Source organism: Echinicola sediminis (assembly GCF_054777495.1).
Genome location: NZ_BAAHAP010000022.1, coordinates 1 through 57,671, shown reverse-complemented (window position 1 = coordinate 57,671; position 57,671 = coordinate 1). Strand labels below are relative to the sequence as shown.

Here is a 57,671-nt window from a genome sequence, read left to right as displayed (position 1 = left end):
GACCAACACCACCTGATCATGGGAGGAGAGCACCATTTCCGAGCGGATTAGACTGGTGGAAAGGGTAGAGAAATAGGAAGAAAGGATATGGTTCAACACCACAAATTCGTGTATCTTTTTTTTGTTTTTCTGCTTGCTTTTGGGTTCGTCAAGCATGCGCTGAAAGGAGGCTGATAGATTGGCTGATTCCAGGTACATTTTCTTCCTGGCCAATCGATAGGCAATCTCATCAAAACGGTCCAGATCAAAACGCTTGATGACCTGCATAAAATAATTCAAATTGGCCTGAAGCACCTTGCACATCTGTTGCTGAAAACCTCCATATTCCCAACTGGGCAAAAAATAATTGCTCGCAAGATATGCCAGACCCGACCCGACCATGGTATCGATCACCCTTTCCCATACAATGGCATAGTTGGACTCAGGATAAAGCATGGCATAAACGATGAAAATAAACGGGGTCATGAAAACCACTGCCAGAATATACCTGATTCTAAGAAATGAATAAGCCAGGACCATAAATACCACCAAAACAGCAAAGCGAAGGGAAAAGTCATTAATAAAATAAAGCACCAACACCCCTACCACGCCACCAATAAAGGTCCCAAGTATTCGCTCTGTATTTCTTCTTTTGGTGAGACTAAATCCCGGACGAAGGATCACTAGAATAGTCAGCACCACCCAGTAGGAATGGCTGCCAAGGGAAATCTCCAAAGAAATCAAAAAACCGGCCAAACAGGTCACTGCAAGCCTTAGCGCATGTCTAAACACATTGGACTGCAGGCTAAGGTTATCCCGGATGACCTTGAAAGAGAAATGCTGCTGCGAAACAAACTTAGAAAGGCTTTCTTCCCTTGTCTCAGAAATAAAGGTCAGTTTTTCCTTATAAAAATAGTTGTAGATGGTATCCACCCTTCTGGTAATTGTCTTTAGGTTGGCAAAAATCTTGCTCAGCATCAAGGTCTTCACGCCCATCTTTTCTAGCCGCTCGATTTCTCCTTTCAGCTCCCCCAAAACTTCCTGCAGGGGTTTCCGCTTACGCGGTTTTTCATTGTTGATAAGGGCATACCCAAGAATGGAAAGTTCGTCGGCCACCAAACCTATGGCAGTTGCAAACTTCTCCAACACCGCATACTTCCCATAGAGCTCCCTGAGTTTCCCATAATCATAATGGGTAGACATCATCTGTTCAAAGATGTCCAGCGTATCCACAAAAATCGCCAATAGCAGCTGGCCCGATTTAATGGAATCTCCAACCCTCTTCCTGGTGGTATATAGTATTTCCCGTACATTGTCCTGATGCTCATTGACAGAAACTTGGGCGCTGGCCAGCTGCTGAAAATTCTGCCCTATATCCTGTTCCGATTTATAAAAGTTAGACTTTAGCCGAAGGTACTTCGATACCTGCAAGATGCATTCGCCCAAGGCCTGCTGTGCCACCCTATAGGGTCTCATCTCCATCACAGAAAGACTCAAAAGCGTATACCAAACCCCACCTGCCAGAACCAATAAGGCATAGGTCATTATATCATCAGAAGTCTTTTGGTGATCAATCGAAATGGCCATGGCCAATAATGCCCCCGCCCCAACTGAGGAAGCCCTGTTGCCATAGGCCGTAAACATGGCAAAGACAAAACAAAGCACAGGGATCAATACTACCATTAAGGCCACACTGGAATTCAGGAAGCCGGTGACCAGCGCGCTCAGAAAAACCACCACACAACTTGCCACCATTCCAGTCCTTCTGTGCGCCATCGGTCCAGTACTGTCCGAAATACTGACCAAGAATGCTCCTAAGGAAATACTGATCCCCATCCTGAAATCTCCCAAGTACGCAAAGAACACAGCAGGCAAAAGCACTCCCAAAGTGATCTTTACCCCATCGGTAAAATACTGACCAAGAATAAAACTCTTTAATTCGACTGGTTTCAGGTAGGACATTTCAAAAGTTTAAACAGTCAATTTATAAAAGGGACTGTAAATAAATAAGGGACCATGGCAGTTATTTTCAGCCAAAACTATTTAGCACTTAACGAAACCTGTACTATTTGCTTAAAAGCGGTCGGACATACCTATGTTAGATAAATAAAAAAATTAAATTCAAACCATATTTTTTGCATTTCAAACTATTAAAAAATCTTTTTATTTATTATATTTAAGAAACCGAAATATAGGCAGGCATTGTTTTCATACCTGAATATTCGTAACTTATATTTTTCATGAAAAACATAAAGCCATCGTTTTTCCTCCCATTTTTACTACTGGTAACAGCCATCTGCCTGATATCTGTAGTTACTTTTCCGCTTGGGGTCACACCAAGCATAGGGGGATTATTACGGAATCATGAACGCGTCGCCTTCGCTGATTTTGATTTTGACGCCACAGTAGAATGTAGTTATGCACCCGTTGCTTTCACCAACCTTTCCACAGGGGATAGCCTTATCTACGAGTGGGATTTTGGGGATCCCAATTCGGGCAGCCTAAACAGCTCCACGGAAGAAAACCCAAGCCATAGTTTCATTGGAGAACCAGGAACAGACATGCAAACCTTTACCGTTACCCTAACGGTAAGGGATAAAGATGGCACCCAGGATACCATGGTGAAAGAAATCACCTTGAACCAGGCCCCTGACCTGTCTGTCACCAGTGACCAGACAGGGGCTGATTTTGACGACCTGCAATATATCGTAATATGTGAAAACGAAGAGTCTGCATTCATTTTCAACAACACCTCCTCTACCAAAGACAGTAATGTAAGCTATGAATTGGACTGGGGAGATGGTTCGGCTCCTTTTTCGGGATCATCGTGGGAGCAGCTCCAACACTCCTACGAAGTGGGCATCTACACCATCACCTATTCCATCACTGGCCCCAATGGTTGCAAGGCCACCAAAGAATACGGTATTTTTGTAGGCTCAAATCCGGCCGTGGGCCTTGGAAACCCAGGCAACACCAATGTCTGTGGGGGACAGACCCTTACCTTTCCAATCACCGGAACAGAAAACAACCCTCCGGGCACGCAGTATATTGTAAATTACTCCGACGGCACTCCCAATGAGGTGTTCAACCACCCCCCACCTGCTTCAGTAACCCATACCTTTGGTGAATCCTCATGCGGGGTAAACAGTGGGGCATTCCCAAATTCATACTCCGTAAGAATTACCGCGATAAATCCCTGTTCGGCCTCGGCTGCAGTAGTTTCTCCCATTTATATCTCAGAAACACCTGACCCTGATTTCAGAGCACCTCAAGATCCCGTCTGTGTTGATGAAAGAATAACCATACAAAACCAAACCATATTTGGCGGAGATGTCAGCAATAATGGAACTTGTACCGACTTAGGTCAATTTGTTTGGCAGATTACCCCCGAAACGGGCTGGGAATTGAGCGGAGGATCATTGGGAGAACAAAATAATCCCAATCAGCCCAATTCATGGGACAATGGAACCGAATATATTTATCCCATCTTCACCGCCCCAGGAACCTACACTGTAAAACTGATTTCCGGAAACCGCTGCGGGATCAACGAAGAAGTCAAAACCATATGTGTCACCGAAGTCCCTGAGGCGAGTTTTGAAACGGATATTTCCGAAGGCTGCGGACCAATAACTGTCGCCACGACAAACACCTCCATCATCGATGACCGCTGCGGAGACATCGCAACTTTCCAATGGCTGGTAAGCTATTCCAGTGATTACTGCGGGACAAGTGCCAACTGGTCATTTGCAGATGGCTTCAACCAAAACTCTGAGGCCCCTGTCTTCCAATTCAATAATGCAGGTAGATATACCATCACCATGAACGTAACCACTCCTTGTGGAACATTTTCGGACACCCAAGAAATCAGCGTTTATAACCCTCCCGTCGTGGAACTCGCCCCCGTAAGCAACGTTTGTGAACCAACCACCATTTCCCCCTCTGCTACGATCAATGTCTGTCATCCCGAGGCAGCCACCTATTCTTGGAGCTTTGTGGGAGGCAGTCCGGCCAGTTCCTCGAGCCCTAGCCCCAGCGCCGTATCCTTTGACACCCCTGGAAATAAAGCGATTATCCTTGAAATCACCACCGAATGCGGTGTCGTGAGGGATTCAGTAGGCTTTTCTTTCAACATTCCTCCTGACATAAGCGCCGGACAGGACAGCACCATTTGCTATGGTGAAAGCATTGCGTTATCCGGTACAGCCAACTCAACGGGCAATTACACTTATCAATGGACCAGCTCCGGGACAACACCAATCTCCGAGCCCAATTCTCCCAACCCCACAGTAAGTCCTACCGAAAATACTACCTATACACTCTTGGTGACAGATAATGATACAGGCTGTTTCTCCGAAGACGAGGTGAATGTTACCGTGACCCCCACTCCCGTTATTGAGTTTTCCATTCCTGACCAAACAGTATGCTCTGGTAGCCCCTCTGAAGCAGTTACGATCAACTCAAGCCCAGGGACGGTAATAGAATGGACTGCTGATTACGGGCCTGTCACCGGCGGCACCGACTCTGGAGGTGCTACTATTCCAAGCCAAACCTTGGTCAATAACACAAGCGAAGCGTTTGACGTGACCTATACGGCCTTCATCGCCAATGTAGGGGAAGATGTTTGTGATGCACCGCCAAGCACTTACACCATTACGGTCATTCCAAACTTGGCATACAAAGATTCTACCATTCAAATATGTAATAACGAGACCTTCAACTTCCAACCGGAAAACCATGCCAACGGGACAACCTATACCTGGACAGCAAGCTTTTCCAATCAAGTCACAGGCGCCAGTGATCAAGCTACCCCCAGCACCAGCATCAGTCAAACCTTGACCAATACAGGCGATTCTGAAACTGAGGTAATCTACGAAGTTACTCCTCAGCTAAACAACTGTATAGGCGATCCCTTCCTTTTGACGGTCAACATCATTCCCACTACCACGATAACTTTTTCGCAACCTGATCAGGTCATCTGTTCGGGCTCCTTTTCTCAAGAAGTCAGTATATCGAGCAATATAGATGGATCAGGCTTCTCTTGGACCGCAGCAGGTGAGGGCCTGGAAGGATTGGTCAGCAGTGGAAATTCCGACATCATTCCCGCACAGGAACTAATCAACCCCACCACTGAACCGATAACGGCCATTTATACGGTAATGAGCGACGTGGACTCCTTGGGAAGCTGCCCGGGAAATGTATTTACTTATTCCATCAGGGTAAACCCCATTATCACTCTTGAATCTACCCTATCAGACTATAATGGCTACGAAATATCCTGTTCCGGGGCCACAGACGGAAGCATCGATATCTCTCCTTCCGGAGGAAACGGCGACTATACCTTTGAATGGACCGGACCAGGAGGCTTTACATCTGATTTACCGGCAATAGATGGTCTTGCGGCCGGTAATTACACCTTAACCGTAAGGGACGGGGCTGGCTGTATCACTACATCCGATTACCTGCTCGAAGAACCATCAGGAGTTAGCGTTACCCTACTGAATACTACCCAAATACTATGTGCCGGAGAAGCTACCGGAGCCATTAATATAGAAGTTTCGGGGGGCAACACTTCAGTACCTTACAGTTTCGAATGGCTGCTGGACGGAGAACCTTTTCCTGTTAGTGACCAAAACCTTGAAAATGTCCCTGCAGGAGAATATTCCCTTACTGTCTACAACGGGGAAAATTGCCCTACCAGTTTTGGGCCGATCACCCTCACAGAACCCGATACTCCGATGGTTATCGCTTATACCAAACAGGACATCACTTGTTATGGAGACAACAATGGCCAAATAGCCTTGGACGTTCAGGGAGGCGTTCCTCCCTACCAGATCTCCTGGGAGTTTGGGTCAAGTCAGACCTCCTTCACCAACCTGGGACCCGGCAGCTATACCGTCACGGTCGCTGACGAGGCGGGTTGTGTCAAGACGGAGACCATCGAGATCATCGATGCCCCCCTGTTTAGAATTACACCTGAGGTCCGCTCCATCTCCTGTGCAGGAAGAGAAGACGGCAGCATCCAACTTAACCTGGAACAGGAAGAGCTTCCCTACACGATCAGGTGGGACCACGGCGCAGAACTGGAAAACCTTTTTAACCTTTCGGCCGGAACTTATGGGGTAACGATTTTGATGGAAAACGGATGCGAAATCAGAGAAGAGTTCAATATCATTGAGCCAGCCCCATTGACAGTGGAACCCCAAGTAACTGATGCACTGGACTGTGACAACCCACAAAGTGGAGAAATTTCTCTAGGGATTTCAGGGGGAAGACCACCCTACAGCATCAGTTGGAGCAACGGCTCAACTGCTCAGGTGCTTTCCAATATTACGGCCGGTCAATATGAAGTAACCGTACAGGACTCCTCTGGTTGTACGGTTACGCAACAAATGGAAATAAAAAGACCTCCAGCAATCACGGTTAACAGCAGGAGAAACACCATCGTATCCTGTGAAACCGGTGAGGTAAATGAAGAAATTGAGCTCTTTGTCACAGGAGGCATTCCTCCTTATAATATTACATGGTCGGGAGGGAATGCCATGAACAACGGCCTCCTTATGAGCACCGATCAATCCGGTTTCTTTATTGCCGAAGTAACCGATACCAGAGGATGCCTGATGACCGCTTCTTTTGAGATAGACAACCCGCCGACCATTATCGACGCGGATCACCACTCCCTTGCCCTTGATGAGTACAACACCCATTTGGTCAATTTTGACATTGCCTTCCAAAATCTTTCCCTGGGAAACATCATAGAGGTTTTCTGGGATTTTGGAGATGGTACTTCAAGCACTGAAGATAATCCTGTCCATGCATATAGTAGCCCCGGCACTTACGAGGTACTGCTAAGAATAGTAGACCAGTACGGATGCACCTCTGAAACGCTGTTGAATGTTGAAGTCTCCGACTACTTCCTGGCCATCCCGAATGTCTTTACTCCTAACGGTGACGGCATCAATGATCATTTCTTCCCACGGTTTACCCTCATACATTCCTTGGAATTTTGGGTACTCAACAAATGGGGCGAGGTCATTTTCTATACCGATGATCTTGAGTCGGAAGGCTGGGATGGAAAAATCGAAGGAGAACCAGCCCTACCAGGAAACTATATCTACAAACTGAACTATAGCACTTTGGACAATCGTAGCGAATCTTTAACTGACGTGTTTATGCTGCTGAAATGATGAAAAAGTCGATCATAGCCCTATTATTCTTTTTGACCTGCATGGCTCCATTGAAAGCACAGGATTTTCACTATTCCCAATTCTATGCTGCACCTTTGTACCTGAACCCTGCCATGACCGGTGCTACAGAACTCTCGAGGTTTGGCCTCAACTACAGGAAACAATGGCCCGGACTATCCAACAACTTCAATGCTTATTCCGCCTATTTTGACCATTACAGTTTTGACCTGAACAGTGGTTTTGGCATCGCCATTAACAGCTTCCAAGAGTCCAACATGAAATTAAAAACAAACGATGTATCCTTCTTCTATGCCTATAACCTCAAATTGTCCGACGAATGGCACTTCCGCTTTGGTAGCCAGGCAGCCATCATTCGAAGAAGTGCCACACTTGACAACCTCCTGTTCGGAGACCAGATCGACATTTTCTCCCAAACTGTCACGCCCACCACGATAGACAATATCCCGGACTATGAACCCTATAGCTATTTGGACATTTCGTTCGGAGCCCTGGTGAATAGCGAGTATTTCTTCTTCGGAGCCTCAGCCCACCACGTTAACCAACCCCGACTGAGCTTTTACCCGGACAATAACCAAAGTACACTTTCTGTCAAATGGGGGGCACATGGAGGGGTCAACCTTCCACTCGGAGCCAATGAATATTTTGGGTCCCAATTTGACAATAAACTCAGCATCCTGGCCAGCTACAAACAACAAGGCCCTTTCAAACAACTTGATTTCGGCACCCAACTACTTTATGGGACAGTCATTGGCGGCATTGGTTACCGAGGCATACCCGGCATGCGGGGGAACTCCAACCATGACTCCCTTATATTTTTGCTGGGCATGAAACTGGAATCCGGGCTTGTGCTTGGATACAGCTATGATTTTATGCTTTCCAATATCGGAAGCCAAACGAAAGGCGCACATGAAATATCTTTACGCTATTTGTTCTATTGGGGTGACCCCAAAGACCGAAATAGAAAATCAAGGATAAATGACTGTTTCTATTATATCATGTAATCCGTCTGTTTCTATGGCAAGAGTTTTAACTCTTGCTTTTATCCAATAACTTTGGGCTAAACACCTCACCCTGCCATGAAAGGCCTTAAATTAATATTGCTACTTTATACCTTCAGTTACCTGTTCCTCAGCAGCTGCAGCTGTTCTCCTGAAAAACTCATGGAATTCATCGCCAATACGGGAATATTTAAAGGCAGCAGTGAGCTCATGACCATCGGGGGCTTCAGTAGGATAGAATCCAATTTCAATAAAGATTTCAGCAGCGAAAGCAGCAAAATAGAACTCCGGCTCTATAATGGAACGCTTCCTGAATTATATGAAAACGAAGCCAATATAGCCCGCCAGTGTGCTAAAACCTATGTGGAGCTTACCGAAAGCGAAGACTATCAATCCATAGAAGTCTTTATCATCAAAACTTCCGATATGAGCCCCCATGAAACACTTTATCAAAGCAACTACCTTTTTGAAGTAAGCTCATTGCTCGACCAATAATCGTTTTGATCAATTTTATCAAAAAAATAAAATCCGTTATTTTTGAGCCGTAATTACTAACAATCTACATGCAGATAAAAGCCCTCTGTACCGATATAGACGGTACCTTACTCAACAAAAGCAGGGAAATTTCAGAAAGGACCATAAAAGCCGTAAAACAGCTACCGGAAGACTTCCCCATTATTCTCGCCTCATCCCGGATGCCCAGTGCCATGAGGCACCTACAGGCCAGCATGAACAGGTTAAAAAATCCAATGATCTGTTACAACGGCGGCTACATCATTCACTTTGACGGCCACGGAAATGATTTTGAGCTATTGGACACGGTAAAGATCCCATTGGATATCTGCCACCATATCACTGAATTATCCCAAGGTTCTCAAATACATATCAGCCTTTACCATGAAGACGAATGGTACGCCCCCCAAGATGACTACTGGACGCAAAGGGAAATTACCAGTACCAAGGTAAATCCCGTCATAAAAAACTGGAACGAGGTCAAAAATGACTGGGAGACCAGAAATGCCGGTGCCCATAAGGTCATGTGCATGGGCCCCGCAGAAGAAATTGACACCTTGTTCCATTCCCTTCTGGATACTAAAAACTCGGAATTACACCTTTACCGCTCCAAGGACACCTATATTGAAATTGCTCCAAAGTCCATATCCAAAGCGAGTGCCTTAAACCTGCTCCTTAAAGAAAAATATGATATCAAAATGGAAGAGGTCATGGCTTTTGGAGACAACTATAACGATATTGAAATGCTTCAGGCAGTTGGTCATGGAGTAGCGGTCGAAAATGCCAGGGAGGAAGTCAAAGCCATTGCCGATGAAATCACTGCCAAAAATACAGAAGACGGTGTGGCCATGATGATTGAAAAATATTGCCTGTAAACCGGGATTCCGATTATAAAATTGGCATAAATCCGTCATTACGAGAAATCAACATTTTCTCAAATAGTAAAGACTTGGATGACAGAATTCCGTTTCTATACAAGCAACTGTTGTCCCGTCAACTGCACCACGGCGCACAGGGGCGGGAAGATAAAAATTGTCCCCCTGAGTCGGGGCAGGCCTCAGGCTCACCTTCTGCCGGCCCCGGGGGCAAAGCCCTCGGCACAACCAAGACACCAGAGAGTTTAAACAAGTTAATCATTAGTCTTCAAAGACTTCATCAATCAGTTTATTAAAAACATTTTACTTCACAAAAAGGCCCTCTTCAAATAGAAAACACCAATTGCCCAAAACTAATGGCAATTGGTGTTTCAGGTTAATGATGATTTCACCAAATCAAGCTTTTCCCATGAGCAACTAGGAAGCCATACTTACGGACCTTCTTTCTACCCTTTTTTTCCTGGCCGGCTTTTTCTTCATTTTATTTATCCAGATCAATGTGCCGGTAATCGGAAGACTTGTGGCGATCAAACAGGAAATAAAGTAGAGGAGCTTGCTAAATCCTCCGTAAACAGAACCGATATGTAGCGCTTTAATAGACCTCGCCACCCTTTGGTTGAAAGGTTGATCCGAAAAAATCTGAATATCACTTACTTCGGCAGTTGCCGGATCCAGGCTTATCTTGTCACCTGCTGCCGGAGCAAAAAAACCTACCTTGCTTTTTGATATTTCTAATTTGCTGTTGGCATCTTGGGGAAAACTGATCCGATAATCTCCCTTATAGGAAAGATGCTGATCCGCTACATTGAGGTATTCTTCAAAAGCCAAAAGTGAAGGTATTTCCTTTTGCTTTTCTTCAGGTCGATCCTCCTTCTTGGACTGAGTTGGACGGCCATGCCCTCCACCTCTGGAACTGGATTCCTGATACGTCCCCAAAGTCTTTTGCAGAGCTGTCCTGTACCATGGAAAGGACCATTGAGGGCCAGTCAACCCCATAATCAGCAAGAACAAAAAGGAATAAAATGCCAGCGTATTGTGCAAATCATGATTTGCCCGTTTCCAACTGCCATCCAATTTCAATTTCAAACCCTGTTTCCAGCTCTTTAGCTTTTGTGGAAACCAGATTACTATTCCAGTGATCAAGCCGATCGTAAACAAAATGGTGGCTGTTCCGGAAATATAACTTCCCAGCTTTCTGTTTTCCAGCCCCTCAAACAAGGGTTCTTCAATTTTATCCAATAACAACCAACGGTGCAGACTGAACATATCCCGCATAAAGTCGGCAATGGCATTTTTTTCTTCTGAACTCCCCACTACTTCCCCACTGTAAGGGTTTATATAGTAGGTCGTACCGAAGCGGCTTCTACTTCCTTCCTCTTTCACAGAAAACTGATAGGTTCGTTCTTCATCATAGGGAATGGAGACGCCAGTGATATTTCCATCTACCTTAGTGGAGAGGTCGTCAAGAAGCTCCTTCAAGGCCAGCTTGTTTTGCCCCTCCTCCTTATCGATCCAATGAAGATGGGAGCTGAACATTTCCAGTAGTTCGGTATTGTAAACATAGATTGTTCCTGATAAGCAAATAGGAATCAGCACCAATGCTCCTGCCAAGCCCACCCAAAGGTGGATATCATTAAAAAACTTCCTGACCTTTTGCCAATTGGTCTTTTTCTTTTTTGTCTTCATCAAATTGAATTTTATTGTTTTCCGAAAATGGAATATGTTTCATTAAATCTCCTATACTGCAATCGAGTTTGTTCAGGTGGACAGTTCATCACTTAGATCACTAATTTCTCTCAACCGATAAAGCCCCTGTACCCAAATGGAGGGCACAGAGGCTGTAAAACCAATGGTATATCGATTAAAACACGCCGATAAAGTGATTTCCAGGCCTATTGATAAGCTTGGCACCTATAGAGACTTCACCAGTCTGGCTGTGCAGCACATAGATATTTCCATCCTTACCCAAAGGCGATACCGGTACCAGAAGATCATCTCCGCTCACAAGGAATCCTTGGTACTGGTTAAACCTTACATCAGGATCATTTGGAATACCTTCTACCAAAGATGCTGTTTGTTGATTAAGGTCGATCCTGACAATGTACCCCTGATTGCTTTCACCGTGACTTATCGTCGCATATCCAATTCCCTTGTTCACATATTTCCATGCGGACACATAAACATCTGTCAGCCCCAGGGCCTCATCAAGGCTGATGGAGAAGTTATTATCATATTCGTTGTTTGGAGCGATTCTCAGAATATGAGAGCCATTTGTTCCTCTGGAAGTAGCTTGATAAATATAACCGTCTTCGGCAAGTTGGTTGACATTACTTCTATAACCTGAGCAGTCACCATTATCTTGGGTAGAGGAAATGATCTTTGGGTTTTCCAGGGAAGGGTAGTCTACCACTACCGTTTTGGTCCCCAATCTCTCCCATTCACTCTCTCGGTCACCAGTAGCAGGATCGTATTTACGCATCCAGGTCCCGATCAACAATTTATCACCCGCTTGGTTCAATACCGGGGCATCCAATCTGAAAATACAGTGTCCAGCCAGTTCTTCTTCTGCAGTCAGAGGAAGCTCATAACTCTTATAGCCCTCTATTCTATTTTCCTGTAGATTCAGGTCCAAAACCGTCGCCAAACCTCTATAGTATTCATAAGGCAGTGTCTCATCTGTTGCATTGTTTGCAGCAATATTGGCCACATTTACGGCGATACCGTTCTTGTCTCCGTTGAACAACTTGCTCCATCTTGGAGCGGTATCTACTTGTTGGGAGATATCAACTGTTACATCTTCCTGTACATAGCTGCTTCCTCCACCAACAGTAAACTTATTATAATGACCACCGTTTTCGCCTCCATAAACTATATTGAATACGGTCTTTCCGTCTTCAGACACCTGTAACCTTGCGGTACGGTTGGATATTACCGGCTCCCCATACTCGAATACTTCAATTACCTTTTCAGGATTGATAGCATCCTCATAACTTACCGCATAAATCTTAGTTCCCCCATTGCCATCACCTGCGTTTTCTCCCATTAGTGCCCCTGCTATGGTCACCCAACGGTCCGCTTCCAATCCCTCACTGGGTGCGAGATCTTCTTCACTATTACAACCGGCCATGGACATGGCTGCTATCACAAGTCCCATTTGCAGGAACCTTGATTTAAAACTGCTTTTAATGAACATTTTACTGTTTCTTTATATGATTAAAAATTTATTTGAAATTGCTGATCGAATAATTGACTTTGAAATAAAAGGCCCGGCCTGGTTTTTGCACGCCATAGTTATCATACACCTGCCTATTAAACACATTTCGTATGTCCGCACTTATGGAAAACTTTTGATTAGGGAGGATATAAGTTGCCCCAAAATCATGTACAAACTGACGAGGAGTTCTAGACTCCTCTATTTCCAACCAAGTGGTATAAAACCTCTCCACAAAACTAAAATAATGCGAGAGTCTCAGTGCCGATCCCTTTTGGATCAGGTCCTTAAATGTGTATTCAACGAAACTGTTCAGCGTAAAAAAGGGATCGTTTGGGATTTGTTGGTTATAGTTATCATACACTTTTCCGTTTGGGTCATATTTGGTATTGAACACCGAGTTGAACCTGGAAAAATTCAACCTGGCCTGCAGGGATTCTCCATAGGAATAGCCGGCCTGCGCCTCAAAGCCGATCGCCTTGGTTTTGCCTAGGTTTACAAAGGGAGCCGTTTGAACCGCATCATTGATCCTATCATTGATTTCCTGTGTGATCTTGTCCTTAGTATCCCTGATAAAGCCCGTTCCTGAGAAAGAAAACTTATGTTTTTCATGTTCAAAATCTCCCAACTTAAACCCAAGATTAAGGTTATTGCTTATTTCAGGCCTTATGTTCAGGTTTTCCACAATGTTTTCTCCGGGGCTACCAAAAATCTCTCCTTCCGACGGCATTCTTACCGCTTTCTCCGCAGAGGCCAAAATAAGCAGTTGCTTGTAAAGCCTAAATGAATAGGCCATACCATAGCCTGTGGTATTCCTTTTGCTGGACACCCGGTCTTCTACACGTACTCCTTCTTCCAGTAAAGGATCCATCCGATCGATCTCCTGCACATAGTATTTCCCAAACAGATTCCCCTTAAGGCGGGATTGAATCAGGTTGAATTCATAACCAAGGGAAGTAATGTACTTCTGGAGATCGCGCGTGCCTACAAACTCCCGCTCTACAGCACTCCGCATCATATCCTGATCGTACCTGTCAATATTAAAGTACGATTGGGAAAGGATGATCTTGTGATGGTCACGAATATCATAATTGGCACTTGCCCGGAAAGTACTTACATTCCTATCGATATGGTTGATGGTGGGAGCCCCCTGCTGGGCACCTTTGGGGCGTAGTATGGGCTCCCCGTATGTCCCCAGGTTTATTTCCCCAAACCAATTATAATTCCACCGAACGGTATCCGTCACCACCTGCGCCCGTTTGCTAAAAGAACCATTAAAGGAGACTTCCAGTCCATCGGTAAATAAATCTTCTTTCAGATAGTTCAGCCCAAAAACATTTGATTGGGAAGTCGTGAAGCGGCCTTTGTAAGGAATGGACATATAAGTCCCATGCTGGATCTCATTATAATCATCCGAGCCGGTGTAGCTGATAAAAAACTGGTCTGCCCATTTCACGTTGGTAAAACCAATATCGATTTTCCCTCCGACTGACCTATAGCTGTCATTGAACCTTCTAGCTCGTATATTTTCAGTTCTGCCATCGGGTTGAATATATCTGACGAATTTTCCCCACACCTCGTAATCATTGTCCGAGTAATTGTAAAAACCTGATATTTTGGTGGTAAAACCGGAATATTCATCCCGGTAAACAGCATTTAGGTTGCTCTGCAAAGTATTAAAGGAACCGTAGGAGACTGCTGCCGAAACATGGTTGGTTGCTCCTTTTTTCAAGATCACATTGATGGCACCGCCCAATGCATCATCGGCCAAGTGCGCAGGAATTACCCCTTTATAAATTTCAATGCGCTCGATCAGCGCGGGAGGGATACTGTTAAGGCTAAATGAAGGGCCATAAGTGGAGATCGGAAGACCATCTATAAAAATACGTACAGAACCGCCCGTCATACCGTTAAGGTTATAATCTACCCGGGAACCTAAACCTCCGTTTTGTCTGACGCGGATCCCCGCTGTCCTGTTAAGCAAATCGTTTGTTTGAACGGATTGTAGCGCGGCCTTTTCCGTTTCCACAACTTCTACAGCAAAGCCCTTCGTTTCGATCTCACTCTTTACAGATTGCCCTTCCACAAGCACTCCGGCAAGCTCCGTGGTTGCTTCAGCCAATGAAAAATCAAGCGAAACAACGGCATCCCCGCTTCCAACAGACACCAACAGTGAATGGTCTTGATAACCCATACAGGAAAGCTGGAATTCTACCTCCCCTTCCGGAACATTCAGGAGTTGATAACTTCCATCCAGGGAAGAAATAGCGGTCAGGGGACTGCCTTTAATCCTGAGAATCACTCCGGGGACAGGCTCTGACTTTGAATCAAAAACCTTTCCCTTCACCGTCGCCGCATGTAGCCCCTCCATAGAGAAAAGTAGTCCACAGGCCAACAGAGCTAGTGTCAACCGCCAATTTATTTTTAACAAAAGTAAAGAATTCACTATCCTATCTGATTTAGCATCTACTTTATTTAGATTTAATCTAATTGAATGCAAAAATAGAATGCAGCCTGATTCTACACAATACTTATTTAGATTAATTTTTAATAAAGTTATGTAAATGGCCTTAAGAGGCAACAAACGGCATGTTGACATTTATTTTCTCAACAACCAATACCCCTAAAGAATAAAGAGAAAGCACTTATTCCGACTTGGGTTTAGCTGAATATCCTTACGTAACTGTAAATGGCCTAACTGTACAAAAAATTTAGGGACTGCTAAAACATTATTTATTAGCTTGCCCCAACCTTGATATCATAAAAATTCAAGGGCTCAGCCGAAGCCCATAGGTAAACTGACTTCGAGAAATTATTTTAACAATACAGACAAGTGAAATGATGATCTGTTCAGATGAACTATAATATACCCTCCCCTCCTTCAGCATCGTCGATTGCCCGTTCTAGAAAACGATGAAACGGCCCCATCTGATGATAGACTTTCATACAGTTGTCCACAAAACTTGCTGAGAGCACAGTCCCATCTGAGATAGGCTTGGTCACCACAAAACTCTTTAACCGAAGGAAATCCGCGTAAGGGTGATCCTTGGGATAATCCCTGGGTGAAGTCTTGAGCTTCTCTCCCTTTATTTCACCAAATGTCTGCTGAAATGACGTCTCTTCTACCACCTTTTCCAGCTCGCTTCCTGAATAGTCTATTTCCTGCCTGATTTTTTTCAGAACATCTGAAGGCGGCATCCAAATCCCTCCGGCAAGAAAGCATTCCTCCGGCTGAACATGGAGATAATAGCCTGGCCCTGGAGATTTTTTCCCCCCAACCGAAAAATAAGCCCCCATATTGTTCTTGTAGGGATCTTTATTGGTACTGAAACGTATGTCTCGATTTTGCCGAAAAATACATTCTTTGGGTTTAAGTACCGAAAGCCGGGGCTCAATTTTCGTAAGCTCAGCCAAAAGTTGCCCAACTGTTTCCAAAAAGCCCTCCTTCACTTCCAAATACCATTCTCTATTGGCATCCATCCACTCTTTGCTATTGTTAGCCGCTAATTCCTTTAAAAACTCAAGCGTATCCTTTCTCATAACTCTAGGGCGTATCTGATCAAACAAGAAGGATAAAGTTAAAACTAATTCCCTCCTTTTTACAACAATTTCACTTAAATCAGCAGGGATGAATTTCGAAGTACATCAAGCCCTGGCGCAGTCCTTCCTGCAACTCTACTCTTCTCTTTCAAAAATACTCCCCTGAAAGAAATCCAGGCCTCAACACCTTCTAACAAACTACGTACCTTAAAATTTTTACGTAATTTTTTTACGTATTTTTACTTAATTAAAATTATTTCACTACCTTAGCGTCTGTAGAAACTCAGTAAAAAACCTGATTTCACTAGCAGCTCAATTTATAGGGGCATATTCAATCGGTAAAAGGAATGCAAGTAGTATGCCCCTCATTTTCTGCTAAAACAGCTTGTCGATGACAACATCCAAAGATAGCCGACAATCGGACGAAAAATAAAACGACACGTACTTCTACGTAAAACCATTTGAATCCGAAAATTGATAAATAATTGACAGATTGATTGAAAGGTAAAAACTAAAGAGGCATAAGGCTAGCTCAACGCTATGAAGGTCAGGAACCAAGCGGTTGAGGGAGTTTCCTGACGATAACTACAATAGGTTGATCAAGCCTGCCTTTTTAATTAAAAACCTTGATTGATACCAAAGCACTAGTTCTCTGCTTATTTGATCGGGATCCGGGACCTTTCCTGGGTCTTCGATCAAAATAAATGTCAAGCCAAATGTCTAACCGATATAACGAACAAGCAACATGAAACAAGCAACAAAAAAAGCAACCTCCATCCGACTGCTGGATTTCAAATCCCCCCAAATGAGGGCATTCCACCTTTCATGGTTTGCCTTTTTTCTCTGTTTCTTCGGCTGGTTTGGGATAGCACCTTTGATGGCTATCGTAAGAGAAGAGCTGGATCTCACAAAATCCCAAATCGGAAACATCATTATTGCTTCGGTTTCAATAACGGTGATCGCCCGCCTCATGATCGGTTGGCTGGTGGACAAAATCGGTCCAAGAATCACCTATACCTATCTCTTGATATTAGGCTCCATCCCTGTAATGCTGATCGGACTGAGCAACAGCTATGAAACCTTCTTACTCTTCAGATTGACCATTGGCGTAATAGGCTCTTCATTTGTTATCACTCAATACCACACTTCCGTGATGTTTGCCCCTAACATTGTGGGTACCGCTAATGCCACTTCGGCAGGATGGGGAAACATGGGGGGCGGTGTGACGCAGATGATCATGCCACTGATATTTGCCTTTTTTGTTTCTATGGGCTTTTTGGAAACCGAAGCTTGGAGATACGCGATGGTGGTTCCAGGTGCGGTCATGATCCTTGTAGGCATTGCTTATTACAAGTGGACAACGGATTTTCCTGAAGGCAACATTGCCGACCTGAGCAAAGCTGACTTGGAGTACAAGAAGAAGAAAAAGGCCGATAGCAAAGGGGCTTTCAAAGCTGCCATCTCTGACCATCGTGTATGGGCCCTGTTTTTGATCTATGGAGCTTGTTTCGGCATAGAGTTGACCATCAACAACATAGCAGCCATCTATTACCATGATTTCTTTAAGCTGGATGTAAAAACCGCGGGCTTAATTGCCGGACTGTTTGGGTTGATGAACTTATTCGCCCGATCTGTCGGAGGGATGTTTGGTGACAAAGCCGGGATCAAATGGGGACTTAAAGGACGTGTGGGTTTTCTTGGGGCAGTATTGCTCGTAGAAGGATTTGCGCTGATTCTTTTTGCCCAGATGACTTACCTTCCTTTAGCCATCGGAACCATGATACTTTTCAGTCTATTTGTTCAAATGGCTGAAGGAGCCACCTTCTCTGTCGTTCCCTTTGTCAATAAAAAGGCCATTGGGACCATCTCCGGGATTGTAGGGGCCGGAGGAAATGCAGGAGCTGTACTGGCAGGTTTCCTATTTAAAATGGAAGGCGTTTCTTACGGAGAAGCCCTGACTGTGCTGGGCATTGCGGTCACAGCCATCAGTGCGACTTCCTTACTGGTAAGGTTCTCCACCGAAGATGAAAAAGAAGCCAAAGTCGAACTGGAAAAATCTTTGGAAGAAGCCCGTCTCCAACCCGAGTACGTAAAAAGCTAAAATTAAAACACCTGAGCAATGTCAACTGCCAAAGCTGAAACATATAAAAGTACCTGTTCTTACTGTGGCGTAGGATGCGGCATCATTGTCCAAAAAGACAAAAAAGGCAGGGTTACCGTCGAAGGAGATCCCCACCATCCGGTCAACAAGGGCATGCTCTGCTCCAAAGGCATGAACCTCCACTATGTGGTTGAGAACAAATCGGACCGGTTACTTCACCCACAAATGCGTTGGGGGAAATCCCATCCTTTGGAAAAGGTGGATTGGGACACCGCTATGAACCGGGCCTCGGCAGTATTTAAATCCATCATTAAGAAACACGGACCGGATTCGGTGGCATTTTATGTCTCCGGACAGTGTCTTACCGAAGAATATTATCTGGTCAATAAACTGGCCAAAGGTTTTCTAAAAACCAATAACATCGACACCAACTCCCGTCTGTGCATGAGCTCAGCGGTAATGGGCTATGTCAAAACATTGGGCGAGGACAGTGTGCCTATCGCTTATGAAGATATCGAGTTAGCAGATTGTTTCCTGGTGGCTGGCGCCAACCCTGCTTGGTGCCACCCCATTCTTTGGAGAAGGGTGGAAAAGCACAAAGAAGAAAATCCTGACACCAAAATCATTGTGGTAGACCCTAGAACTACCCAAAGCTGTTCACTGGCAGATCTGCACCTACAACTCAATCCTGGAACCGATGAGACGCTCTATCTGGCCATGGGCAGATGCCTAATCGAACAGGGAGACATTGACTTGGATTTTATCCAAAAACACACCGATGGCTTTGAAGCCTATAAAGAGCTGGTGATGCAAACCAGCCTGGAGGACGCCTCGACAATCTGCGGAGTACCTGTAGAGGATATCAAAAAGGCGGCCTCTTATATTGGCAACGCCAAAGGTTTCCTTTCCCTGTGGGCCATGGGACTTAACCAAAGTGCCGAGGGAGTCAACAAAAACCTGGCACTGATTGACCTTAACCTTATCACTGGCCATATTGGCAAGCCGGGTTCAGGACCATTCAGTCTTACCGGACAGCCCAACGCAATGGGCGGTCGTGAGGTAGGGGGCATGGCCACCTTGCTCGCTTCCCATAGAAACCTCCTTAATCCGGAGCACCGTCAGGAAGTAGCGGATTTCTGGGGAGTGGACAGTCTGCCTGACCAACCTGGAAAAACAGCCACTCAGATTTTCGAGGGACTTGAGGATGGGAACATTAAGGCACTTTGGATCATCTGTACCAACCCTTTAGTAAGTATGCCGGATGCCAGAAAGGTCGAGGCAGCCATGAAGAAAGCTAAGTTTGTGGTGGTTCAGGATATTTCCAATAAAGCCGAAGCCATTCCTTATGCGGATCTTGTACTGCCTGCTGCTGGTTGGGGAGAGAAAGAAGGCACCATGACCAACTCCGAGCGTAGGATCAGTTACCTCAATAAATTTAACGAAGCTCCGGGGGAAGCCTTACCTGATGCTGAGATTCTCTTGAGATTTGCCAAAAAAATGCAGTTCAGCGGTTTTGACTTCCAGAACATGAGCGAAGTCTACGCTGAGTATTGCCAGCTCACCAAGGGTACCAACATCGACATTTCAGCACTTGATTACGATTACCTGAAAGCCAATGGCACTGTGCAGTGGCCATTCAAGGATAAATCAGAAGGCGGTACTAAGCGATTGTTTACCGATAAAAAATTCTATACCCCAAATGGCAGGGCCCAGATTTTAGCGAACGGACCAAAAAATAAAACAGAAAAGCCTTCAAAGGATTTCCCTTTGATACTGACCACCGGCAGAATCAGGGACCAATGGCATACCATGACCCGTACGGGAAAAGTAGCCAAACTCAACAAACATATTCCAACTCCATTTCTGGAAATCCATCCTGAAGATGCCGCTGAAAGAGACATCAAAGATGGGGAGACCGTTATGATCTCCGGAAAAAGAGGGGAAGTAAGGGTGCATGCCCAGGTGACGGACAAGATCAAAAAAGGCGTGGTCTTCTTGCCCATGCACTGGGGAAAAATCCTGAAAAGCGATTTTTCAAGAGCCAACAACCTTACAGGAAACGGCATCGACCCGGTTTCAAAACAGCCAGACTTTAAATATTCGGCCGTTCAGGTCGCCAAATATGTCAAGCCAAAACAAAAAATAGTCATCGTAGGTGCGGGTGCCGCTGCCTATAGGTTTATCAATAGTTACAGGGAGTTCAACCAAAGGGATGAAATCCATGTGTTCTCCAAAGAACAATACCCTTTCTACAACAGGGTATTGCTACCGGACTATGTCAACCGGCATAAAGCATGGGAAGACTTGCTTAAATTCAAATCTTCAGAGGAGATGAACAAGCTCAACATCAACCTCTATGTGGAAAACGGTATAGAGTCCATCGACCGGTCAAACAAGACGGTCACCGATGAAAAGGGAAGAGTACACCATTATGACACGTTGATCTTGGCCACCGGAAGCCGGGCTTTTGTCCCCGCCGATGTGCCCATGCACTTGCCGGGTATCTTCACTATGAGAAGTCGCCATGATGCCGACCGTCTGAAAGAATACCTCAACTACCAGGGACATGTGCTGATTGCAGGAGGAGGACTCCTTGGCCTTGAACTCGCGGCAGCCCTGAGGGAAATCAATATTGATGTAACCATTGTGCAGCTGGGCTCCAGGTTGATGGAGCGGCAGCTTGACCCTATGGCCAGTTCATTGTTAAGAGAAAAAATAGAGGAGATGGGGGTTCAATTGTTTATGAACAACCAAGTCTCCCAATTGGAGAGCAATGAGGTCGATAAATCGGTCAAAGTGAGTCTCAAGAGTGGCAAGACTATACACTGCAATGCCGTGGTCTACGCCATCGGCACACGACCAAGAATGGAACTGGCAAAGTCCTCCGGCCTCGAGTGCGGCAGGGGAATCAAAGTGAATGATTACCTCCAAACCAGCGACCCTTCCATATTTGCCATGGGTGAAATTGCTGAGCACAAAGGAGCCTTGAATGGCATCACCGCAGCGGCCGAAATGCAGGCCGATATTGCTGCCAGGTTTATCACAGGGGACTTATTGAGCATCTATAAAGGCTCCATCCCCATGAACATCCTAAAATTTGCCGATCTGGACCTTTGTTCCATCGGCTTACCGGAAATCCCGGCCAATGGTGATGGCTATGAGGAAATCCTCCTTATTGACACCGCACAAACCTACTACAAGAAATGTATCGTGCATAAGGACAGGTTGGTTGGCGCCATTCTGCTGGGAGACAAATCCGAATTTGCCGAATTCAAAAGCCTGATCGAGGAAAAGACCGAGTTGTCCAAAAAACGGCAGGAATTGCTGCGGGGCAATTCCAACAAAGAGGAAATGATAGGAGAGATGGTTTGTTCTTGCGGGAATGTGGGAACAGGCAATATCAAAAAAGCCATTCAGTCGGGATGCCATGAATTCCGGCAACTTTGCCAACAAACAGGTGCCGGCCTGGGCTGTGGCAGCTGTAAACCGGAGGTCAAACATCTGCTGGAGACCGAATTGCCGGCATTGGTAAAGGCATAATAAGAGCAAGCAGCACGAAATGTTTGACAGGTTCCTTTGAAAACTATTCCTTCTGCTTTGTGCTTGCTTTCCCTTTTATTATTTTCCTTTAATTCTGCTCAAAAGCCAGGGACAGAACAGTTCTTTCCTGCTAAAACCATAACTTTACAGTAGCATAAAGCTTCAAAAAATGCAAAAAGCTGACTTAGTAAGGGTATTTGTAAAAGGTGGCATCATCTCCCCTGGAGATTTTCTTAAAACCATCAATACCGCCAATGAACTGGGCACCAACTACATTCACTTGGGCTCAAGACAGGACCTTCTATTTCCGGTCAAGGACAAAAACCTCCAAACCTTGGAAGAGACCTTCAGTGCTATCAATACGGCTTATGATACTGACGGGGAGGAATTCCATAATATCGTCACTTCATACACCGCATTGGACGTGATGCCCACTACCCACTGGTTGGCTTCACATACCTATCATTATATTCTGGACACCTTTGATTATCTCCCCAAACTAAAAATCAACATTACCGACCCGGTACAAAGTTTTGTCCCCCTTTTTACAGGAAACATCAATTTTGTGGCTTCCTCTTCGGACAATTACTGGTATTTGTTTTTGAGGTTCTCAGAGATTGACTCCAAGCCTTGGTGTGCCCCTGACCTGATCTATGGCTATGACATTGCAAGGGTGGCAAAGGTGATAGAAGAAATCAATCCGGTAAAAAGTGGGCTCAAATACAGCGAAATCTATCAAAAAGCAAAAAGCATCACGGCTCCGAATGTCAGCCCTGTGGAACAGGAGCTTGATTATCCCGAGGCCACCTCGCCTTACTATGAAGGTATGAACCGTATAGTGGGGGGGAAATACTGGCTGGGGCTTTACTGGAGAAACAATAAGTTTACCATCAACTTCCTCAAAGCGCTGTGCCAGCTTTGTATGGAAACCAATATTGGCAAAATCTCCTTGACCCCTTGGAAATCCATTATCGTAAGGGGAATTGCAGAAAAAGACCGCCTAAGCTGGGAAAAACTTTTGGGAAAATTCGGGATCAACATCCGTCACAGCTCCCTGGAGCTGAACTGGCACTTGCCCGTATTGGACGAAGAGGCCCTGGACATTAAAAACTACCTGGTGAGGGCTTTGGATAAGCAGGACATCAGTACCTACGGCTTGAGTTTTTCGATCAAAACCCGGCACATGGCCCTTTTCACTTCCGTGGCCATCGAAAAAGCCCCGAAAGAAAAAGACAATGATCCGGACACCTTCAACATCCTATACTCCAAAGACTTCAACCCGAATCTTTCCGAATATTTCTATTACGCGAAAAATGTTCCTTTGGACACGATCCCTCCATTGCTGATCGAGCTTTCCTATAAGTACTACGACCAGCTGGAAGCCAACAAAAGTCCGGAGATTGCCGAAACCGAGAAAAACAATGAACAGCGTCCGCACAGAAAGTACCAATGCTCCAATTGCCTTACCGTTTATGATGAAAAATACGGTGATCCGGAATCGGACATCTCCCCCGGCACCACTTTCATGAAACTGCCGGACAGCTATTGCTGCTCAGTATGTGAAAGCCCAAAGTCTGCGTTCAAATTGATAAAAAATTAACGTTTTCTCCATGAAACTTCGGTTAAACAACAACAGTATCCGCTTAAGACTCAGCCAAACAGAGGTACAGCAAATTGCCGCAGGCGAGACGGTAACTGAGATGCTGTATCTGGGCAGCAGCTCCCTGGGATTCGGATACAGCATGGTCCCGGACAGCAGATCCGAGCAGATCGAGGCCATCTATGCAGATAATCATTTAAAAATCATTGTCCCTCAAAACGTTTCCAAAGCCTGGGCGGTTTCTGAGGAGGTGACCATCAGACAGGTCCTACATGAAGGCCTAGAACATGAAAACCTGCTGCTTATTGAAAAAGACTTTCAGTGCCTGCACAAAAGGCCGGACGAGGATGAAAGCGATAACTTCCCCAATCCAAAATCATTGGAAGATTATCAAAACTGTGAGAAGGAGTAATGAGCAGCATCAACATAAGATAGCAAACCACAACAATCCCCATAAATCAAAGTAAAAGTCTGGAGCAATTTGCTCCAGACTTTTTAAAGGAATAAAACCATTTCCACAAAAAGCCAAACCTTATTGTTTTTGTTCAAGTACCTTTTCTATACGCATGTCAGGTATTAACCAAATAATCGCCACTGCAAAATAACTAAGTACCCCTATGATAGGATAGGCAAAAGCCAACAACAGCCCGGAAATATACAATACCAATGAGGCATATTCTTTTACATTGCTTTGAAGGGCCATTCCCACTTTGGATTTCCTTCCCTCAAATTTGATTAAGGTATATTCCAAAAGTAAAAATGCCAATGCACAGGCCAAGAGATTTACGCCATAGAGTGCCACTGGTTTACTTGAAAAGTGGTTCTCCCCCATCCATCCAGTGCTAAAAGGGATCAATGACAGGGTGAAAAGTAAAAAAAGATTAGCCCATAATACTTTCCCGTTTACCTTTTCCACCGCCTGAAACAAATGATGGTGATTGTTCCAATACAGCCCCAAATACAAAAAGCTCAGGATATATGAAATAAACTTTGGTAAAACAGTCTTCAAATCCCCCCAGCTTCCCCCTTCTGGAACTTTCATTTCTAACACCATGATGGTGATCACAATGGCCAATACCCCATCGCTAAAAGCTTCCAGTCTTCCTGAACTCATAATTCATCATAAAGTTTAAACCTAGGATCAACAATACGCTTCCAATCTGGATGCCTTTTGAGGTATGCAAAAACATAGGGACAAAAAGGCAATAAACTAAGTCCATTACCTTCAATCCAATGCAAGGTTTTCTCTACCACAGCGCTGGCCGCTCCTGTTCCCTGAAGCTCAGCTTCGGCTTCAGTATGGATCAGCACAATCTGCCGCCCTCTTTTCTCATAGTTAATATAGGCAAAATGCCCTTCGACTTCGATCTCAAATCTCTTTTTTTCCTGATTATCAATTAAAGCCGTATTCAAAAACCGTTCTTTCATACCTTTATATATTTCATCTACCTGAACAAAACTAATAAAAGCAGTACCGGGCAATTCCGCCCGGTACCCATTTTAATCAATCTTCTAAATACCCAAACTTTCCAGTATTAAAATCCTCAAAAGCTTCCAACAGCTGTTCCCGGCTATTCATCACAAATGGACCATGCGCCGCGATGGGTTCATTCAACGGCTGCCCACTGAGTACTAACACAACAGCATCTTCACTGGCATGGAGATGAACTTCCTCTCCTTTTCTCCCCAAAAGGGCAAAGTTATCCACTGGAATGCTCTTTTCCCCATTGACTTCAATTTCCCCTTCAACCACCAGCAAGGCGGTATTATAATTTTCAGGAAAATTAAATGTGGCTTCTCCGCCTTTTTTCAGCTTTGCATTATACAGATGCAATGGACTGAAAGTACTGGCACTTCCTTTGGTTCCTTGGTATTCACCGGCAATCACCTCCACTATCCCCGCTCCTTCCGGCAAAGCCACCTTGGCTATGCGGTCATTTGAAAGAGATTGGTACTTTGGGGCACTCATTTTATCCTTGGCAGGTAAGTTTACCCACAGCTGTACCATTTGGAACGCTCCTCCTTTTTTACTCCATTCCCTTTCATGGTATTCTTTGTGCAAGACACCGCTGGCGGCAGTCATCCATTGGACACCTCCTTCCTCAATGACTCCTCCCCCACCGGAAGAATCATGATGCTCCACCTTTCCCTGATAGGCAATGGTCACTGTTTCAAATCCTCGGTGAGGATGGACTCCCACTCCTTTCGGACTTGCACTTGGGGCAAAGGAATACTTGGAATTATAATCCAAAAGAATGAATGGATCCATTCTGTACATATCCAATCCAGGATGACTGGGGATGAAATTATGCACCCTAAAGCCGTCCCCCACAAAATGCGGGGTACCGGGAGCTACTACCATTTCAACTTTCTTATTTTTCATTTTTTCCTCCTTTTTAAATTTCATTGGTATAAAGTTACCTCTTATCCTCGCCCCCTGCATTGACCTATGTTAAGAAGCTTTTTTGTTGAAATTTTTCTCCGCCAAGACCTTTCTGACCCTACTGAGGCTTTCGGCAGTGATTCCCAAAAAAGATGCTACCATGACCTGCGGAACACGCAGAAGGATATCTGGGTAAGTCTTGATAAAATCAAGGTACCTTTCTTCTGCCGAGGCACTTTGCAATAGGGTGATCCGCTTCTGCAAGCTGGAGATGTGATGGTGGAGTATTCCGTAATTATATTTGATGAAGTTAGGGTCCTTTTTTGATAGTGAAAGGATCAGGTCCTGATTGATCTGAAGCACTACGGAATCCTCTATGGCCTCAATATAATAGGATGACGGTTTTCCGAGATATTCACTTTCCCGATCCGAGACAAACCAATTCTCCGGAGCAAACTGTAAAATATGCTCCTTGCCCTTTCCGTCCAGGGAAAATTGCTTTAACAGGCCCTTTTCGACGAAGAAAGAAAATTGGATCCTCCCTCCTTTTTGCAATAAAAACGCTCCCTTTTTAACCTCCAGAGGCCTGCACTGCCCGAGAATTTGCTTGGTAAAGTCCTCATCAATATCCCCATTGGATGTCAAATAGCTGATAAATGTAAAATGGTTCATTGTTCATAGTAATGGATGGTGTTCTTTATCCCATTCCTTAGCCGGAGGGAATCATCTTAATTTATGGCATTTTTACAGGCCATTCAAACAAAACAAAGAAGAGTTCATCAAATCGAACAGAACGCCATGCAATTTGATACATCCGCAGAACCACCAGTGGCCTTTAATTGAAAAACATTCCATAACTGCTTGTCCAACCGAGCGGAGAACACATCGAAACCCACGAAAAAAATTACTACCGTATAAGCCTGTCTATCGCCAGATAAATAGATTATGCCCCAAAAAAGACAGGCTGTAGGAAATAAATTCAAAAATGTGTTTGAAAATGATCATTCATTTTTTTTTTAGCTGGGATTCATCCTTAATCACCAAAAATTTTTGTTTCAAAGCCATCTATGCTTTCCATATTTTTATTTTTCCAATACTCGATTATTCTTTCTTCCCCTTGTTTTTCGGCCCAAGAATTTAAAGTTGTTCTTTCTTCTTTAAAATCCATAAAGGGTACTGCAAAACCACAAGAAGTCTGCACCAGGTCCACCTCCATTTCGATGATCTGTCTTGCTCCGACATTTTCGGGGAACAAGTTTATATATTTATGATAGCCACTATCTCTTTTATGATAGATTTCTGCAACCCCATATAATCTTAAAATCAACGGTTTTCCCTCAAAGGCGCAAAACATTATCGTCATTCTTGGATTCTTCAATAAATGCGCAGCAGTTTCGTTGCCACTGCCGGTGAGGTTTAGCCATACAATTTTATTCTTATCTATTACCCTAAAAGCATCAGTTCCTTTTGGAGATACGTTGACTCTTCCTTCGGAGGCAGCCGTCCCTACGAAAAAAATCTTTTGTGCTTCGATAAACTCCTGTAGTTCCTCTGTGATAACATCTATTTTTTTTCCCATTTGACTTCAATTGCTTGCAATTCCTTTAGACACATCGAAATAACAAAGCTCACCAAGTGAGCATAACCCTTTACTTAACAGACTATACCTGTACTCCTTTTTTAATTGAACAAAACCAAATTTTTAAAAAAACAGCGCTCATCAACAAGATCTTCAAAAAACAGAACGATCACTTTCGAAACCAATCTGATCCTCCACATTGTTACTACCAATGAAGTTTCCCATTAATTGAATGCTTTTCTTTAAACCTATTAAAAATCAATCCGTGCCAAGCTATCTAGCTCCAGATAGCCCCTTATAAACTTGTCTGCCTTGGCAGATTCGCGGACAACTTCTTCAAATTTTCGGGTATCGGCACAATGCGGAAAATCCATATCGATCAAATATAAAAATCTTCCTCCCAAAGCCTGAAACCTCCTTTAAAGGCATTTTTGTTGTTACCTAAACGGCAGCCTTCGGGCACTTTGGAAAGGTGTTTTGAATTTCCTCCTCCCAATACTATTTCATTCGGTTGAAAAGCATCAAAAAAGCATTCCACAGCTTTATGAACATGTCTTTCCCACTTTTTGATACCGTTTTGATAAAAGTAGGCTTTTCCAATATAGGACTCAAAAGTGGCCTTCCTATAAGGCAAATGAGCAGCCTCCATGGGAATAACGGTATTGTTCACCACCATGGCCGTCCCCAATCCGGTGCCCAAACCCATAAAAAGCATTTTTTTTCCTTCATAACTTCCCAAAGCCTGCATGGCCGCATCGTTGATGATTTTGATTGGACAGCCAAAAGCCCCTTCAAAATCATAAGTTTCCCAACCGTCTCCCAGATTGATCGGCTCTGTAAGGATATTGTTGTGTTTGACTATGCCTGGAAAGCCCATGGACACCCTGTCGTATTCCCATTGATCGGCATGCTTCATTACCTGGGGGATCATTTCTTCGGGGGAAAAATCACTACCGGAAGGAATCTTAATGCGCTCTTCCGCATCGGAGGCTAAAATCTTGATATTCGAACCTCCTACATCAATAACTAATGTTTTCATATAACCAAAGATAACAAGTCCGATGAAAAATCCACGGACAAATAGTTTTTTGGTCTCAAATCATCCATAAAATCTAAGGTGGCATCACCACTTGCTCATATCGGTTTAATAGGCAGAAGCTGATTTCTACAGCTATGGGTGCAGCCGGGCGAACTGATATTGAGAAAGTAAAAGCACGTCGATCGGAAAAAGGAACCTTATTTCCTCTTTTCCAAAATCCTTTCCGTTCGGTTAATATAATCCAATTCAGAAAACCGGTCCTCCACCCTGCCCAGGTGATCCAGCAAAGCCGTATCGTTTCCCATGAGCTCTTTTAAGGCTTCGGATAAAACTTCCCAGTATTCCTCCAGTTTGGGCAATTCTTTGATTGCCTTTTCCGAAAGAAACAGGTGAAATTTCCGCAGATCATCAGGATCTTGCTCCGAGCTGATATAGCCTTTTTTCTTCATTTTATTTACCAGCTTGATCACCGCTGGGTGGGAGATGTGCAGGGCAGCGGCAATTTCAGTTACCGTGAGCTTTTTATGTTTTTGAAGCAATAAAAAAATCATGTGCCAGTTGGGCTCTATATCTAATTTTTTTGACCTGTAAAACTCTTTGGTCTGATAGACAAACAGGTCACTTAGCCGCTTAAGCCTACCTGTAAGTCCATCAAATCCCATCTCTATCAAGAAATCTTCATTCATCATAGCGCTGTACTTTACCCAAAGATATCCATTGAAGCACTTCTATGAAAACAATTAACCGGTTACATTACTCCCTTGGATATACTTGTTTCGGTTCGGTACTTTTTTACCCGTTTAGAACGGTTCATAAAATAGATACTCACCAAAATCAGAAACACAGCTACTAGGGTAAAGAAAGATATACTTTCCTCCAAAAAAGCCCAGCCCAAGAAAATCGCCACCAGCGGATTGACATAGGTATGAACAGCCACCTTCTCCAAGGGCAGGTACTTTAAGGAATAAATGTAGGCATTGTAGGTAAGTAATGAAGCCACAATAATCAAATAGCCCAAGGACCATAAGGCATTTGACTCATAGTGGGAGGGTAATTGTTCACCGGCCCCAACGCTAAGCACCAACAGAAAAGCCCCTCCAGCAATCAATTGAAATGCAGTATTGACGAAAGTGCTGCTTTCCGACTTAATGCGCTTGCTGATGATCCCCCCTACTGCCCAACTCAGTGCACAAATGAAGGAGATCACCACACCCATTACATAAGCAGTGTCCGTAGAAAGGTTTTCCAAATTACCTTTAAACAATAAAAACACCCCCAGCAAGCCGCATAGAATACTGGATAGGGTATACTTATTCACGGGATAGTTTCGGTCACTTACTACATTATAAACCAATACCACGATGGGCACCAAGGAATAGATAATCCCAACCAATGCTGTAGGAATGTATTTTTCGGCCAGTCCCAGCAGGCCATTGCCTATTCCAATCAGCAAAATCCCCGGAATAACCTGCAATCTAAAGTACTTCCATTTAAAGAATTTCCTGTGCTTGGGCATGAAAAGCAAGGCTATGACCAGCAAAAGACCTGCGGTCAAGTGCCGTACCCCAAGAAAGATAAACGGAGGGATGGCTTCAACCCCGATTTTAATGGCATAATAGGTAGTCCCCCAGACCACACATACCAGACACAATGCAAAATTTGCTTTTAAATGATTGTTGTTGAAATCCAGCATAGCTAAACTGTTTAAACATAACGTAACCAGTTACATTAATAAGCGAACAACTATTAATCAACACAGTAAAACCCGCAACTATGTAACCAGTAACACAAACTTACGCAATAAAACGTAACCGGATACATACATCGTGGTTTTTTTTTGATATCCATCGGAAGGAGAAGTTCCTTCTTGATTGCAAAACGAAAATATAGGACCAAGCAGAAAAGTTTGGGCATTTTTTATACGCCTTCTTTATGGCCTTTCATGATGATTTGCAACCATGCGAGGAGCTTCAAAAACCAAAATCTATGAACATCCTTTTTACCCGCCTGACCAGCGAGGCAGGTCTGTGGTTTATTCCATCCTTATTCAGATAGTCACAAAAAAAGTAAGTTTGATTTATCAGTCCCCCCTGAAACACTGCTTGATCCAAAATATATTCCCCGAATAAAAAGTTGGGGTATTCGCCTCAGCCTTCATTTGTTGGAATTAAAAATTATACAAAAAATCCCCATAGCGTCTTAATATACAAACTCTATGGGGAACTACTGTATTCCTAATTTTTAAACTTTACAATTTTCAATCTTCCAATCCTTCTGTAGCGGAATGGCAGGAAAACATTACAACCTTTCAACTTTCCAACTACTCAAAAACAGCTTACCCAAAAATATCCGTATCCAGCTTTCCTGTACTATCAGCGAAGCTTTCCACGGGAATGCCCATGGTGTGAAGCATGCTCACAAATAAATTGGACATGGGAGAATGATGCTCTTCAAACTTGGTATAGGTACCGTGCTTCAGCCCCATATTCTTTCCTCCGGCCAATACCAGCGGATAGTTCACCGCATCGTGGGTACTGCTACAGGCACTTCCATAGAGCACCATCGTATTGTCCAATAATGGACCGTATTCATCCTGAGTGTTCTTCATCTTATCCAAGAAGTAGGAAAACTGCTTGGCCAGCCACTGGTCATAGCTGCCCCATTCCTGCCAGTGGTTAAGCGACTTATCATGTGAGATGGAGTGATGCCCCTTGTTGAGCCCCAAGGCCAACTTAGGGAAGTTCTCCCCGAATCCCATACCATCTTCCCGCGCCATCATATAGGTCATTACCCTGGTAATATCCGTCTGCATCCCCAGTACCATCAGGTCAAATGAAGAGCGGATATAACTTTCAGGATCCACGGTAGCATTGGGATTAAGGTTGAGGTGATCCGCACTGAATTCCTTCATAGGAACATTCAGCCACTTTTCATTCCGCTTGATCTGCTCCTCCACATTATTCAATGAATTCATGTACTCCTCCAGCTTGACCTGGTCGTTTTTCCCCAAGCGTCTTTGCAGGGTTTTGCTGTCTTCCAGTACCAGATCAACTATTTTCTTTTCCTGCTGTAAGCTTTTTCTCCGCAATTGACTGGTCTCCCCCCCTCCTGGGGCAAAATACCTTTCAAATATCTCTCTATGCCTATGCTCTGAAGGAATCGGTCTTCCATTTGGATCGAATGAAAGGGTGGATACCCTGGACTTATAACCTACACCACCATCAGTGGAAAGCGCCAAATAAGGGAAACGGGTATGTTTGGCCAGATGCTGCGAAGCCACCTGATCCACCGAAATACTGTTATTGTATTCACTGCCGCGGAGATCCCCTCCGGTCAGCCAAGTATCACCTGCCAAATGCCCCAGCAAATGCCGGCTCTTCGGGTGGCTAAGACCTCCCAAGATGGTGATTTCTTTTTTGTGCCTGGCGAGAGGAGAGAGGGTTTTCGTAAAACGATAATCCTTTCCTTCCCCCATCGGGAACCAGTTCCAGTGCTGATGATCGGAACTGGTTTCCGGAGGTAAACCTACTCCATTGGGAAAATAGACAAAACAGATGCGCTTCGGTGCTTGACTTACCGAACCGATTTTTTCTAATGGAGATCCCATTGCCTCCATATAAGGCAACATACAAGAGACTCCTAGACCTTTCAAAAATGTCCTGCGATCCAAATGCCAAGATTTCTTTCCCATGGTTTAGCTTAGTTATAGATTTTGGTTAAAATAGGTTATTGAGTTTATATACTTTTCTGCAGTTCCCTGCTTCAATTGATTATTTTTTTACTGATCATCGATCACTGTTTACAGCCACTTATCGGCCACGCTTAAAACTCTCCTTTAAAGGACGGACTTAATACAATATTTTCTATTACAGACTGGAAACGGTAATCGTCGGACCTTACCTCCCTCACAATCTTTTCTATCTCACTTTCATCCACAAAAGTCACATCGCGGCCCAGCGCATAGCTGTAAAGGTGCTTGACCAAGGAGCGGGTAAAATCGTTTTGTTTCATGTTCATAATATACGATTTTATATCCTCAACTCCATTAACTACCTCTCCGTCTGGAAGTTCTGTCTTTACATCGATAGGCTTTTCTTTGGCCACGGTCTGGAACCTCCCCACAGCATTGTAATTTTCGAACACAATTCCATAAGGGTCGATCTTTCTATGGCAATCCATGCAGGCCGCTTTGTCCCTGTGGATAAATAACTGCTCCTTCAGGGTCAGCTGCTCAAAGCCCGGAGTCTCGGGGTCCAGTTCCGGCACATTTGGTGGTGGCGGCGCTGGCTTATCCCCCAGTATTTTGGTTTTGAACCATACCCCTCTTTTGATGGGGTGGGCCTGGGAACCATCAGAATGTCCGCTGAGGAAAGCTCCTTGGGACAATAAACCGCCACGGTGCATATCCGGTGTAACGGCCACAGGCCTGAAATGGCTTCCCTTTACTCCTTCCACTCCATAGAATTCAGCCAGGTTCTGGTTAAGCATCGCAAAATCCGAATCTATGAAGTTCATGATACTCAGGTCCTGCTGAAGGACATAATGCATAAAATTATAGGTTTCTTCAGTCATATCCCGCTTTACAAAGCGGGTAAAATCAGGATATTCCTGGACATTGGTACTCATGGCCTCATGTCGGTCTACCCGCAGCCATTCATTGGAGAACCGCTCCACCATATTCCAAATCCTATCATCCTTCACCATTCGAGCGATTTGCTTTTTCAGGTAGCGGTCTTTATGCAGGTCTCCTTCTTCTGCCAATTCCAGCAATTCCTCATCCGGAGCAGAATTCCAAAGGAAATAGGACAATCTGGAAGCCAGGTAATACTCTTTTTCCTCTTCTTCTGTATCTTTTTCAGGCTCGGCCAAGTAAAGGAACTTTGGAGAACAGATGGCTGCAATCAGGACTTCCTTCACCCCATCTTCATACCTCGGATAATCCGCCTTAATACTGTTCCAGAACTCCATATAAGGAGTCAGTTCTTTCTCTGTTACCGGCCGTCTATAGGCGCGGGTCAGGAAACTGGACAACACTTCCTTGGTATAGCTCTCTTGGTTCTTTTTCTTCGGAGAATCAAAGAAAATGGATTTATAGCTTTCTGATGGCCAAGTAGGATAATAAGGAGCCTCAAACTCCAATTCCCGGATCAGCAGTGGAGGCCCGGAATCTTTGTTGTCTTTTACCAGATAATCGTTCCACAGCCCCAAGATCATGATATTGGCCAAAATCTCCGTCTCCACCGTATCAATCATCGGGATAGGCAGGTTCTCCAATCGCCCTTTAAAGGTGTAGTTTTCCCACTTCCCTTTTTTATTGGACACATTCTTGAAGGTATCGAAGGTCTTATAATCCATACCATCGTCTGTTCTGGTTCCGGCGAACGCCCGCATCACAGGAAGGTCATTGTCATATTTCGCCCTGCTCTTTTCAGCTTCTGATCTCAGCTCCACGGCCATCGGATGGTCCTCCGGGAAAGGAGTCACAATCACTTTGCTGAATCCGGTAAAAAACTTCCCTCCAATTTTCAGCTTATGTTCCCCTGCTTTAAGATAAGCCAAGGTAAGCGGTGTAAGCACTGAAGGCTTGTCTTTCAAGGTTTCACTGAAGTGGAAACGCTCCTGAAGTTTATGGTTATCCACCAACATTTCCAAGGACGGCATCCCTTCATCCCCTACATAGGGGTGTTCAAAGTCGATCTGATAATACCCCTCCACAGGAGCAGTAAATGTATATTCTGCGGCGGAAGGCATCGTCAGTTCTTTAGCCACCAGCCATTGCCCCTTTTTGGCCAGGTTTACCAGTTTTTTTCCTTCTGCTGCCTTAAGCTCGATAGTGGCAGGAAGCTTCTGGGCAGGCTTATCGCTTCTTAGGCCAATAAAACCCTCTTTTTGAGTAAACCATTGGTATCCTTTGGAGGCCTTTACCCTGAATTCGAAATCCCCTTCCTCAGGAAAAACCTTTCTGAACAACAATTTCAGATTCGGTGAGGGCCCTTGCCAGGATTTTGGGGTTACTTCTTTATGGGGAACAGCGGAATAAAGCATGATCCCTTCATCGACAACCTGATAGCGGTCAGCTTGTGAACCCCGCATGCCCACACCGATGTTCTTTTTTATTTCTTCCAATTGCGCTTTTTCGGCACTGGTTTTACCGGTTTTAGGCTGGCCCTTTTCATCCAGGATTTCTACAATAAAATCATCTGAATTGATCGGAGCACTTTGATATCCGCCGATCATGGCGGCCGTTTTCCCTTTGCCTATCCCCTTGCCAAAAGTGATTCTGTAATGGGTACTTTTGGGTTTCTTTTCCGGTCCAATGGCCTTGTCCAAGGCTTCCCTCGCTATTTGCTTGTAATAATCCACATGCAAAGGAGAAACCTGTAGCACCTGGCCATTATTGCTGAAGCCCATTTCGGATTTGGCATCATCTGGTAAAACCTCGCCAAATTTAACAGGCACTTTCAGCAAACTGGTCAGCGTATTGGTATACTGATCTTTCGTCAGTCTTCTGATCACCGGTTCCTGATCGGCTTTCCTTAAAGCTACCGCCTGTTGGATGGACGCTGTAATCCAGTCGACCATCACCCTTCTTTCTTCATCGGTAAGCTGCTTTTCCTCTTTTGGCGGCATCTCGCCACTGTTCACCATGTCCAGAACATGTCGCCAGGCTTCTGCATCCTTACCATGCACCATGTCAGGATCGATGATGTCCATCCTGAAACCGCCTTTTTGCTTTTCATCACCATGGCAGCTCACACAATAATTGGAAGTGATCGGGTTAATATCTTTGGCAAATTCGTATTTGCTGAGCGTTTCATCAATCTCACTGCTGCCCATAGCCGTCAAGCCATCCATAGAATAGGGATCATCCCCGAAAAATGCCTTTACTTCATCAGGCAAATCTTCAGTCAGGTAATTGGAGCCATGGGTGAGCGATCCCCCATAATGACCGGTGGCACTCAGAAACAACACATTGATAAAGAGCAACCCAAAATAGGGGGTTTCGGCCTTGTCATTTGCTGTCAAATAATCTCTTAACACCAGTAACCAAATACTCAGAACTGCTGTAATCACCCCGAGCCATTTGTGTAAGACCAACACGTCACTTCCGTAGCCTCCTGTATGGGCCAATAGTGCCCCGACGACAACAGTCGGAAGAGCCGTGATCACGGCCAACCAAAGCAATAAGGTACACGCAGGTTTCAGCTGAGCTGAAGGAACAAAATAATTAATAGTTTCCAGCGCAAACAAGGCAATCAGCACTCCTATGGGTAGGTGGACCAATAAGGGATGCAGCTTGCCTGCAAATACCATGGTCCAATGGGCTTCCCCAAAAGGAACAACAGCAAATGCTAAAATGATCATCGTAAGCACGGTGGCTACGATTCTTAATCTCTTTCCACTAATTACATTATTGATTGTATCCATCAATATTACTCGGTTATCTTAGACGCTATAATTTTGTTAAAAAAAGAGGAAACGCCTGAAACACTTGGCACTTTCATTCAATACCAAAAAACATTTCGAAATCCCCTGACTGACAAACTTTTAATTCTAATACTATTAAAAAAAATGGAAATCACAAACCTTTTTTACAAGACTAGACAATATCTGTTATAAAGGAGTAAAAATAATATCAGTCATCGGCACAAGCCTCCTAAAAATCTCTGTGATATGGACTTATAACTGCTTATTAAATAAGGGGGGCCGGGGATAAATCGAAAGCCTCGTAGAGGCCTATGGAATCTTTCTGGAATAACTTTTTAAACAAAACCTCTTGGCGAAGATGTTTTTCGAAAGCCACCATCAACAATTTCCTGCATTAGCATAAAGAAGTATTTCAAACCCAAACTCCTTTGCTGCTAATGCAGGCAACCATCTTGCAGCTTAAGCCAATGCCTTTTGGACGATGCCTAAAGCCTCATCAGAATGGGACATGGCCAAAGCAGCCTTATGGCCTTTTTCTGACATTTTTCTCCAGGTCTTATGGACAATGTCCACCAGCTTCTCTTCTTCCTCTTTATGTTTGGCAATAAAGTCATCAAAATAATACTTCAAAAATACCAAGCACACCACATCTTCCAAGGCTTGTACTTCCGGATCAGTCTTTAACCTTCTTTTGTTCAAAAGGTCATCTACCTTCTTTATCTCTTCCTCGCTATAGCCATGCTTCTTCATGATCGAACCGGCCAACTCCCCATGAAATTTCTTCAGTGTGGTCCTCCACAGCAAATAGCCTTTCCGGTCCATCGAATAGTCTTCACGGGGTATCTCCCAGCGCTTGATATGCTGGCAGCGGGCTGCCAGCCTCAACGTTTCCGATGCGTTGGGACAAAAATCCAATAACATCCCGCTCATCCTATGCCCATAAACCAACTCTTTGGGAATTTCCTTCCCATTAACGGATTCCATGTTAGGATCCTCCGCGTTGATCTTATCAAATTCCTCTATTGTCTTATCAAATCTGGTCGCAGTCATTTATCAAACAGTTTTCTTCCAGTCCAATTTAGAAGTATTTCCCGACACTTGGAAAGATCGCCCCTCTTTCAGGCCTTATTTAGAATTAGAATATTGTAAAATTGGAAAAAGTTGGAAGATTGAAAGATTTTAAGGTTGTAAGGCTGGAAGGTTTGAAGGTTGAGAAATCACACCAGTCCTCGTTTGTAATGAGTACTTTATATATTGGCCTGTATTGGCCCACCTTATCTTACATCCAGATGACAAATCTGAATGAGCGCCAAATGACTTTGAGCCATGCCATGATTCCTCCGCCCGCCTACTTTGCTCTTTCTTCTTTGCTGATGACTCCAGTCTTGCTACTTGATACCAAATACTTGATTCTTGACACCTGATACTTTCTACTGACTACTACTTAGCCAATACCTTTTCCTCCAGATAGCTTCCCAACTGCCTTCCCTTTTCCTTCACCACCTCCCCGATCACAATGATCGCTGGAGCCGTTAAACCCTCTTCCTTTTGAAGTTTAATGATATTTCCCAGATCTCCCACAATGCTCCTTTCATCCGACCTACTTCCGTTTTGTATCATGGCAATCGACTCCGCAGCTCCTCGGTACTCCTTAAAGAGCGCTACTATTTCAGGCAACTTTTTTACCCCCATCAAAATAACCACTGTAGCAGAAGATTGAGCTGCAAAATAAAGGTCCCTTGCTGTGGAGTGATCCTTTAAGGTCCCGGTCACTACCCAGAAACTCTCATTGACACCTCTTTTGGTCAAAGGGATTCCGCTCAATCCCGGCACCGCCATGGCACTACTTATTCCGGGCACGTATTCCGTGGGTACACCATGTTTGGCCGCATATTCCAATTCCTCATGTCCTCTACCGAAAACATAAGGGTCTCCTCCCTTCAAGCGTACCACATGCCCACAGGTTTCCGCATAATTGACGATCATCCGGTTGATTTCCCTTTGCTGTCTGTAATGCATCCCGGCCCTTTTTCCCACAAAAACCTTCAACGCCGTCTCTGGGACATACTCCAATAAGGCCTCATTGGCCAAAGCATCATAAAGCACCACATCTGCCGATTTCAATGCTTTAATCGCTTTTAAGGTAATCAAATCCGGATCTCCTGGACCAGCCCCTACTATCGAAAGTTTCTTATTTAAGGTACCCATATCGTGTTTCTACTTAGTTGCTGAAACAAATTTAAGTATTTTTTTACGTATTTTTACGTATTATAAAAATTAATTTATAACTTAGCCACCGTAATCAGTCAGTAATTCAGTCAAATTACTTAGAAAAACAAGCCAAAACCAAAATTCATATGACAAAGATAGTAGTAATCGGAAATGGAATGGTGGGCTACAAGTTTTGCGAAAAACTTTGTGCTCAAGCCACCGAAGGGGATTTTGAAATCACGGTCTTTGGAGAAGAACCTTGGCCTGCCTATGACAGGGTCCATCTGAGCGCCTACTTTTCTGGCTCCACAGCAGATGACCTGATCATGGCTCCGAGGTCATGGTATGAAGAGAACAACATCGATCTGCACACCAATGAAATGATCGTCAAAGTCGATCGGGAGCAGAAAAAGGTGATCAGCCATACCGGCCATGATTACGACTATGACAAGTTGATTTTGGCAACCGGCTCCGGCGCCTTTGTCCCTCCGATTGATGGTGTGGACAAAAAAGGCGTATTCGTCTACCGTACTTTGGAAGACTTGGATGCTATCATAGAATACTCCGGCAAGGCAAAGTCAGCTGCGGTGATTGGTGGAGGTTTGTTAGGCTTGGAAGCGGCGAAGGCTGTAATAGACATGGGCCTGGAAGCCCATGTGATTGAATTTGCTCCTAGACTGATGCCACGCCAGCTGGACGAGGCGGGATCATCCACCCTTCAGTCAAAATTGGAAGAACTGGGTATCTCCATCCATCTCAGCAAAAACACCAAAAAGATAAATGGCAATGGCAAAATGACAGGAATGAGTTTTGCCGACAACACCAATCTATCTACAGACATGCTGATCATTTCTGCCGGCATCAAACCGCGTGACGAGCTGGCCAAGGAATGCGGACTGTCTACCGCACCTCGGGGAGGAGTTGTGGTAAATGAATTCCTGCAAACAGACGATGAAAACATCTACGCTATCGGCGAGGTAGCGTCCTATCAAAATATGATCTATGGTCTGGTAGCACCAGGCTATGAAATGGCCACCCAGGTGGTCAATCAACTGACTAACAATGAAGTGAAGCCATTTATGGGCTTCGACATGTCCACCAAGCTTAAGCTGATCGGGGTGGATGTAGGAAGTTTTGGGGATCCCTTTGGTGAATTCGAACCTTCTAAACCTATTGTATACGAAAATAAAAACAGCGGTATTTACAAGCGTATCAATGTCTCCCTGGATGGAAAACGTCTGCTGGGGGGAATTTTGGTAGGCGATGCTTCGGCATACAATATACTGCTCCAAATGACCCAAAACAAAATGCCTTTACCTCCTGAGCCTGAGGACCTGATCCTAGGAGCAAGAGGTGGCAAAGAAGCTGCCGGAGCAGGTGTGGAAAGCCTTCCTGAGGAAGCCCAAATTTGCTCTTGCGAAAATGTCACCAAAGGTGCCATCTGCGACCTGATCAAAAACGACGGTGTAACAAAAGTGGATGAGATCAAATCCTGCACCAAAGCCGGTACAGGCTGTGGAGGATGTATGCCAATGGTCAATGACCTGTTGAAACATCAGCTAAAATCAATGGGTAAAGCCGTCAAAAATGTTCTTTGTGAGCATTTTGACTACAGCCGTCAGGAACTGCTGGACATCGTGAAGGTAAAGGGCATCAAGACTTACAACGAACTCTTAGATCAGTTTGGACAGGGAGACGGCTGCGAGGTCTGCAAACCCGCAGTCGCTTCTATCCTTGCCAGTACTTGGAACGAACTGGTCACAAAACAGGACACTATCCAGGACACCAACGACAGGTACCTGGCCAATATCCAAAAAGGCGGCACTTATTCAGTAGTACCGAGAATCCCTGGTGGCGAAATCACGCCGGAAAAACTTATCGTGATCGGCGAAGTAGGCAAAAAATACGGACTTTATACCAAAATCACTGGTGGTCAGCGTATCGACCTCTTTGGTGCCCGTGTAGATCAACTGCCAGACATCTGGGAAGAGCTGATCAACGCCGGTTTTGAAAGCGGACATGCTTACGGCAAATCCCTAAGAACCATAAAAAGCTGTGTGGGCAGCACTTGGTGTCGCTACGGTGTGCAAGACTCTGTTTCCTTTGCTATTCAAGTAGAAGAAAGGTACCGAGGACTGCGCTCCCCGCACAAACTCAAAGGTGCCGTTTCTGGATGTATCCGTGAATGCGCCGAAGCACAAAGTAAAGACTTTGGCATCATTGCCACTGAAAAGGGCTGGAACCTTTATGTATGTGGAAACGGTGGCTCCAAGCCGCAACACGCACAGTTGCTGATCAATGATGTGGACACCGAAACCTGCTTAAAATACATTGACCGATTCTTAATGTTTTACATCCGTACAGCGGAACCTCTGACCAGAACGGCCACTTGGCTGAACAAGCTCGAAGGAGGTCTGGATTATCTGCGGGATGTTGTGGTCAATGACAGCTTGGGAATCGGCGAAGAACTGGAAAAAGAAATGCAGTTTATGATCAACACCTACGCTTGCGAATGGAAAGAAGTAGTCAACAATCCTGAGCTAAGAGCGAAGTTCAAGCATTTTGTGAATGCAGAGGAGGAAGATCCAACCTTGCAGTTCCAGGATATGAGAGGTCAAAAAATCCCTGCTTCATGGGGTTGATCTTGCAAGCCTTCAGATAAAAAGACTGTGAACAGGAATCACCAACATCAATTTCCTAAAACTTAGCAACTATGATTTCAGAATTGGAAAAATATAAAACAGCCGATACGTCCAAAGTAAAAAACTGGTTCAAAGCAGCCCGGGTGGAAGCTTTCCCTGAAAACGGCGGAGCCTGCATCAAGTACAAAGACCTTCAGATTGCCGTCTTCAACTTCACCAGAAGAAACGAATGGTATGCCTGCCAGAACCTTTGCCCCCACAAAATGCAGATGATCCTGTCCCGCGGGATGATAGGCTCCGAAGAGGGAGAACCCAAAGTGGCTTGTCCTTTCCATAAAAAGACATTCTCACTGAAAACAGGTAAAAACATCAACGGAGATACCTGTGACATCGCCACCTATCCTATCAAAATAGAAGATGGCTATGTATACGTGGGATTTGAGCACTAAAAGCAACAATTAGTAGTAGACCTATTTTTCGTTTTACTAAAGCAGGGTTTGGTTGGTAAACCCTGCTTTCTTATTTTTTTGCCAAAAAACTCCCGTCAATTCATCAAACTGTCATGACCAATGGCTGGCTGGAAGTTATGGCAGGTTTGGCCACTTCAATCCAAATAGGAACCCTAAAAACTTAGAGACCTCCGTGAAACCTTGGGGCATTCCGTGGTCAATACTCCCTCATCTCCTCGCTCTATCAACGTATTTTAACATTAAAGAAAACAAGTAACACTTACTTTTTTAAGTGTTATTACTTACTTTGCTACGGAATTATCGTAACATGGAAAACCTGAATTTGTCCGAGAGACCAAAATACGAGAAACTGGTCCGATATTACCTTATTGCCTTGTGCGCCATCGCCACCAGCATTATCATCAGTCAAATCTTGGTTCAAAAGTTTATAAGTGAGCAAAAAAACGACTCAAGGGTAGTCAACCTATCCGGAAGACAAAGAATGCTGAGCCAACGCATAAGCAAATGCGTACTGCTACTCGGCGATTCCGTGAACACTTCCAAAAGATCCCAATACCTTAAAGAGTTGGATATCGCCCTGAAAGACTGGGAGGAAACCCATCAAGGACTGATGTACAGCTATGAATCGCTGGGTTTGAGCGGCAAAAACAGCAGGACCATCCAAGGCCTGTTTCAGGAAATCTCCTCCGACTTTGCTCAAATGGTCTCCGCCTCCCAAAATATCATTGAAACATTGGAATCAAATATCCAGGCTCCTACTGATAGCCTCAGGAATGACATCAATCAAGTCATCCAGCACGAGGAGGCCTTTCTGAATGGAATGGATAAGATTGTATTCCAATATGACAATGAGGCCAAGGACAAAGTAACCAACCTTCAAAGTGTAGAAATTTTCCTTTTGATCATCTCCTTGGGAGTAATTGCCTTCGAAATATTCTTCATCTTCATACCTTCCGCCAAGACCATCCGCAAGACTTTCAAGAAGCTTTTGCAGTCTGAGCAGAAGGCCAAGAAAATGACTTTGGAAATCAGTTCGTTGTACAGCTCTCTGGAACAAGCCTATCAGGACCTCTTAGAAGTGGATGTAGCCGTGGAAGACTATACCGTTTTTGCCAAAAGTAAACCCAACGGTGACTTCTATTATTTTTCCGAGAAATTTTCGCGATTGATGGAATTTGATGAAGAGGGACCAAAAAACATCTTCCAATGGTTCCAGGATCAGGGCTATGATTCGAAATACCTCCAAAACATTCAGAAAATGACACTTTCAGGAAAAACGTGGAGCGGAGATATCAAAGTGACCAATGAGATGGGTGATTTTGTTTGGATAAAAATGAACATCATCCCGACCATGGGTGACAGTACAGACGTCGAGGCACTGGTGGTCATTGCTACGGATGAAACAGAAAAAAAGGAAGCCGAAGCCATCTCACAGGAAATCAACCGGGAACGAATAGAAAAGAAGGTTAAGGAGCAACAGTTCCGCTCCGCCCTGATCCTGGAAGGACAGGAGGAAGAAAGAAAAAGAATCTCCAGGGATATGCATGACGGTATTGGGCAGTTATTGTCGGCCATGAAGTTTAACCTGGAAGGCATTCATTCGGTAAGCTCTGATTTTGAAAAGGAAAAACTAAAAACCAGCAAAGACCTATTAAAAAATGTGATCAAAGAAGTGAGAAGGATATCCTTCAACCTGACCCCCAGTGCGCTTTCTGATTATGGCATCGTGCCAGTCCTGAACAAGTTTTGCAGGGAAATCACCAAACTTTCCGATCTAGAGGTAACCTTCGAAAACCAAACCGGTTTCCTAAGCCGGCTAGAAGGAAAAATTGAGAATAACCTTTACAGGATTTGCCAAGAGGCCGTCAACAATGCCATCAAGTACTCGGAGGCCAACGAGGTAAAAATCACGCTTTCGCATAATTCACAGTACCTCAATTTGGACATAGCTGATGATGGCAAGGGATTTGACATCAGCAAACTGGAAGAAAAAGGTCATTTTTCCGCTTCAGGGCACGGCCTGTTCAATATTCGGGAGAGGGCCAACTTCATCAACGGTCAATGCACCATTTCTTCCGAAAAAGGAAAAGGGACTACCATCAGCATTCATGTCCCACTGGATTAAAAAAGAAAAAACGAATATAATGGAAAAGATAAAAGTCATATTGGCTGATGACCACATGGTCGTTAGAAGCGGAATCAAAAACCTCCTCGAAAACGAGGGGGAAGTGGAAGTCATCGGGGAAGCATCCAACGGAGAAGAAGCCCTGGAACAGGTAAAAGCGCTAAAGCCGGACCTGCTTATCATTGACATCAGAATGCCTGTTATGAACGGTCTTGATGCCACCAAAAAACTGACTGCTCTAAAAATCCCCACCAAAGCCCTTATTCTTTCCATGCATGACGATGAAGATTACATCCTGCAATCCATCGATAGCGGCGCTTCAGGATATTTGCTGAAAGACACCAGTAAAGACGAGTTTATGAAAGCCATCCGCACCATTTTCCAAGGTGGGCAATATTTCAGCGGAGACATTAGCCAAGTCTTGGTCAAAAGCTACCTGAATGTAAAAGACCGCAAAGTAACCAAAAGTGTAAGCCCTGCCAATACTTATGACATCACCAAAAGGGAAAAGCAAATCCTAAAATTGATTTCAGACGGCATCAGCAACAAGGAAATTGCCGAACAGCTGGGAAAAAGCGTCAGGACCATTGAAACCCATCGGTTCAACATCATGAAAAAGCTGAAGGTCAGCAATGTAGTAGAACTTTTAAAGAAACTGGAGGATGAGCCTGGCCTAAAACAGCACATTGAAAGTAACTGAGCGAAGTCATTTCCTGACATGATTTGTACTTCTTGCTTTTCTTCTTAAATTGCCCATGGCTTCATTCTGGTCCAGCAGGAGTTGATTACGTATTATTTTTACGTAATATTACGTAAAAATAATTTTCTTTTGTATCTTGCAAGGGAATCATTAGCTCACTGAAGGTGAGCGGTTTTCACATCCAAAACAAACCATTTGAAGCAAAACTACTGGTAACTATGAAAATTCATGCGTTTGGAGCTGCCAAGGACATTACCGGAGCAGCTTTGATAGATTTCCCGGTTGAAGAGACATTTGTCAAAGTAAAGGATTTAAAAAATTTGCTTTACCAAAAATACCCAGATTTAATCAATCTTCCTTCTTTAGCCGTTTCAGTCAACCTGTTTTATGCCACAGAAGAAACGCTTGTCAACAAACACGATGAGGTAGCTTTGATCCCTCCTGTCAGCGGAGGCTAATTATATTTATGGAAAGTCATATCGAAATCACACCCGAGATCAATATCAATGAGGCTTACCAAAAGCTGATCCACCCCAAGAGTGGAGGTATCTGTACCTTTATAGGCACTGTCCGGGACCTTAACAACCAAAAAGATGTAAGCCACCTTTTTTTTGAGGCCTACGAAAAAATGGCTTTGTTAAAAATGGAAGAACTAGCAGAAGAGGCCGGCAAAAAATGGCCCTTGAACAAGGTAGTCATGGTCCATGCCGTGGGAGAAAAACAGATTACCGATCCTGTGGTCTTTATCGGAGTCTCCTCCGCCCACAGAGATGCTTCTTTTCGGGCTTCCAGGTATTTGATCGACCGCTTAAAAGAAGTGGTTCCCATTTGGAAGAAAGAAACCTACCAAGACCACAGTTCTTGGATAAACGCACATCCCTAAACGATTATTCATGCTTATTGACAACCACGGAAGACCGATCAATTACCTGAGACTCGCTGTCACGGATAACTGCAATCTGCGATGTCAATATTGTATGCCTGAAGAGGGGGTGCAATTTGCCCACAAACATGAATTACTAAGTTGGGAGGAGCTTTTCTTCCTGTCCCGAACCTTTGTGGAAATGGGCATAGACAAAATCCGCATCACCGGAGGAGAGCCCTTTGTGCGTAAGGGCCTGATGGACTTTTTGGAAAAGCTCCAGGGATTGGACGGCGTACAAGAGATTTCCATTACCACCAATGCCACCTTGATCGGTCCGCACATCCAGAAGCTAAAGCAACTGGGCATCACCAAAATCAATGTCAGCTTTGACAGCTTGGATAAGGCCCGCTTTAACCATATCACCAGAAGAGACCAGTACGACACCGTTATGTCCAACATCCAAAGGATGATGGACGAAGGCTTCGATGTCAAACTGAACTGCGTGGTCATGGATGGAAAAAACACCGAAGACATTATCCCATTTATCCATTTTATAAAAGAACACCCGCTCAGTGTTCGTTTCTTGGAAGAAATGCCCTTCAATGGACAAACCTCAGGAAAGGCTACATTGAAATGGGATTATATTGCCATAATAGAGCACATCAAATCCCACTTTGCTGAGGTAAAAAAACTACCTTCAGCTCCCAGCTCTACTTCATTAAATTATAGCATCAATGGTGCGAAAGGCTCTTTCGGTATAATCCCCTCTTATTCCAGAACTTTTTGTGGCACCTGCAACCGCGTTCGTGTAACGGCCAAAGGAGAGATGCAGACTTGCCTTTATGCCTCCGAAACCATCGACCTCAAATCCCTCGTCAGGGGAAACAGCAATATCAACGGGCTGAAATTCAGCATTTCCACGGCCATGCAAACCCGTCATAAGGACGGATTTGAAGCAGAAAATCAATCCGTAACCAAAAAATCAATGACCTTGATCGGCGGATAAGAAACTTATCATCCGCTTGGACAGTTAACTATCAAACCCAAAGGTTTCACTCCGGTTTTGCCGGAAAAATTTAGTACAAACTCTCACATGAAGGACAAACAACTATCCCATGTAGACCGTGACGGCAAGGCAAAAATGGTGGACGTATCCGAAAAAGCCATTACCCAACGCACCGCCACTGCCCAGTCTATCGTTAAGTTTCCAGAGGCTGTATTTGAAGACCTCCAAAAAGATAACTTCTTAGGGAAGAAAGGCAGCATAATTCAAACAGCCATTATTGCAGGAACAATGGCGGCAAAAAGGACTTCAGATTTGATTCCCCTGTGCCACCCCTTATCCCTAAGCAAAATACAATTGGACATCCTGCCAAGGGACAAGCACTTGCTTATTACGGCGACTGTCAAATGCGAAGGAAAAACCGGCGTGGAAATGGAGGCATTGACAGCAGCCAGTGTGGCCGCACTGACCATCTATGATATGTGCAAGGCACTTTCCCACGACATCATTATCAGCGAAACCAAACTTATGGCTAAAGAAGGAGGAAAACATGTATTCAACAGATGATTTATATGGACTAGTATTGGCGGGTGGAAAAAGCTCACGAATGGGCCAAGACAAAGGAGAACTCCAATACTACCGAACCAATCACCGCTCCTACCTGTACCACACTTTACGGGAATTATGTCCAAAAACATTTATCAGTTGCAGGGCTGACCAAGAAAACATCATCAATTCAGGCCTGAACTATATTTTGGATGAGGACCTCTACCGGGGACCGCTAAACGGCATCCTCTCAGCACATCACCAATATCCGGACAAAGCCTGGCTGGTGGTGGCAGTAGACCTTCCCCATATACATGAAGAAAGCCTGCGAGCCTTGCTAAAGCAGCGGCAGCCAAAAAAATCAGCTACGGTTTATGCCACACATGAATCCCAATTGCCAGAACCGCTGATAGGCATCTGGGAACCTAAAGGTTTGATTGCTGCTGAAAAGTTCATGCAGGAAACCGAAAAAAGCTGCCCAAGAAAATTCCTGATGAATGCTGATGTGGAACTGATTTACCCGGAAAACGACCTGGAACTCTTCAATGCCAATTTTCCGGAGGATTATGAACTGGCCAAGGCCAGGATTGAGGAAAACTGATGTCTGCCAACCGCTATCAAAAACATATTAAGCTCAACAGCTTTGGACAGGCCGGCCAAGAAAAGCTGGCCCAATCCAGTGTCCTGATCATAGGTGCAGGGGGACTTGGCACCCCCGCCGCCCAATACCTCAATGGTATTGGAGTGGGTACACTGGGCCTTATGGATAATGACATCGTGAACGAAAGCAACCTGGCCCGCCAAACCCTATACAGCCCTTCGGATATCGGACGTTCAAAAACAACTGTGCTTGTCCAAAGGCTGCAGCAGCAGAATCCCGCCACCAGGCTCATCAATATTCAGGAGTTTCTCACCCCGGACAATGCCTTGGCAACCATCGCGGACTATGACCTGATCATTGATGCTTCAGACAACTTCGGCACCCGATACCTGGTCAATGACGCATGTGTGATCCTGGACAAACCATTTATTTACGGCGCCCTCCATGATTTTGAAGGACAGGTAAGCGTGCTCAACTATCAAGAAGGCCCCACTTACCGTTGTTTGTTCCCAGAAGCCAGTGACACCTCAGCCATAAGAAACTGTGATGAAAATGGGGTACTGGGGGTATTGCCCGCATTGATCGGCACCTATCAGGCCATTGAAGCGGTAAAAATCCTTACTGGTATCGGGGAGCCTCTGGTAGGAAAACTATTGCTCATTGATACCTTAAGTCAAAACCACCTTAAAATCGGGGTTCCATCCCTTCCTCAAAACAAGGTCATTTCGAAGCTAAAAAGCAGCTATCACCAAACTGTCTGTGTCCCTAAAGCTGATTTGCAGGAATTAAGTCCAAGGGATTTTTTAGAGCTAATGAGAAACGAAGAAAACATTCAATTGGTGGATGTCCGCACTGAACTGGAATTCCATCAAAATCCTTTGGAAAACGCTCGGAACATTCCTCTTCATGAACTTGAATCACGTCATCAGGAAATTGATGCTTCCAAAAAAACAGTACTCATCTGCCAATCCGGCAAACGAAGCCTACAGGCGGGCACACTACTTAAGGAAATCTATCCAGAATCGCGGATTTTCAATTTGACAGGAGGGCTAAACCACCTGAAGACCAAGCAGGAAGAGTAACCCTTCGATTTCGTTCAGGGTGGCCATCATTAAAATTTGCGCCATCTATCAAAGCCTGACAATAAATCTGAGTTTATCAACAAGTTCTGCAGGAAAAATTTATACGTTTTTATATTACCACTACCTAGGACCTAAACAGCAATGATCAACGTACAAGAAGCCCTTGAAATCGTACTTAACCAAACCCATAATTACGGTACCACAGAAGTAAGGCTTACCCAAGCCATGGGGCGTTTTTTAGCAGAGGATATTTTCACAGATCGTGATGCACCACCTTTTGACCGGGTGATGATGGACGGTATTGCAGTCCAAGTGCCCGACTTGAACAGCCCTCTTCAAGCTGTCTATCCCATCCAAGGCATTCAAGCTGCCGGCGCTCCCCAAATGAGCCTCAATAACCCGGCCCATTGCCTTGAAGTCATGACCGGGGCGATCCTCCCCAAAAACACGGACACCATTATCCCCTATGAGGAAATAGAAATTCTGGAAGGGAAAGCGCATATACAGCTGGAAAAAGCAGCTAAACGCTTTGTCCACTATCAGGGCACTGACTCGAAACAAGGAGCCTTGGTACTGCCCAAACGCAAAAAGATCAATGCCGGGGACATCGGCATTCTCGCGACCGTTGGTAAAAACAACATCAAAGTAGCCCAGCTTCCATCTGTGGCCATTATTTCTACGGGCGATGAACTGGTCGAAGTAGACCAAAACCCTCTTGCCCATCAGATCCGGAAATCCAATGTGTATAACCTATGGGCAGCCCTGCTTGCTGAAGGCATTCAGGGAGAAATGCACCATATCATTGATGACAAAGATGCTTTGAGGGAAAAACTTTCCATGTTGCTTGAAAGCTATGATGTGCTTTTATTAAGCGGCGGAGTATCCAAAGGAAAGTTTGACCATATACCCGATATTTTAAATGAACTTGGCGTTCACAAGCTGTTCCATCGAGTAGCACAGCGACCGGGCAAGCCTTTTTGGTTTGGCTCCCACCCAGAGCTCCACACCAAGGTCTTTGCTTTTCCCGGCAACCCTGTTTCCACCTACGTCAACCACCTCTTTTACTTCCAGCAATGGTTCTACGCCTCCATGGGGCAGCCCTTACGTTTTGACCTGAAAGTGCTGGGAGAAGAAATCCCCGGCAATCCTAATTTGGCCCGCTTTGTTTCGGTAAAAATCAACGAAGACAGCGGAGAGGCCCTTCCCTTAAATCATAACGGATCAGGCGATCTCTTTAGCCTTGCCCAGACCGATGGCTTCCTATTGCTGCCCAAAAGGGAGGGGGATTATAAGAAAGGGGAAAAGTTTCGGTTTATTGAAATATCGTAGCTTCGACTCCGCTCAGCTACCTGACTTCGCTCAGCTGCCTGACTTCGCTCAGTTAGATGGCTTCGGGCGGGGATTTTGGAGGGTTATTAGAAGTAAAGAAAAATAACTTGGTAATGATTTGTTCTCAACACCATTAATCAAAAAAATCCTTATCAAGGTATTTTAACCTAAAAACTTTTGCTTAATCCTCCGCGCCGCCTAAGAAGTTTTCAAACTATACTTGCCACAACCCCTTTAAAAAGACCTACCAAGGTTTATAAAATAGGACCTTTGAAATGTTAATCAGGAAATGGCCAATTTCAGCTCTTTTTTATCCGAAAGGGAAAATAGTTCTGCCACTTCTGGGTAAAATTCTTTTCGTCTGGCCAAAAGATCGAATACTTACCTTCTCTCCGACCTTCAACGCCCCCTACTTCTTCCAATAATCAACGCAACAAAAAGAATAGATATGAATAAGGTAATTTTCCCCGTCAAATAACCAAATCCATAGGGCGTAAGCCTGTTAAAATCAAACAGGAATATAGAAACAATATTGTACAACAAAATGATTGCAATCAGAATGGAGGTATAAAAAATGGCTTTCTTCATCTGTAGTTAAAATGATAAAGGAAGTTTAGATAACTAAACTTCCTTACTACTAAGTCCCTTATTTAGTAACTGTTGTGGTCGTTGGAGTATAAAGTCCAAAAGTTAGGGCAGACACAAGACCATTGACAAATGTCATTCTTGTGTGAACTGAGTAATCTTCAGCACCGTCAGCCATGTGTTTAGAATCAGAAACCCCAACAGGAGCCAATCCATAAACTACATAATGATTCCATTCGGTTGTTTCGCGATTTCCTTGAGCTCCTGCTCCAACAACACTTGTGTAAGAATAACAAGAAGTTAAAAGCATTGCTGATGCGAACACAACTCCCATCATTTTCATTGTTCTTTTAATCATTTTCTCGACTTTAAAAGTTAAACAAAATTTATATTCCTCAAACATGAGTTCAATCTGAACTTAAAACATCAACTTAAATCTCAAGCAAAAACAACTTAGGTCCTGAGTTTGGCAATAAAGGATTAAACATCCCAACGTGCCTGTTCGCGAAAGTATAGAATTCTTATATTATATTAAAATCACTTATTGTTTTTATTTTTTACCAAAACCAGAACGAACCTTCCAATTTTTCAATCTTACAACCTTACAATCCTCCATTTTACCTAAATAAACTCCACCAAGCCTTCCAACTTCATCCCCCTGCTGCCTTTGATCAGGATCAAATGGTCTTCCAACCGGGAGTCGGCAAGCCAGTTTCTGAGACTAAAAGTAGTCAGAAAGAGCCTTATTGCATAAGGGTGTTTACCTGATAAAGAATCAAATCTCACCGTTTTAGCACTTTTTCAACCAGCACATTTCTGCCAGAGACTACCTTTACCACATGCAGCCCTTGGACACTATTACTTATATCTAAAAGATACTTACCTGCCCCATTCAACTCTTTAAATTTTATTGTTCTTCCCAGAGGATCAATCAATTCAATTGTCCCTTTATCCGATAAACCATTCACTTCTACAGATATCTCGTTTTCAGCAGGATTAGGGTATACCCGAATATAAAATTCGTTCTCCCCATTTTCAACACCTGTGACCACAGTATTAAAGGGCTCTGACATAGCACTAGAACAACCATCCACAGTGGTCATAACTGTATAAGTTCCTATTTCATTTGCCTTAAGTGTTTTTCCGTTTTCTCCCACAAGCACTTTATTATTAAAGTACCACTGATTACCATCATCACTACTTGAACTAAGAATAATGTCTTGCTTATATGACAATAAAGAAATTGAAGGCAGGGAAGGTTTTATGCAAAAGCTGAAAAAAACGGATTCAGCAGGGTTATATCTTCTATCCCCTTCTTGATATGCCTCAATTTCAGCGATACCGGGTTTAAGAATTGTCACAATCGAATCTACAATGTCTATAGAAGGAGAGCTGCTCCTATAAGCTATTGGAAGGCCTGATGAACTGGTCCCTACCAAAAGGATAGGGAGATCTTCTAAATTTCTATCGCCAGGGTTTTCGATTGTGAGTTCTTGATTAACTTTCTCCACCACCAACTCTCGCTTTAATTCTGCTACGGGGAAGTAATTGGCATTGGGGGGTAGGCTGGCCGTGATAGTGGTTTTTCCTGACCCGACTGGTTTCACAAAACCATATTCCACTACAGCCACAGAAGAGTCGCTGCTGGTAAATTGGGATCTAGCGCCTGAACTGGTATAAGTCGTAGGTCTAAATGATTGAGTCAAGACGTCTTTAACAGGAATCGGATCAAACACAAATTGCTGGGGCATTTTTTTAAAAAGTAAAGCGGTTGGTTCCTGGCCATCCCTAATATCAAATTGATGGACAGGTGTAAAAGATGAACCGTCACTTCTTACTTTATAAATAAGGCCATTCTCATTCATTGTCCCTTTTCGTTCTGCCACAAATATCCATCCATCGAAAGATTGCACCATATCCTCAACAGAAGTCCCTGCAGGTTTGTCAAAGATCTTTTTATAGCCTTTACCATCTTTTCCCACAGAAATTATCCCACTACTGCTCATTAGCGCCCCTATATTGCCTCCATTCATTTCAATTAGCTTCATTGGCACTTGCCCTATCTCATTGGGAAGCTTTGCCAAATGCTCCACTACACCATTGGTCTTTATCTTATAAAAATCATGGCTATATCCTGAAATAGCGTAGATATTTCCATCTGAAGCATATACATAAGAACTTTTTACAAATTCAATCCCACTTGGCATATCGCCTATTTTAGTATATCCTGTCCCATCATTCTTCACTTTGAAAATGATACCAGGACCATCAGAACGAACTGTTATCCCTATCACATCCCCATCATAAGTATCTGTCAGCCATTCTATTTTGCTAGGAATATTTTCTACAACCTCTGTCAAAGTTTCATATTCAGTACCATCTCCTTTTATTCTAAACACAACATCTTTTCCATCCCTTGTACCACTTACCCAAATATGCCCCGTGGAAACATAAAAGATTTTGGAGGGAAATACCTCGAATGGTAAATCAAACTGTAAGAAATCCCCATCCTCACTAATTCTAAAAATACACCCATTGCCTGAGGGGCTACCACCTAATGTAAGACCATAATAGAAATCACCACTATTGTCGGAAATAAAACTTAGAGGCGCAACGCCCACTTCTCGAGGAAACTCCTTAATCAGTTTATATTGACTATCAGAGTTTACACTAAAAACTGTTCCTAAATAACTACTTCCACCAAATGTAGTAACCCCTATAAATTCCCCTGGTGTCACTTCCAATAATGGACCATTAGATCCTGATGAAAGTGTTGCTTCCAAATCAGCTAATTTTTTAAAATTATTACCATCTCTATTGATACTAAATACTGTACCTCTAGAGCTAGCCCCACCAGCTTTTGTCAACCCATATAATAATCCATCACTTGCCTCTGTAAGTTGACATTGTGGTTCACTTCCCGTAAACGCTCCATCAAAACTGAATAACCTTGTAAAATTAGATCCATCTGTATTGACCGAATAAAGAGTCCCAAGATCATTCTCTCCACCTGATTGAGTAGTACCATAAATTTTTCCATCAGATCCTATCAACAGTGTACCTCCAGGGTATCCTCCATAATTCACCCCATCGAATTCAATTAATTTGGTATGATTACTTCCATTTTTCTGTATTTTAAAAAGTACGCCCTTGCCATATCTCCCTCTTCTATACATAACTCCATACAAATAGCCATCGTCCCCTTCAATTAGCTGCCCTCTAGGGCTATCTCCTGTCTTATATGGTTCACTACTTGTAAACCGAAATATCACCTCAAATTCAGTCCCATCCTTCTTGACACTAAAAATTGTTCCGCTACCATAAAAACCTTGAGAACTGGTCATCCCATATAACTTTCCATCCGTTGCTTCTAGAAGGCCGCCATTGGGTAATGTCCCATCTAAATCAGAAAGATCCCTTAACACCTTGTGTGAAGTACCATCAATACTAACCTTATAAATAGTTCCCAAATTATAAGTCCCGCCTTTTCTGGTAGTACCGTATATTGCCCCATCACTACCCTGAATAAGACCTCCATTTAAGTCCCACCCCGTAGCAATATCAAACGCATACAGTTCTTTCATTCCCGAACCATCCTCCTCAAACCTCACCAATGCACCTCTCCCTTTACTACCACTTGCTGAAAATGCACCATACAGCCTTCCATCACTTCCTTTAATCAAACCTCCCTCTGGAAATCCTGGAGTAAATGAAGCAAAGTCTTTGAGTATTTTGTAATTGGCTCCGTCCGACTGCATTCCAAACACAGTACCACCACTGTTCATTCCTCCTGAATATGTGATACCAAACATACCAAAATCTTTTCCTGAGTCCTTAACCTTCAATTCTTGGGAAACTTCTGCTGCTTTATAATTATCATTGCCAGGTTGATAGGCTATAATATCAGCGGTTCCTGCCCCCACAACATTTACTTTATTACCATCTATTTGCGCCACAGCCGTATTGGAGCTCTTAAAAAGTACCGGTAAGCCTACACTTGACGTTGCCGATACTTCAAAAGGATCATCACTAAATGTCATCTCTGGCAATGGATCAAATGAAATATTTTGCGTAGCCTTTTTGACAACCAAAGGCATTTCCTTCTCTGCATGATTATAACCAGGTGAACCTACTTGCATTGCCTTAATTAAAGTCGTCCCCGCTTGGTGGATGGTAACCGTTCTCCCCTCAACCGTAGCTATTTCTGTACTATCACTAAAAAATGCTATATCATAGCCCGAAGTAGCCTCGGCTGTTAGTTCAAAAGGATCGTCTCCAAAAGTTTTTGACGGTATGGAATCAAAACTTATGGTTTGATAGAGAGGGGATATACTAAACCTATCAGTTCTTGGATTGGCTGGAAGATAATTTTCATTTCCTTCTTGGACAGCTGAAATGGTTACAGCACCTGAATTCACATAATGTAAAAAGTAGTCTTCATCCACATAAGCTACTGATGGATTGGAAGAAGAATAACTTATCGGCAAACCTCCACTAGTTCTAGATGCTAAAGGTTTAGCAATTTCCCCATACTTCACATTATATAAATGTAAATTGGGAATGGACTGGTACATCTTATTTACCTGAAGCTCATATTGGACAGGAGTAGCTGCAGGAATGGTATCATTACCTCTCTGCTCTGCCGTGATGGTCGTTACTCCTCCTCCCTTTATCCTAACAAGGTTTCCTGAAACTACTGCGACAGATGTATCGGAAGAAGAATAGCTAACAGGCAAACCGGTACTTGTTTTAGCATACAAATTAAATGGAGGGTTCATGGTCATTTTGGAAAAAATGGGCTCCCAAATTATTGAATTATCGACCCCTGGTTCATCCGCGGGATTTACGGTTATGGTTTGGGAAACAGGATCGGCGGTTTGCATCAGTTCATTCCCTTCCTGACTAGCGGTAATAGTGGTCGTCCCAACCCCAATCAATCGCAAGTATCGGCCATCATAAACCGCTATCCCAGGGGGATCACTAGTATAAGTAATGGGCAGTTCACTCGTACTTTTAGAAAAAACGTATTGATCTGGACCTCCATACTGAAATGTCTTATTGGGCAAATCAAAATCAATAGTTTGTGTCCCCATAACAATATTAATGGAAACTTTTTTCTCAGTTGGCTTATAATTCTTATTTCCCTCACTATAAGCAATTACTTCAGCCTTGCCAAGTTCAAAAATGGTAGCAGTATTATTATTTATAGATATTTTTTCCCAATCCAATGTCTTAAATGAAACAGGAAGTCCAGACGAGGCTGTTGCTTTCAAATTAATCGGCTCGCAACAGATTACCTCCTCCCCCAGTTGAAATTCAATAGATTGCTCAGCAGGATGTACTACAAATGTCCTTGAGGCTTCGGCAGGGCTGTAAATTTCATCCCCCTGCTGATAAGCTCTTACCGTAAAAGTACCCGCATTCCTGATAACAAATTCATCTTCATCTGCCCCTATAAACTGCACAGGCAATCCAGAACTGGAAGTAGCACGTAATTGATATGGTTCATCCCCAAAGGTCATATCAGGAATGGTAGGAAAATCAACGGTTTGTTCTGTTTTTTCCACATACAGCTTTCTTGTAATTGAATGGGGGATGTATTGATAATCACCTATTATATAAGCAATGATATCTGTATAGCCTTCTCCAACGGTTTTAATTTTATTATCCTCAATAATTGCCACGCTTTCATCCATTGAAATCAAGTATGTCGGCATCCCGGTCGAAGTTTCCACCTGTGGATCAAAAGCATCACTTGTTGTGGTCTTGGTTTCAAATTCCGGAAATGAAAGATCTGGCATTGCTTTCCTCACTGCCAAGGCCCCAACCGGGTTTGCCCCTGTTTTTTCTTCGAAGTCATGGAATTTAGAAAAGGTCCTGCCATTTTCTAATCGAAAAATAACGCCTTTATCATGTTTCCCTCCGTAAAAGGTCGCTCCATACAGAACATCTCCATTGATAGACATCACCAAATCACCCACTGGAGATTTCCCGTTTGCACCATCAAAATCAACGAGTTTAGTAAATTCTCCGGAAAGAGTTATGCTAAAGATAGTTCCAAAACCATTTACTCCCCCTGCGGAAGTCATTCCATAAAGTTTACCATCAGAATATTCTACCAGGGATCCCTGAGGAAGAGAGCCTAAGGAACTACCTAAATCAATCAATTTGATAAAATCAGTTCCATCGATGTTTATGCTAAAAACAACTCCTAGGTCAAAACTACCTCCTCTTTTGGTCATCCCATATAATCTCCCATCTGCAGCCAACACCAAGCTACCGGTAGGGTTCGCTCCAGATAAAGTACCGTCAAAATCATGAAGCTTTTCAAAGCTATTATTGGAAAATCTATACGCAAAAATCACCCCCTTGCCAGCTTTACCGCCCAACTCCGTCATTCCATACATTAGCCCATCAGCACCTTGAATTAAGCTTCCTTTTGGTGACTTTCCCCGGTTTATTCCATCAAAATGGATGGAACTGGACACACCATTACTAACCGGTGCCCGCGAAGAAAATATTGCACCTCCGTTATAATGACCCGCATCAGAGGTCATTCCAAAAAGATAATTATTCGGTCCCAACAAAAAACTCCCCCAGGGATGCGTCCCAGTTTCATTCTCTCCAAACTGAAATTTAAATGGAGGAAGAAGTCCCGACCTTCCGGCAACAACCCCTGCTCGCGCCCCCCTATCTAAACTACCTCCACCTTGCATGGTCAGTGCGGCAAATCCGGCAAACGGATCATTTCCATTTACCTGGGTGAGACCAGCTCCATTTCCTGGATGTGCTCCGTTTTCTCCATTAAAATCTCCATAGACCACATAATTACTACCATCGGCATTTATTTGATAGATAACACCTTTTTCATAAAGTCCCCCGTTTTGGGTAAGTCCATAAAGAATTTCTTGAGCTGATACTCTACTTGAAGTGATGAGAAACACCAAGAAGAACAAAACCTTGCTGGTAATTAATTGAATTTTCATTGTTTCAATGATTTGCTTCAAAATTAGGCCGGAATAGTTTTTAAAATGACAAATTTAAAAAAGCAAGAATTGAGCTATCTCTTCAAATCTTTTACTAATTCCTTTGACGATACACCTTAAGCTTTCTTCCATAAGTATCCATAGCAACAACGTCCCCATTTTCTTTTAGGGCTACCCCAATGACCACTGTAAAATTTCCAATTTTATCTATAAAGTGCTTGTCTTCACCAATTTTCAATATGACATCACCTGCTGCTACATAAATAAATTCTCCGTCTGAAGCAAGATCATAAAGAGTGTTTTCGAATTCCCAGGATTTTATAAATTTCCCATCTTTATCAAAAAACTGCAATCGATTATCGCTGCTAACGACCACCATATTTTTATAAATCGTAATGCCCCATGGATAGGTAAACTGACCATCTCCCTTCCCTTCGTTGCCCCATTTCTTAATAAAATCCCCTTGCAAATCCATCTTCTGAATACGATGATTTGAATGATCAACTATATATACAATTCCATCCTCAATTGCTAC

Annotated in this window: 40 protein-coding genes (1 of these 40 running past the window's edge); 19 read left to right on the top strand and 21 right to left on the bottom strand. The window is 43.9% G+C overall.

Annotated features, from left to right (window positions below; all coding sequences use genetic code 11):
* Positions 1-1,941, bottom strand: the 5' portion of a protein-coding gene (locus tag ACYVAA_RS08060; RefSeq protein ID WP_460540323.1) for an FUSC family membrane protein. The gene continues 216 nt to the left of window position 1, outside the view; 1,941 of the gene's 2,157 nt are visible here — the first part of the coding sequence; it begins with the start codon at positions 1,939-1,941; the stop codon falls past the left edge of the window.
* Between the two features lie 278 nt (positions 1,942-2,219).
* Between ACYVAA_RS08060 and ACYVAA_RS08055 the strand changes: the two genes are divergently transcribed.
* The 4 genes from ACYVAA_RS08055 (at position 2,220) to ACYVAA_RS08040 (ending at position 9,570) form a co-directional block, all read left to right on the top strand.
* Positions 2,220-7,163, top strand: a complete 4,944-nt coding sequence (locus ACYVAA_RS08055; protein WP_460540321.1) for a PKD domain-containing protein — start codon at positions 2,220-2,222, stop codon at positions 7,161-7,163.
* A complete protein-coding gene (locus ACYVAA_RS08050; RefSeq protein ID WP_460540319.1) occupies positions 7,160-8,185 on the top strand; it encodes a PorP/SprF family type IX secretion system membrane protein in 1,026 nt (341 codons plus the stop codon). The genes ACYVAA_RS08055 and ACYVAA_RS08050 overlap by 4 nt, the downstream gene beginning before the upstream one ends.
* A gap of 75 nt (positions 8,186-8,260) precedes the next feature.
* The gene (locus ACYVAA_RS08045; RefSeq protein WP_460540317.1) at positions 8,261-8,677 is read left to right on the top strand and encodes a hypothetical protein; all 417 of its coding nucleotides are present in this window, start codon (positions 8,261-8,263) and stop codon (positions 8,675-8,677) included.
* A gap of 68 nt (positions 8,678-8,745) precedes the next feature.
* On the top strand, positions 8,746-9,570 hold the full coding sequence (locus ACYVAA_RS08040; protein WP_460540315.1) for a Cof-type HAD-IIB family hydrolase: 825 nt from the start codon (positions 8,746-8,748) through the stop codon (positions 9,568-9,570).
* A gap of 417 nt (positions 9,571-9,987) precedes the next feature.
* Here ACYVAA_RS08040 and ACYVAA_RS08035 read toward each other — a convergent pair whose 3' ends face one another.
* From ACYVAA_RS08035 to ACYVAA_RS08020, 4 genes are all read right to left on the bottom strand, one after another.
* Positions 9,988-11,256 carry a PepSY-associated TM helix domain-containing protein gene (locus ACYVAA_RS08035; protein WP_460540312.1) on the bottom strand — a complete coding sequence of 423 codons (1,269 nt, stop codon included), beginning with the start codon at positions 11,254-11,256 and terminating at the stop codon, positions 9,988-9,990.
* Between the two features lie 175 nt (positions 11,257-11,431).
* The gene (locus ACYVAA_RS08030; RefSeq protein WP_460540311.1) at positions 11,432-12,763 is read right to left on the bottom strand and encodes a hypothetical protein; all 1,332 of its coding nucleotides are present in this window, start codon (positions 12,761-12,763) and stop codon (positions 11,432-11,434) included.
* Between the two features lie 28 nt (positions 12,764-12,791).
* Positions 12,792-15,191 carry a TonB-dependent receptor gene (locus ACYVAA_RS08025; protein ID WP_460540309.1) on the bottom strand — a complete coding sequence of 800 codons (2,400 nt, stop codon included), beginning with the start codon at positions 15,189-15,191 and terminating at the stop codon, positions 12,792-12,794.
* A gap of 449 nt (positions 15,192-15,640) precedes the next feature.
* The gene (locus ACYVAA_RS08020; protein WP_460540307.1) at positions 15,641-16,321 is read right to left on the bottom strand and encodes a DUF2461 domain-containing protein; all 681 of its coding nucleotides are present in this window, start codon (positions 16,319-16,321) and stop codon (positions 15,641-15,643) included.
* A 745-nt stretch (positions 16,322-17,066) separates the two neighbouring features.
* On the opposite strand from ACYVAA_RS08020, the gene ACYVAA_RS08015 reads away from it, so the two are divergent.
* The 4 genes from ACYVAA_RS08015 (at position 17,067) to ACYVAA_RS08000 (ending at position 23,974) form a co-directional block, all read left to right on the top strand.
* Positions 17,067-18,422, top strand: coding sequence for an MFS transporter (locus ACYVAA_RS08015; RefSeq protein WP_460540305.1), 1,356 nt, complete (start codon positions 17,067-17,069; stop codon positions 18,420-18,422).
* A gap of 18 nt (positions 18,423-18,440) precedes the next feature.
* Complete coding sequence (locus ACYVAA_RS08010) at positions 18,441-21,962, top strand: molybdopterin-dependent oxidoreductase (RefSeq protein ID WP_460540303.1); 3,522 nt, start codon at positions 18,441-18,443, stop codon at positions 21,960-21,962.
* A 169-nt stretch (positions 21,963-22,131) separates the two neighbouring features.
* Complete coding sequence (locus ACYVAA_RS08005) at positions 22,132-23,562, top strand: rubredoxin (RefSeq protein ID WP_460540301.1); 1,431 nt, start codon at positions 22,132-22,134, stop codon at positions 23,560-23,562.
* A gap of 10 nt (positions 23,563-23,572) precedes the next feature.
* Complete coding sequence (locus ACYVAA_RS08000; RefSeq protein WP_460540299.1) at positions 23,573-23,974, top strand: DUF7009 family protein; 402 nt, start codon at positions 23,573-23,575, stop codon at positions 23,972-23,974.
* A 120-nt stretch (positions 23,975-24,094) separates the two neighbouring features.
* Here the strand turns inward: ACYVAA_RS08000 and ACYVAA_RS07995 are convergent, their stop codons facing one another.
* From ACYVAA_RS07995 to cobA, 12 genes are all read right to left on the bottom strand, one after another.
* Positions 24,095-24,676 carry a TMEM175 family protein gene (locus ACYVAA_RS07995; protein WP_460540297.1) on the bottom strand — a complete coding sequence of 194 codons (582 nt, stop codon included), beginning with the start codon at positions 24,674-24,676 and terminating at the stop codon, positions 24,095-24,097.
* Positions 24,673-25,044: a GNAT family N-acetyltransferase gene (locus ACYVAA_RS07990; protein ID WP_460540295.1), complete on the bottom strand. Its 372-nt coding sequence runs from the start codon at positions 25,042-25,044 to the stop codon at positions 24,673-24,675. The genes ACYVAA_RS07995 and ACYVAA_RS07990 overlap by 4 nt, the downstream gene beginning before the upstream one ends.
* A 22-nt stretch (positions 25,045-25,066) precedes the next feature.
* Positions 25,067-25,945 carry a pirin family protein gene (locus tag ACYVAA_RS07985; RefSeq protein WP_460540293.1) on the bottom strand — a complete coding sequence of 293 codons (879 nt, stop codon included), beginning with the start codon at positions 25,943-25,945 and terminating at the stop codon, positions 25,067-25,069.
* 69 nt (positions 25,946-26,014) lie between these two features.
* On the bottom strand, positions 26,015-26,617 hold the full coding sequence (locus tag ACYVAA_RS07980) for a Crp/Fnr family transcriptional regulator (protein WP_460540290.1): 603 nt from the start codon (positions 26,615-26,617) through the stop codon (positions 26,015-26,017).
* Between the two features lie 361 nt (positions 26,618-26,978).
* Complete coding sequence (locus tag ACYVAA_RS07975; RefSeq protein WP_460540288.1) at positions 26,979-27,524, bottom strand: pyridoxamine 5'-phosphate oxidase family protein; 546 nt, start codon at positions 27,522-27,524, stop codon at positions 26,979-26,981.
* A gap of 379 nt (positions 27,525-27,903) precedes the next feature.
* Positions 27,904-28,563 carry an ROK family protein gene (locus ACYVAA_RS07970; RefSeq protein WP_460540286.1) on the bottom strand — a complete coding sequence of 220 codons (660 nt, stop codon included), beginning with the start codon at positions 28,561-28,563 and terminating at the stop codon, positions 27,904-27,906.
* Between the two features lie 197 nt (positions 28,564-28,760).
* The gene (locus ACYVAA_RS07965) at positions 28,761-29,252 is read right to left on the bottom strand and encodes a MarR family winged helix-turn-helix transcriptional regulator (RefSeq protein WP_460540284.1); all 492 of its coding nucleotides are present in this window, start codon (positions 29,250-29,252) and stop codon (positions 28,761-28,763) included.
* Between the two features lie 59 nt (positions 29,253-29,311).
* A complete protein-coding gene (locus ACYVAA_RS07960; RefSeq protein ID WP_460540282.1) occupies positions 29,312-30,256 on the bottom strand; it encodes a DMT family transporter in 945 nt (314 codons plus the stop codon).
* A 642-nt stretch (positions 30,257-30,898) separates the two neighbouring features.
* Positions 30,899-32,254, bottom strand: a complete 1,356-nt coding sequence (locus tag ACYVAA_RS07955; protein ID WP_460540280.1) for a DUF1552 domain-containing protein — start codon at positions 32,252-32,254, stop codon at positions 30,899-30,901.
* 131 nt (positions 32,255-32,385) lie between these two features.
* Complete coding sequence (locus ACYVAA_RS07950; protein WP_460540278.1) at positions 32,386-35,991, bottom strand: DUF1592 domain-containing protein; 3,606 nt, start codon at positions 35,989-35,991, stop codon at positions 32,386-32,388.
* A gap of 459 nt (positions 35,992-36,450) precedes the next feature.
* Positions 36,451-37,041: a DUF4202 domain-containing protein gene (locus tag ACYVAA_RS07945; RefSeq protein ID WP_460540277.1), complete on the bottom strand. Its 591-nt coding sequence runs from the start codon at positions 37,039-37,041 to the stop codon at positions 36,451-36,453.
* Positions 37,042-37,431: 390 nt separating this feature from the next.
* On the bottom strand, positions 37,432-38,199 hold the full coding sequence (cobA, locus tag ACYVAA_RS07940; protein ID WP_460540275.1) for a uroporphyrinogen-III C-methyltransferase: 768 nt from the start codon (positions 38,197-38,199) through the stop codon (positions 37,432-37,434).
* 149 nt (positions 38,200-38,348) lie between these two features.
* On the opposite strand from cobA, the gene nirB reads away from it, so the two are divergent.
* From nirB to ACYVAA_RS07885, 11 genes are all read left to right on the top strand, one after another.
* Positions 38,349-40,844, top strand: coding sequence for a nitrite reductase large subunit NirB (nirB, locus tag ACYVAA_RS07935; protein ID WP_460540273.1), 2,496 nt, complete (start codon positions 38,349-38,351; stop codon positions 40,842-40,844).
* 71 nt (positions 40,845-40,915) lie between these two features.
* Complete coding sequence (nirD, locus tag ACYVAA_RS07930; protein ID WP_460540271.1) at positions 40,916-41,293, top strand: nitrite reductase (NAD(P)H) small subunit family protein; 378 nt, start codon at positions 40,916-40,918, stop codon at positions 41,291-41,293.
* Positions 41,294-41,621: 328 nt separating this feature from the next.
* Positions 41,622-43,439 (top strand): sensor histidine kinase, encoded by a 1,818-nt coding sequence (locus ACYVAA_RS07925; RefSeq protein WP_460540269.1) that lies wholly within the window; start codon positions 41,622-41,624, stop codon positions 43,437-43,439.
* A 19-nt stretch (positions 43,440-43,458) separates the two neighbouring features.
* Positions 43,459-44,139 (top strand): response regulator transcription factor, encoded by a 681-nt coding sequence (locus ACYVAA_RS07920; RefSeq protein WP_460540267.1) that lies wholly within the window; start codon positions 43,459-43,461, stop codon positions 44,137-44,139.
* 218 nt (positions 44,140-44,357) lie between these two features.
* Complete coding sequence (locus ACYVAA_RS07915; protein WP_460540265.1) at positions 44,358-44,597, top strand: MoaD/ThiS family protein; 240 nt, start codon at positions 44,358-44,360, stop codon at positions 44,595-44,597.
* 8 nt (positions 44,598-44,605) lie between these two features.
* Complete coding sequence (locus ACYVAA_RS07910; protein WP_460540263.1) at positions 44,606-45,022, top strand: molybdenum cofactor biosynthesis protein MoaE; 417 nt, start codon at positions 44,606-44,608, stop codon at positions 45,020-45,022.
* Positions 45,023-45,032: 10 nt separating this feature from the next.
* Positions 45,033-46,010, top strand: coding sequence for a GTP 3',8-cyclase MoaA (gene moaA / locus ACYVAA_RS07905; protein WP_460540261.1), 978 nt, complete (start codon positions 45,033-45,035; stop codon positions 46,008-46,010).
* An 87-nt stretch (positions 46,011-46,097) separates the two neighbouring features.
* Entirely contained in the window at positions 46,098-46,574 is a 477-nt protein-coding gene (gene moaC, locus ACYVAA_RS07900) for a cyclic pyranopterin monophosphate synthase (RefSeq protein WP_460540259.1), read from the top strand.
* Positions 46,558-47,154, top strand: a complete 597-nt coding sequence (locus ACYVAA_RS07895; RefSeq protein WP_460540257.1) for an NTP transferase domain-containing protein — start codon at positions 46,558-46,560, stop codon at positions 47,152-47,154. The genes moaC and ACYVAA_RS07895 overlap by 17 nt, the downstream gene beginning before the upstream one ends.
* Positions 47,154-48,236 (top strand): ThiF family adenylyltransferase, encoded by a 1,083-nt coding sequence (locus tag ACYVAA_RS07890; protein ID WP_460540255.1) that lies wholly within the window; start codon positions 47,154-47,156, stop codon positions 48,234-48,236. Before ACYVAA_RS07895 ends, ACYVAA_RS07890 begins: the two co-directional genes overlap by 1 nt.
* 141 nt (positions 48,237-48,377) lie before the next feature.
* On the top strand, positions 48,378-49,565 hold the full coding sequence (locus tag ACYVAA_RS07885; protein WP_460540253.1) for a molybdopterin molybdotransferase MoeA: 1,188 nt from the start codon (positions 48,378-48,380) through the stop codon (positions 49,563-49,565).
* Between the two features lie 646 nt (positions 49,566-50,211).
* On the opposite strand, the gene ACYVAA_RS07880 is transcribed toward ACYVAA_RS07885, so the two are convergent.
* From ACYVAA_RS07880 to ACYVAA_RS07865, 4 genes are all read right to left on the bottom strand, one after another.
* Entirely contained in the window at positions 50,212-50,508 is a 297-nt protein-coding gene (locus tag ACYVAA_RS07880) for a Bor family protein (protein ID WP_460540251.1), read from the bottom strand.
* Between the two features lie 263 nt (positions 50,509-50,771).
* The gene (locus tag ACYVAA_RS07875; RefSeq protein WP_460540346.1) at positions 50,772-50,936 is read right to left on the bottom strand and encodes a hypothetical protein; all 165 of its coding nucleotides are present in this window, start codon (positions 50,934-50,936) and stop codon (positions 50,772-50,774) included.
* Positions 50,933-57,136 (bottom strand): choice-of-anchor tandem repeat GloVer-containing protein, encoded by a 6,204-nt coding sequence (locus ACYVAA_RS07870; RefSeq protein WP_460540249.1) that lies wholly within the window; start codon positions 57,134-57,136, stop codon positions 50,933-50,935. Before ACYVAA_RS07870 ends, ACYVAA_RS07875 begins: the two co-directional genes overlap by 4 nt.
* Before the next feature lie 94 nt (positions 57,137-57,230).
* Positions 57,231-57,671: NHL repeat-containing protein (locus ACYVAA_RS07865; RefSeq protein WP_460540247.1), on the bottom strand; the 441-nt coding region annotated here is incomplete at its 5' end.

Bases quoted from the DNA above. Each gene is read 5' to 3' on its own strand.
- ACYVAA_RS08055 (WP_460540321.1), top strand. From the start codon at position 2,220: ATGAAAAACATAAAGCCATCGTTTTTCCTCCCATTTTTACTACTGGTA.
- ACYVAA_RS08050 (WP_460540319.1), top strand. From the start codon at position 7,160: ATGATGAAAAAGTCGATCATAGCCCTATTATTCTTTTTGACCTGCATG.
- ACYVAA_RS08045 (WP_460540317.1), top strand. From the start codon at position 8,261: ATGAAAGGCCTTAAATTAATATTGCTACTTTATACCTTCAGTTACCTG.
- ACYVAA_RS08040 (WP_460540315.1), top strand. From the start codon at position 8,746: ATGCAGATAAAAGCCCTCTGTACCGATATAGACGGTACCTTACTCAAC.
- ACYVAA_RS08035 (WP_460540312.1), bottom strand. From the start codon at position 11,256: ATGAAGACAAAAAAGAAAAAGACCAATTGGCAAAAGGTCAGGAAGTTT.
- ACYVAA_RS08030 (WP_460540311.1), bottom strand. From the start codon at position 12,763: ATGTTCATTAAAAGCAGTTTTAAATCAAGGTTCCTGCAAATGGGACTT.
- ACYVAA_RS08020 (WP_460540307.1), bottom strand. From the start codon at position 16,321: ATGAGAAAGGATACGCTTGAGTTTTTAAAGGAATTAGCGGCTAACAAT.
- ACYVAA_RS08015 (WP_460540305.1), top strand. From the start codon at position 17,067: ATGAAACAAGCAACAAAAAAAGCAACCTCCATCCGACTGCTGGATTTC.
- ACYVAA_RS08010 (WP_460540303.1), top strand. From the start codon at position 18,441: ATGTCAACTGCCAAAGCTGAAACATATAAAAGTACCTGTTCTTACTGT.
- ACYVAA_RS08005 (WP_460540301.1), top strand. From the start codon at position 22,132: ATGCAAAAAGCTGACTTAGTAAGGGTATTTGTAAAAGGTGGCATCATC.
- ACYVAA_RS08000 (WP_460540299.1), top strand. From the start codon at position 23,573: ATGAAACTTCGGTTAAACAACAACAGTATCCGCTTAAGACTCAGCCAA.
- ACYVAA_RS07995 (WP_460540297.1), bottom strand. From the start codon at position 24,676: ATGAGTTCAGGAAGACTGGAAGCTTTTAGCGATGGGGTATTGGCCATT.
- ACYVAA_RS07985 (WP_460540293.1), bottom strand. From the start codon at position 25,945: ATGAAAAATAAGAAAGTTGAAATGGTAGTAGCTCCCGGTACCCCGCAT.
- ACYVAA_RS07980 (WP_460540290.1), bottom strand. From the start codon at position 26,617: ATGAACCATTTTACATTTATCAGCTATTTGACATCCAATGGGGATATT.
- ACYVAA_RS07975 (WP_460540288.1), bottom strand. From the start codon at position 27,524: ATGGGAAAAAAAATAGATGTTATCACAGAGGAACTACAGGAGTTTATC.
- ACYVAA_RS07970 (WP_460540286.1), bottom strand. From the start codon at position 28,563: ATGAAAACATTAGTTATTGATGTAGGAGGTTCGAATATCAAGATTTTA.
- ACYVAA_RS07965 (WP_460540284.1), bottom strand. From the start codon at position 29,252: ATGATGAATGAAGATTTCTTGATAGAGATGGGATTTGATGGACTTACA.
- ACYVAA_RS07960 (WP_460540282.1), bottom strand. From the start codon at position 30,256: ATGCTGGATTTCAACAACAATCATTTAAAAGCAAATTTTGCATTGTGT.
- ACYVAA_RS07955 (WP_460540280.1), bottom strand. From the start codon at position 32,254: ATGGGAAAGAAATCTTGGCATTTGGATCGCAGGACATTTTTGAAAGGT.
- ACYVAA_RS07950 (WP_460540278.1), bottom strand. From the start codon at position 35,991: ATGGATACAATCAATAATGTAATTAGTGGAAAGAGATTAAGAATCGTA.
- ACYVAA_RS07945 (WP_460540277.1), bottom strand. From the start codon at position 37,041: ATGACTGCGACCAGATTTGATAAGACAATAGAGGAATTTGATAAGATC.
- cobA (WP_460540275.1), bottom strand. From the start codon at position 38,199: ATGGGTACCTTAAATAAGAAACTTTCGATAGTAGGGGCTGGTCCAGGA.
- nirB (WP_460540273.1), top strand. From the start codon at position 38,349: ATGACAAAGATAGTAGTAATCGGAAATGGAATGGTGGGCTACAAGTTT.
- nirD (WP_460540271.1), top strand. From the start codon at position 40,916: ATGATTTCAGAATTGGAAAAATATAAAACAGCCGATACGTCCAAAGTA.
- ACYVAA_RS07925 (WP_460540269.1), top strand. From the start codon at position 41,622: ATGGAAAACCTGAATTTGTCCGAGAGACCAAAATACGAGAAACTGGTC.
- ACYVAA_RS07920 (WP_460540267.1), top strand. From the start codon at position 43,459: ATGGAAAAGATAAAAGTCATATTGGCTGATGACCACATGGTCGTTAGA.
- ACYVAA_RS07915 (WP_460540265.1), top strand. From the start codon at position 44,358: ATGAAAATTCATGCGTTTGGAGCTGCCAAGGACATTACCGGAGCAGCT.
- ACYVAA_RS07910 (WP_460540263.1), top strand. From the start codon at position 44,606: ATGGAAAGTCATATCGAAATCACACCCGAGATCAATATCAATGAGGCT.
- moaA (WP_460540261.1), top strand. From the start codon at position 45,033: ATGCTTATTGACAACCACGGAAGACCGATCAATTACCTGAGACTCGCT.
- moaC (WP_460540259.1), top strand. From the start codon at position 46,098: ATGAAGGACAAACAACTATCCCATGTAGACCGTGACGGCAAGGCAAAA.
- ACYVAA_RS07895 (WP_460540257.1), top strand. From the start codon at position 46,558: ATGTATTCAACAGATGATTTATATGGACTAGTATTGGCGGGTGGAAAA.
- ACYVAA_RS07890 (WP_460540255.1), top strand. From the start codon at position 47,154: ATGTCTGCCAACCGCTATCAAAAACATATTAAGCTCAACAGCTTTGGA.
- ACYVAA_RS07885 (WP_460540253.1), top strand. From the start codon at position 48,378: ATGATCAACGTACAAGAAGCCCTTGAAATCGTACTTAACCAAACCCAT.
- ACYVAA_RS07880 (WP_460540251.1), bottom strand. From the start codon at position 50,508: ATGATTAAAAGAACAATGAAAATGATGGGAGTTGTGTTCGCATCAGCA.
- ACYVAA_RS07870 (WP_460540249.1), bottom strand. From the start codon at position 57,136: ATGAAAATTCAATTAATTACCAGCAAGGTTTTGTTCTTCTTGGTGTTT.